Origin of the sequence: Delftia sp. SD018 (assembly GCF_017355445.1) — a bacterium.
Taxonomy (GTDB): Bacteria; Pseudomonadota; Gammaproteobacteria; order Burkholderiales; family Burkholderiaceae_C; genus Comamonas; species Comamonas acidovorans.
The window spans coordinates 1-56,492 of sequence record NZ_JADDRN010000013.1 but is presented as its reverse complement, the minus strand read 5'-3'; the positions used below and the strand labels follow the sequence as shown (position 1 = coordinate 56,492).

The window sequence follows — 56,492 nt, the reverse complement described above, 5'->3', positions numbered from 1 at the left end:
CGCTAGCGGCACGGCCACGCTGGAAGCCGCGTTGTACAAGCGTCCCATGGTGATCGGCTACAACATGCACCCCTGGAGCTGGCGCCTGATGCGTGGCAAGCAGTTGCAGCCCTGGGTGGGCCTGCCCAACATCCTGTGCGGCGATTTCGTCGTGCCCGAGCTGATCCAGGATGCGGCAACGCCCCAGGCGCTGAGCGCGGCTGTGCTGCAATGGCTGCAGGCGTGCGAACATTCCCCTTCAACCGTCGAGGCGCTGGTACAGCGCTTCACAGCGCTGCACCATGAATTGCGGCGCGATACTGCCGAACTGGCCGCCCATGCGATCGAGAAAATCATTGCCCCCACTGCCGCCTGAACAGGCGTGCCTGCCCTGGCATCCGCCGGGGTTGGTTGCGGGCGTGGACGAAGCGGGCCGCGGCCCGTTGGCCGGCCCTGTCGTGGCCGCTGCTGTCATTCTTGACGATCTCAATCCCATCGAGGGCCTGAACGATTCCAAGAAGCTCACGGCTGCGCGCCGCGAGGCACTCTATGACGAGATCCGTGCCAAGGCGCTGTGCTGCAGCATTGCCGAGGCCTCGGTCGAAGAGATTGATCGCCTGAACATCCTGCAGGCCACGCTGCTGGCCATGCGCCGCGCGGTGCTGGGCCTGCGCCTGAAGCCGGTGCTCGTGCTGGTGGATGGCAACCAGCTGCCCGTGCTGGACGTGCAGGCCGAGGCCATCGTCAAGGGGGACTCCCTGGTGCAGGCCATCTCGGCCGCCTCCATTCTGGCCAAGGTCACGCGCGACCGCTGGTGCGAACGGCTGCATGAACAATATCCGGAATACGGTTTCGACGGCCACAAGGGCTACGGCACGGCGGCCCACCTTGCGGCGCTGCGCCTGCACGGTGCCTGCGAGGAGCACCGGCGAACCTTCGCGCCGGTGGCCCATGTCGTGAGCATTGCCCGCATGGCCGAGCCTCTGGCCGCTGCCCGCGTGGCAGCTGCGGCGCAGGGCGCGCAAGCCTTGCTGCTGTCGGCCTGAGCGCCTTTGCCGTTTCTTTCTGCGCCCGTGGCGCGCTGTTCCCTTTGCCCGAAAGCCCCACCATGAGCCGACAACCCGCCGCCACATTGATCCAGTCCCGTGACAACGTCCTGGTCAAGGATTTGCGCAGGCTTGTCCAGGATAGTGGGGCCTACCGCAAGCAAGGGCGCGTCTGGCTGGAGGGGGACCATCTGTGCCGTGCCGCGCTGGCGCGTGGCATGCAGCCCTCCGTGGCCGTGGTGGCCGAATCCTTCTGGCCGCTGGTGCCGCTGGAATGGGTGCAGGGCGCAGGCAAGTGCGTGGTGCTGGCAGATGCCCTGTTTGCCGAAGTCAGCGGCCTGGAGTCCCCGGCGCGCATCGGTTTTCTGATGGACTGGCAGGCATCGGCGGTCATCCGTGCAGGCGTGGCCACGGTGGTGTTGGACCGCGTGCAGGACGCAGGCAACGTGGGCTCCATCCTGCGCAGTGCCGCTGCCTTCGGTTTCAGCCAGGTCGTGGCCCTGAAGGGCACGGCTGCGCTGTGGAGCCAGAAGGTGCTGCGCGCCGGCATGGGGGCGCATTTCGGTCTGCAACTGGTCGAGTCGGCCTCGTCCGAAGACCTGGATGCGCTTGGCTTGCCCCTGATCGTGACCAGTTCCCACCAGGGCGAACTGATCCACAATGCCGCGCTGCCCTGGCCTTGTGCCTGGGCCATGGGCCATGAAGGGCAGGGCGTTGGAGAGGCGCTGATGCAGCGGGCAGCGCAGCATGTGCGCATCGGCCAGCCGGGCGGTGAGGAGTCGCTGAACGTGGCTGCTGCAGCGGCGATATGCCTGCACGCAAGCAGCGTGAGTGCCGGCTCACGTCAAGGGTAATCCCGCCTCCTGTCAGGAGGCTGAAGCACGACCAGCCTATAATGGGCGGCTTTCAAGCATTCCACACTACGCCTAGCGACGCTTCCTCGCCACCCCCTGCAGACAAGCTATAACCCGCCCGGATCCGTCCGTGCGGCACGCTGGGCGTAACCGTAATTAGAACCGGAGAACCCAGTGCTTTTGTCTCTCAAGGGAGCATTCCCATCCGCCATCCTGGCGCTCGCAGACGGCACGGTCTTTGTTGGCAACTCGATCGGTGCGCAAGGCACCACGGTTGGTGAAGTCGTTTTCAACACGGCAATCACCGGCTACCAGGAAATCCTCACCGACCCCAGCTACTGCCAGCAGATCGTGACGCTCACGTATCCGCACATCGGCAACTACGGCGTCAACGCAGAGGATGTCGAGGCTGGCAAGGTCCATGCGGCGGGCCTGATCATCAAGAACCTTCCGCTGCTGGCCAGCAACTTCCGCAAGTCCGAGACCCTGCCCGACTACCTCACGCGCAGCGGCACGGTGGCGATTGCCAACATCGACACGCGCAAGCTCACACGGCTGCTGCGCGACAAGGGCGCACAAAACGGCGCCATCGTCGGTTTGGCCGCTGGCGAAGAAGTGACCCAGGCGCGCATCGACGAGGCACTGGCTGCGGCCAAGGCTGCCCCCAGCATGAAGGGCCTGGATCTGGCCCAGGTGGTGAGCGCCGCCCAGCAGTACGAATGGACGGAAACCGAGTGGAAGCTGGGCGAAGGCTACGGCCAGCAGCAGGCCCCGCGTTTCCATGTGGTGGCCTATGACTTCGGCGTGAAGTTCAACATCCTGCGCATGCTGGCCGAGCGCGGCTGCAAGCTGACCGTGGTGCCGGCCAAGACGCCCGCCAAGGATGTGCTGGCACTCAACCCCGACGGCGTTTTCCTGTCCAACGGCCCTGGCGACCCGGAGCCCTGCGACTACGCCATTGCCGCCACCAAGGAGCTGGTGGAGTCCGGCAAGCCCGTCTTCGGCATCTGCCTGGGTCACCAGATCATGGCCCTGGCCGCCGGCGCCAAGACCTTCAAGATGGCCAACAGCCACCACGGCGCCAACCACCCCGTCAAGGACCTGGACAACGGCCGGGTCAGCATCACCAGCCAGAACCACGGTTTTGCCGTGGAGATGGAGTCCCTGCCCGACACGCTGCGCGCCACGCACATCAGCCTGTTCGACGGCACGCTGCAAGGCCTTGAGCACAAGGACAAGCCTGCGTTCTGCTTCCAGGGCCACCCCGAGGCTTCGCCCGGCCCGCACGATATCGCCTACCTGTTTGACCGCTTCACGGCGCTGATGGAGAAACACAAAAATGCCTAAGCGCACCGACCTCAAAAGCATTCTGATCATTGGCGCCGGTCCCATCGTCATCGGCCAGGCCTGCGAGTTTGACTACTCCGGCGTGCAGGCCTGCAAGGCGTTGCGCGAAGAGGGCTACAAGGTCATCCTGATCAACAGCAACCCTGCCACGATCATGACCGACCCGGCCACGGCCGACGTCACCTACATCGAGCCCATCACCTGGCAGACGGTCGAGAAGATCATCGCCAAGGAGCGTCCCGACGCCATCCTGCCGACCATGGGCGGCCAGACCGCGCTGAACTGCGCGCTGGACCTGTGGCGCAACGGCGTGCTGCACAAGTACAAGGTCGAGCTGATCGGCGCCACGCCCGAGGCCATCGACAAGGCTGAGGACCGCCTCAAGTTCAAGGATGCGATGACGCGCATCGGCCTGGGTTCGGCACGCTCGGGCATCGCCCATTCGATGGACGAAGCCTGGGCCGTGCAAAAGGAAATGGGCTTTCCCACCGTCATCCGCCCCAGCTTCACGCTGGGCGGCACGGGCGGCGGCATTGCCTACAACCCCGAAGAGTTCGAGACCATCTGCAAGCGCGGGCTGGAAGCGTCCCCGACCAATGAGCTGCTGATCGAGGAATCGCTGCTTGGCTGGAAGGAGTACGAGATGGAAGTCGTCCGCGACAAGGCGGACAACTGCATCATCATCTGCTCCATCGAGAACCTGGATCCCATGGGCGTGCACACCGGCGACTCGATCACCGTGGCACCCGCGCAGACGCTGACCGACAAGGAATACCAGATCATGCGCAACGCCTCGCTGGCGGTGCTGCGCGAGATCGGTGTGGACACGGGCGGCTCCAACGTGCAGTTCTCGGTGAATCCGAAGGACGGCCGCATGATCGTCATCGAGATGAACCCGCGCGTGTCGCGTTCCTCGGCGCTGGCCTCCAAGGCCACGGGCTTCCCCATCGCCAAGGTCGCTGCCAAGCTGGCCGTGGGCTACACGCTGGATGAACTCAAGAACGACATCACGGGCGGCAAGACGCCCGCTTCGTTCGAGCCCTCGATCGACTACGTGGTCACCAAGATCCCGCGTTTCGCGTTCGAGAAGTTCCCCGCTGCCGACAACCGCCTGACCACGCAGATGAAGTCCGTGGGCGAGGTCATGGCCATTGGCCGTACCTTCCAGGAGTCCTTCCAGAAGGCGCTGCGCGGCCTGGAAGTCGGCGTGGACGGCATGAACGAAAAGACCCAGGACCGCGAAATTCTCGAAAAGGAACTCGGCGAGCCAGGTCCGGACCGCATCTGGTATGTGGGCGATGCCTTCGCTGCCGGCTGGACGCTGGACGAGGTGCACAACATCACCAAGATCGACAAGTGGTTCCTCGTGCAGATCGAAGAGATCGTGAAGATCGAACTCGAGCTGGACCAGGTCTACGAGGAAAAGGGCGATGCCGCGCTGGCCGCACTGGACGCCACCACGCTGCGCACGCTCAAGCAAAAGGGCTTCTCCGACCGTCGCCTGGCCAAGCTGCTGCACAGCAATGAGAAGGCCGTGCGCGAGGCACGCAAGGCACTGGGCGTGCGCCCCGTGTTCAAGCGCGTGGACACCTGCGCTGCCGAGTTCGCCACCGACACGGCCTACATGTACTCCACCTATGACGAGGAGTGCGAAGCCGAGCCGACGGACAAGAAAAAGATCATGGTGCTGGGCGGTGGCCCGAACCGCATCGGCCAGGGCATCGAGTTCGACTACTGCTGCGTGCATGCTGCGCTCGCCATGCGCGAGGACGGCTATGAAACCATCATGGTCAACTGCAACCCCGAGACCGTGTCCACCGACTACGACACGTCGGACCGCCTGTACTTCGAGCCGCTGACGCTGGAAGACGTGCTCGAAGTCGTGGCTGTCGAGAAGCCTGTTGGCGTCATCGTGCAGTACGGCGGCCAGACGCCCCTGAAGCTGGCGCTGGGTCTTGAAAAGGAAGGCGTGCCCATCATCGGCACCACGCCCGACATGATCGACGCGGCCGAAGACCGCGAGCGCTTCCAGAAGCTGCTGCATGAGCTGGGCCTGCGCCAGCCGCCCAATGCCACGGCCCGTACCGAGCCCGAAGCGCTGGAAAAGGCGGCCGGCCTGGGCTACCCCCTGGTCGTGCGTCCCAGCTATGTGCTGGGTGGCCGTGCCATGGAAATCGTGCACGAGCAGCGCGACCTGGAGCGCTACATGCGCGAAGCCGTCAAGGTCAGCAACGACTCGCCCGTGCTGCTGGACCACTTCCTGTCCAACGCCATCGAGTGCGATGTGGACTGCGTGCGCGACCGCGAAGGCGCCGTCTTCATCGGCGGCGTGATGGAGCACATCGAGCAGGCTGGCGTGCATTCGGGCGATTCCGCCTGCTCGCTGCCGCCTTACTACCTCAAGCCCGAGACCGTGGCCGAGATCAAGCGCCAGACTGCCGCCATGGCCAACGCGCTGAGCGTGGTCGGCCTGATGAACGTGCAGTTCGCCATCAAGGAAACGGCCGACGGCGACGTGATCTACGTGCTGGAAGTCAACCCGCGCGCCTCGCGCACCGTGCCCTTCGTCTCCAAGGCCACCGGCATCCAGCTGGCCAAGGTGGCTGCACGCTGCATGGCCGGCGACACGCTGGCCCAGCAGGGCATCACCAAGGAAGTCACGCCGCCGTACTTCAGCGTCAAGGAAGCCGTCTTCCCGTTCGTGAAGTTCCCTGGCGTGGACACCATCCTCGGCCCCGAGATGAAGTCCACTGGCGAAGTCATGGGCGTGGGCAAGACCTTTGGCGAAGCCTTCGTCAAGAGCCAACTGGGCGCCGGCGTCACGCTGCCGACCCAGGGCAAGGTCTTCCTGACCGTGAAGAACGCCGACAAGCCGCGTGCCGTGGCCGTGGCCAAGGAACTGGCTGCGATGGGCTTCGTGCTGTGCGCCACGCGCGGTACGGCAGCGGCCATTTCCGAGGCCGGCATCGAGGTGCAGCTCGTCAACAAGGTGACCGAAGGCCGCCCCCACATCGTGGACATGATCAAGAACGGCGAGATCGCCATGGTCATCAACACGGTGGAGGAGCGCCGCAATGCCATCGCCGACTCGCGTGCCATCCGTACCAGCGCCCTGCTGGCGCGTGTGACCACCTTCACGACCATCTTCGGTGCAGAAGCTGCCGTCGAAGGCATGAAGTCCATGGGCAACATGGACGTGCACTCGGTCCAGGAATTGCACGCCCAACTGCAGGCTGCCTGAGATCCTTCCATTGCCGCTGCGCCTGTTTTTTGATGGCGCGCAGCGAGCGGCACTGTCCGACAGTGCCGCCGGGTTATCCCACCATTTCGGGTGGGTAAACACGGCATAATGGAACGAATCATTCGATGAAACCGCCGCGCGGCAACGTGCGGCGGTTTGCTTTTGGGGTGCAGGTCTAGCCGCAAAGTCGCCGGCCCGCCTGTACCAAAGAAACCGCGCAGCGCGCGGCGTTCGCTGAACATGGAGACTTTTCAATGGCCACCATTCCCATCACCAAGCGCGGAGCCGAGAAGCTCAAGGACGAACTGCACCGCCTGAAAACCGTGGAGCGTCCCTCCATCATCCAGGCCATCGCCGAGGCACGTGCCCAGGGTGACCTGAGCGAAAACGCCGAATACGAGGCCGCCAAGGACCGCCAGGGCTTCATCGAAGGCCGCATTGCCGAGGTCGAGAGCAAGCTGTCGGCTGCCCAGATCATCGATCCCTCTTCCGTGGATGCCGGTGGCCGCGTGGTCTTCGGTGCAACGGTGGAGCTCGAGGATGAAGACAGCGGCGACACGGTCAAGTACCAGATCGTCGGCGAGGACGAGGCCGACCTCAAGCTGGGCCTGATCAACGTCTCCAGCCCCATCGCGCGCGCGCTGATCGGCAAGGAAGAGGGCGATACCGCCGTCGTGCAGGCACCGGGCGGCGAGCGCCGCTATGAAGTGGTGTCGGTGCGCTACCTCTGATGCGTCGGCGCCTGTGCCTCGATCATTGAGGAAGGCCTAAGCCCATGAGCAACCTGTACGAACGCGTTCCCCTGCTGGCTGCTGCCCTGTGGTGGGGCAGCCTGTCGGCCATCGGCTTCATGGCCGTGCCCATGCTGTTCGCCCAATTGCCCACGCCGGCTGTCGCGGGCTTCATGGCAGCCAAGCTGTTTGCCGCGCAGACCTGGGTGTCCATCGCCTGCGCGGCCCTGCTGCTGGTCCTGTCCCGGCGCAACAAGGAGCAGGTCCTGCAGCCCTGGGCCAAGGCCTGTCTGGGCTTTGTGATCGCAGGCATGCTGCTGGCATTTCTGGTCCAGTACGGCGTGTCGCCGCGCATCGTTGCACGCGACAACCTCAAGCTGTGGCACAGCGTGGGCACGGTGATGTATGCGCTGCAGTGGCTGTGTGCGCTCGTCGTGCTGTGGCGCATAGGCAGTCCTCCGTCTCAAGCGAAAGCCGAGGCCACGGCCTGATCCCGGTCCTGCCGGTTCGGTGCCATGCCAAACGAAAACGCCCGCAAGCGCGGGCGTTTTTTTGTGGGTCGAGCTGCTTACTCGTGCCAGTGCTCGGCCACCCAGGTGGCAGGCCGGATATAGCGAAAGCGCCGATTGCGCCGGCCGGCCAACGCGTCGGGCGGGTTGCATTCTCCGTGGAAGATCACCACGCGTGCACCATCCGGCACGAAGGGCGGCTTCCAGTAGTTCGTCGGCCATGCTGGAATGCAGTGGTACTTGAAGCTGGGGCACCAGGCCTGCGGCCAGTACTTGAGCTTGCCCTGCTTGTGCAGCATGTCGGACAGGTAGGCCTGTTCGTTGCGGAAGCTGCTGCGGATCTCTTCGAAATGCGTGCGGAAGTAGTCCAGTACCTCGGGGTGGGCACCCAGCTCGAAGCGGTACACCGAGGAATTGCCCGTGATGCGCCAGGGACGCTTGTAGTCGTGGATGATCAGGAATTCGCCGGGCTCGGTGAAAAAATCGTCCAGCGGCCCGGTGATGACCACGTCCACGTCAAGAAACAGCGCCGTACCGCGCAGGCCATGCAGGTCGGCGCTGAAGGTGGCCAGCTTGTTCCAGCCACGCTCGGGAATGCCGGCGGGCAGGTTCAGCGGCGGAATAGGCAGGCATTCGACTTCGTCACGAATCCCCACGCCGTCATCGGTCAGGCAGACAAGGCGAAAATCGCCCTTCAGATGCCGACGCACCATGGCGTAGAGCCTGTTGACATACTCCGGACCGTACTTCTTGCCCCACTTCATGCAGATCACGAAGCGCTGCTGCGCAGAGGGGGAGGCGGAGGGCGGTTGCGCGGCCTGGGCCACGCTGGGGGCATGGGATGCTACGGTCATGGATGCGGCGGACTCAGTCTGCCTGGCGCTTCTTGACCGACTTTTGCTTGGGCTTGGCGCGCTTGACCTGGCCACCTGCCGTCAGGCGCTGGTTGCCCAGCACGCGGATCTGCTTGACCTCGGGCTTTTGGCCGGAGCGCTTGCTGAACTTGAGCAGCTTGACATCGCGAGGACCGGGCATGCGGTTCTCGTCGACGGCTTTTTCCTTTTCTGGCATGGGGCGCCAGAGCACCAGCAGCTTGCCGATGTGTTGAATGGGTGCAGCGCCAAGTTCGTCGCACAGCTGCAGATACATCTGCTCGCGTGCGGCGCGGTCGTCGTTGAAGACACGGACCTTGATCAGGCCATGTGCGTTAAGGCCGGCGTTGACCTCCTTTTGCACGGCAGCCGTCAGGCCGTCACCTCCGATGAGGACCACGGGGTCCAGGTGGTGTGCGTTGGCGCGGTGTTCCCGGCGCTCGGCGGGAGTCAATTGAATTTGGGGCATGGCCGTATTATCGAGGCTGAAAGAATCCAGCATGAAAGTCCAAACAAAAAGCAAGAAGGTCAACAAGGCTTGGCTCAACAGCCACGTCAACGATCCTTACGTCAAAGCCGCCCAGAAGGACGGCTACCGCGCTCGCGCGGCCTACAAACTCAAGGAGATAGACGAGCAGCTCAAGCTCATCCGGCCGGGTGCCACGGTGGTGGACCTGGGCTCTACGCCCGGGGCGTGGAGCCAGTATGTGCGCCGCTGCCTGTCGCCAGAAGGTGCGGCGGTGGGAGCGCTCAATGGCCGGATCATCTCGCTGGATCTGCTGCCCATGGAGCCCATCGAGGGCGTGCAGTTCATTCTGGGCGATTTCCGCGAGGAGCCGGTGCTGGCGCAGCTGCAGGAAGCGCTGGGCGGCGGCAAGGCCGATGTGGTGGTCTCCGACATGGCTCCCAACCTGTCGGGCAACGGTACGACGGATGCGGCGCGCATTGCGCTGCTGGTGGAGCTGGCGGTTGATTTCTCCATCCACCATATGAAACCTGAAGGGGCCTTGGTCGTGAAGCTCTTTCACGGCGGGGCCTACGACGACCTTGTAGCGCTGTTCCGGCAGACCTTCAGGGTGGTCAAGCCGATCAAGCCCAAGTCCTCGCGCGACAAGTCTTCGGAGACGTTTCTGGTGGGCATGGGGCTCAAGTAGCCCTGCACAGCCGCCCGGCGCGGCCCTGACGCGGGTCAAGACCGCATTCAAGCTATGGCTGCTATAGAGGGATATAGGCGACCAGCCAGCTTGAAACACCTAAAATGGACCGCAAATACGCTTCGAGCACGCTGGAAGTCGTTTTATCTGTATCCCCATTGGAGCCCCGCTTGAACAATCAGTGGTTTTCAAAAATTGCCGTCTGGCTGGTCATCGCCATGGTGCTGTTTACGGTGTTCAAACAATTTGACACTCGCGGCGGCGCTGGCGCGTCCCATGTCGGTTACTCCGAGTTCCTGGAAGAGGTGCGAAGCAACCGCATCAAGAGCGCCACCATCCAGGAAAGCCCCGGCGGCACCGAGATCGTGGCCACGACCAACGATGATCGCAAGGTGCGCACCACGGCCACCTACCTGGATCGTGGGCTCGTGGGCGATCTGATCAACAACAACGTCAAGTTCGACGTCAAGCCCCGCGAAGAAGGCTCGGTCCTCATGACCCTGCTCGTCAGCTGGGGTCCCATGCTGCTGTTGATCGGCGTGTGGGTGTACTTCATGCGCCAGATGCAGGGCGGCGGCAAGGGCGGTGCTTTCAGCTTCGGCAAGAGCAAGGCCCGCATGCTGGACGAGAACAACAACACCGTGACCTTTGCCGACGTTGCAGGCTGCGACGAAGCCAAGGAAGAGGTCAAGGAAGTCGTGGACTTCCTGAAGGACCCCAACAAGTTCCAGAAGCTCGGCGGCCGCATTCCGCGTGGCCTGCTGCTGGTCGGGCCTCCGGGTACCGGCAAGACGCTGCTGGCCAAGTCCATCGCTGGTGAAGCCAAGGTTCCGTTCTTCAGCATCTCGGGTTCCGACTTCGTGGAAATGTTCGTGGGCGTGGGCGCTGCCCGTGTGCGCGACATGTTCGAGAATGCCAAGAAGAACGCACCCTGCATCATCTTCATTGATGAAATCGACGCCGTGGGCCGCCAGCGCGGCGCAGGCCTGGGCGGTGGCAACGATGAGCGTGAACAGACCCTGAACCAGATGCTGGTCGAGATGGACGGCTTCGAGACCAACCTCGGCGTGATCGTCGTGGCTGCGACCAACCGTCCCGACATCCTGGATGCCGCCCTGCTGCGTCCCGGCCGTTTCGACCGCCAGGTGTATGTGACGCTGCCCGATATCCGTGGCCGCGAGCAGATCCTCAATGTGCACATGCGCAAGATTCCTGTCGGCCAGGACGTGAATCCGGGCGTGATCGCCCGCGGCACGCCCGGCATGTCGGGTGCCGATCTGGCCAACCTCTGCAACGAAGCAGCCCTGATGGCCGCGCGCCGCAATGCGCGTACCGTCGAGATGCAGGATTTCGAGAAGGCCAAGGACAAGATCATCATGGGCCCCGAGCGCAAGAGCATGGTCATGCCCGAGGAAGAGCGCCGCAACACGGCCTACCACGAGGCGGGCCACGCGCTGATCGGCAAGCTGCTGCCCAAGTGCGATCCCGTGCACAAGGTCACCATCATCCCCCGCGGCCGTGCGCTGGGCGTAACGATGAGCCTGCCCGAGAAGGACCGCTACTCCTACGACAAGGAGTTCATGCTCAACCAGATCGCCATGCTGTTCGGTGGACGCATTGCCGAAGAAGTGTTCATGAACCAGATGACCACCGGCGCGAGCAACGACTTCGAGCGGGCCACGCAGATCGCACGCGACATGGTCACGCGCTACGGCATGACCGACGCGCTGGGTCCCATGGTCTATGCGGAGCAGGAAGGCGAGCCTTTCCTGGGCCGCTCGATGAGCAAGACCAACAGCATGAGCGAGCAGACGATGCAGAAGGTGGACCAGGAGGTTCGCCGCATCATCGACGAGCAGTACGGGCTGGCGCGCAAGCTGATCGAGGACAACTCCGACAAGATGCATGCCATGGCCAAGGCCATGCTCGACTGGGAAACCATCGACGCCGAGCAACTCGATGACATCATGGCCGGCCGCGAGCCGCGTCCTCCCAAGGACTGGGTGCCGCGCAACCCGCCGTCGTCCGACGGTGGCAACTCGTCCGGCGGCACGCCGGCAGTGGATGCCGACCCTGCGCCCACCACGGCCTGATCTGCTTGCCGCAGAATCTGCCAATCCCATGCAAAGGGCCCCGAGGGGCCCTTTTGCTTTGCTTGCAGGATGTGTTCAATCGCCCACAGCGGTGGCCGAGCGAGGGGCCCGGTCCGGCAAGCGCCTACCTTCAGGAAATCCCATGCCGCATCAATGGCAGACTTCGCGCTTTGTTCTAGACCTTCAGCGTCCACTGGTCATGGGCATCGTCAATGTGACGCCCGACTCGTTTTCCGACGGGGGGCGGCACAACACGGTGGAGCAGGCCTTGCGGCATGCAGAGCAGCTGGTCGGTGAAGGCGCGCACATCCTCGACATCGGCGGTGAGTCCACCAGGCCCGGATCACCGGCCGTGCCGCTGGACGAGGAATTGCGGCGCGTGCTGCCCGTGGTGCAGGGCGCGGTGCAACTGGGCGTGCCTGTCTCCGTCGATACCTACAAGCCCGAGGTCATGCAGGCCGTGCTGGATCTGGGGGCCGACATCGTCAACGACATCTGGGCGCTGCGCCAGCCGGGCGCGCAGCAGGTGGTGGCCGCGCACCCGCGCTGCGGCATCTGTCTCATGCACATGCATGGCACGCCGCAGGACATGCAGACCGTGCCCATGCAAGGCGATGCCGTGCCCGCCGTGCGCGATTTCCTGCAGTTGCACACCGATGCCCTGCTGGCCCGGGGCGTGGCGCGCGAGCGCATTGTCTGGGACTACGGCATCGGCTTCGGCAAAAGCGTGGCACAGAATTTTTCGCTGCTTGCGCGCCAGCAGGAATTGCTGGGCCTAGACTTCCCGCTGCTGGCGGGCTGGTCGCGCAAGGGCTCGCTCGGGCAGGTCAGTGGCCTTGCGCAGGGCCAGCGCATGGTGCCCAGTGTGGCGGCGGCGCTGCTGGCAGTGGAGCGGGGTGCGCGCGTGGTGCGCGTGCACGACGTGGCCGATACGGTGGCGGCATTGACGGTCTGGCAGACCATGCACGACAACAACTGAACAACAAAGGAGCACTATGGCACGCACATATTTTGGTACCGATGGAATTCGCGGCCTGGTGGGCCGCTCGCCCATCACCCCCGACTTCGCGTTGCGCCTGGCGCACGCCGTGGGCCGTGTGCTGCGGCGTAAGGAAGCCCGCCCGATGGTGCTGATCGGCAAGGACACCCGGATCTCGGGCTACATGCTGGAGAGTGCCCTGGAGTCAGGTTTCAACTCGGCCGGCGTGGACGTGATGCTGCTCGGTCCCCTGCCCACCCCGGGCGTGGCCTACCTGACGCGCGCCCAGCGAGCCAGCCTGGGCGTGGTCATCAGCGCCAGCCACAACCCTTACTACGACAACGGCATCAAGTTCTTCAGCGCACAGGGCACCAAGCTGCCCGATGCCTGGGAGGAAGAGGTCGAGCAGGCCTTGACCGAAGATCCCGTATGGGCCGACTCTGCCGCTCTGGGAAAGGCCCGGCGCCTTGAAGACGCGGCAGGGCGCTATATCGAGTTCTGCAAGAGCACCTTTGACCATGCACTCACGCTCAAGGGCGTGAAGATCGTTGTCGATGCGGCCCATGGCGCGGCCTATCAGATCGCACCCAAGGTCTTCCATGAACTGGGGGCCGATGTGGTGGCCATAGGCTGTGCGCCCGATGGACTGAACATCAACGAAGACGTGGGTGCCACGCACCCCGAGGCCCTGGTGCTGGCCGTGCGCGCCAACAAGGCCGACTTCGGCGTGGCGCTGGATGGCGATGCCGACCGGCTGCTGCTGGTCGATGCCGCTGGGCGGCTCTACAACGGCGACGAACTGCTGTATCTGCTGGCAGCCGACAGGCTGGCGCGCGGCGAGGCCGTGCCGGGCGCCGTGGGCACGCTGATGACCAATATGGCCGTGGAGGTGGCGCTGAAGTCCCAGGGCGTGGGCTTTGTGCGTGCCAAGGTGGGCGACCGCTATGTGCTGGAAGAGCTGCACCGCCAGGGCTGGACCCTGGGCGGTGAGGGCTCGGGCCATTTGCTGGCGCTGGACAAGCACACCACGGGCGACGGCCTGGTCAGCGCGCTGCAGGTGCTGCAGGCCTGCGTGCGCTCGGGCAAGAGCCTGTCGCAGTGGCTGTCGTCCGTGCAGCTGTTTCCCCAGGTGCTGCTCAACGTGCGGCTGCAGCCGGGCCAGGACTGGAAGCGCAACACCCAATTGGAAGAGGCCACCGAGGCCGTCAAGGCCGAGCTGGGAGATACGGGGCGCGTGCTCATCCGCGCCAGCGGCACCGAGCCTTTGCTGCGCGTGATGGTGGAGGCGCGCGATGGCGATCAGGCCAGCCGCTGTGCCGAGCGCCTGGCCAGCGTGGCCAAGAATTCGCCGGTTGCCTGAGCGGTTGCGCGCTCCTGTGCATGGAAGGCCGGGGCTTCATGCCTCGGCTTTTTTTGTCTGGATTCCGGTGCGCGAGGTGATGCGATGCGCGCGGTGATGTGGCCCGGTCAGCCCTGGCTGCGCAAGAAGGACTCCAGCGCCTCTGGTGCCAGCGGGCGGCTGAAATGGTAGCCCTGGGCTTCATCGCAGCCTTGCTCGCGCAGGAACTCCAGCTGTGCCTCGGTCTCCACGCCCTCGGCCGTGGTCTGCATGCCCAGGGCCTGGGCCATGCGGATGATGGCGCTGACAATGGCGCGGTCGTTGCTGTCGTGGTCCAGATCCTGGATGAAGGACTGGTCGATCTTGAGCTTGTAGATCTGAAAGCGCTTGAGCTGGCTCAGGGATGAATAGCCGGTGCCGAAGTCATCCATGGCCAGGCGCACGCCGTGCTCGCGCAGCCGGTCCATGGTGGCTGTCGCCTGGCGCGGATCATGGATGGCCACGCCCTCGGTCAGCTCCAGCTCCAGAGAATCGGCCGGCAGGTCGCTGTCGAGCAGGATGCGGTTGATGATCTCGGGCAGTTGCTGCTGATGGAACTGGATGGCCGAAAGATTCACGGCCACCTTCAGGTCGCAAAGGCCCGCATTGCGCCAGACCTGCAACTGTTGCATGGCGCTGCGCAGCACCCATTCGCCGATCTGCAGGATCTGGCCGCTGTCCTCGGCCACGGGAATGAACTCGGCCGGTGAGACCGAGCCCAGTTCCGGGTGCTCCCAGCGCAGCAGCGCCTCCACGCTGCGCACGCGGCCCGTGCTCAGCGTGATCTGCGGCTGATAGTGCAGATACAGCTGATTGCGCTCCAGCGCCCGGCGCAGCGCGTTCTCCAACTGCAGGGCGCGCAGGGACTGTGCCTGCATCTGCGGCGTGAAGAAGCGGTAGGTGTTGCGACCGGCCTGCTTGGCGTGGTACATGGCCGCGTCGGCGGCCTGTGTCAGCGAGTCGATGTCGTGGCCGTCGCGCGGGTACAGCGCAATGCCCATGGACGGCGCAATGGTCAGCTCATGGCGGTCGATCTGGTAGGCCTGGCGCGACGCCTCCTGCAGCTTGCCGGCCACGCGGGCCGCGCCCTGGGCATTGGCGCCGGGCAGCAGCAGCACGAATTCGTCGCCGCCGATGCGGGCCACCGTATCGCGGTCGCGCACGACGGCACGCAGGCGGCGGGCAATCTCCACCAGCAGGGCATCGCCCACGCGATGGCCCAGCGAATCATTGACATGCTTGAAGTGGTCCAGGTCCAGGAACATCACGGCCAGCGGCGTGTCGTTGGCCTTGGCCAGCTCGATGGCGCGGGCACTGCGCTCGGCCAGCAGCGTGCGGTTGGGCAGGCCGGTGAGCGCGTCGTAGTGCGCCATCCAGTAGATGCGTTCCTGGTCCAGCTTGCGGTCGGCAATCTCCCGGTGCAGGTTCTCCACCGTGGCGCTGAGTTCGCGTGTGCGGTCGCGCACCTGCTGCTCCAGCAGTTCGTGGGCCTGGCTCAGGGCCTGCTGGGCACGCAGGCGGTCGTCGATATCGCTCACGATCCAGATCGATCCCTCGCGCGCATCGCCCGGATTGATGAGCCGCCCCGTGAGCTCTCCCCAGAACAGGCTGCCGTCCTTGCGGCGCAGGCGGCGCTGCGTGCGAAAGGACAGGCCGGCGCTCAGCGTGCGGTAGGCCTCGCGTCCCAGGCTGCGCAGCTCATCGCGGCTGGGATGCAGGTGTTCGCTGTTGATGCCCACCAGTGCATGCTCGCCCGCGTAGCCGAAGATGTCTGCGTAGCACTGGTTGCAGCGGACGATGACGCGTTGGCGAATGAAGACGATGCCGACGCCGGCATTGTCGAGCAGGGCCTGCTGCTCGCGCAGGCTGCGTTGCAGGGACGCCGCCATCATCGAAGACGGACGTTCGAGTACAGGGTCGTACGCAATCGTCGGCGCGGACATGGCGAAGCGGTGGGGCGGTAATGGAGGGAGGGTGGGAAGCTTACAAAGTGTAGCACTTGTGCGGAAAACACTCTATCGGCCTTCCCTGACGCAAGCAGGGCCTGGGCCGTCATGGGCCGTCATGGGCCATCACGGGCCGGGTGCATCTTGCCTGCGCCTGTGTTTTCCGGAGGCTTCGGTATCCAGCCGATCGGCCAGCTCATACAGCACGCCATGCCGCAGGGCGCCATGCGTCACGCGCATGCGCTCGATGCCCAGGCTGGAGAAGATCGCCCGCATCACGCTCATGCCGCCGCCGATCATGGGGCGCAGTTCTTCCTTGAGCCCGTCCATGTTCACGCGGCTGACATGCCCTGCACGCAGCAACTGCGCCTGCAGCCAGTCCAGTCCCTGCCGCGTGATCCAGCCGGCCGTGCCATCGGGTGCATGGGCCAGCACCTTGACGATGGCACCGGCCGTGCCGGAGGACCCATAGGCATGGCTCCACTGCCCGGCGGCAAACCGCGCGGCTTCGGGCGCAATGATGTCGGCCACCGCCGCTTCGGCCTGGGACAGTGCCTGGGCCGACAGCTCTCCATCGGGAAAGTGGCGCAATGCCCAGGTCACGCTGCCGAAGGCGAAGGAGCGTGCCTGCAGCACCTGCCGCTGCTGGCCAAGGCACAGTTCGGTCGATCGGCCACCGATGTCCACCACCAGCCGCCGCTGGGGACCGGGCGGCAGCAACTGGGCAACGCCACGATAGATCAGGCGCGCTTCTTCCTCGCCGTCGATGACTTCGATGGCGCAGCCCAGGATGCGCTGGCCCTCGTCCAGGAAGACCTGGCGGTTCGATGCCTCTCTCAGCGTCTGCGTGGCCACGGCACGAACGCGGTGGCGGGGCAGGTCGCCCAGCACCTGCGCATAGCGCTCCAGGCAGGCCCAGCCACGCTGCATGGCCTCCAGGCTCAGGGCGCCCTGTGCGTCCAGGGCGCTGCCCAGGCGTATGGCTTCCTTGCGGTGGCTGAACAGCTGTACCTTTGCGCCGTCGCTGCGGGCCATGGCCAGCAGGCAGCTGTTGGAGCCAATGTCGATGGCGGCCAGGCGGCTTTCGGGGGGATTGGAAGAGGGCATGCGCGGCAGGCGGACGACGACACGGCTGCGGCAGGTTTGCAGCAGCCAACGCCATCCAGGGGGATGGCAGTGAGCTTAGCACCCTGGCGATACAGCGCGGCCCTCGTGGCTGCGTGACCTCGTCATGACCTTTGCATGACAGCGCCAGCACAGCCCTTCATTGCCGGAAGTCGCTTGTATGACGGGTGTCATGCGTGGATGGGATCTATGTCATGAACATGTCACAAACCCGGGGCAGACTGCCCGAATCCCCGGCCCACGGGGTGACTACCGGGTCCTGCACAGGCCGGGCCCCTGCATCCATGCCCCAGACATTCACGCCGATTCCCGCCAGCGCCTCTGCCGCGCCTGCCGAACCAGAACATGAACAGGGGCTGCGCACCATGCCCGCAGGGCCGGCCTCGCTGGGCATGGCCCGCGAGACAGCGTCCATACCCGTCTCTGCACCCTTGAATGTCCCGATGATGCCCCTGGCCAAAAGCCTTTCCACCGCCCTGCTGGAATTGCAGGGCCAGGCGATGCCAGCGTCTGCCCCGGTCTCTGCTGCGGGGCTGGCCGCCGCGGCATACACTGGCCTGTACGCCACAGCCGAAAGCGGTGAAGTGCAACAGCAACAGCAACAGCAGCAGCAACAACAGTTTCTGGACCGCGACCATTGCATCCTGGCGTTCAACGAACGCGTGCTGGACTGGGCTGTGCGCGAGGATGTGCCGCTGCTGGAGCGGCTGCGCTACCTGTGCATCGTCTCTTCCAATCTCGACGAATGGTTCGAGGTGCGCTGCGCCCCCCATGTGACGGCGGCCAAGGCCGGCGACGCCAAGGGCCTGTATACGCTGCAGAGCTTTCGCTCGCTGATGGACAAGGCGCATGAGCTGGTATTGCGCCAGTACACGCTGTACAACCAATCGCTGATTCCTGCCTTTGCGGGGCAGGGCATACGCGTGGTCTCCCATGGCGAGCGCAGCAGCGCCCAGCGCAAATGGGTGCGCGAATACTTTCTGCGCGAAGTCCAGCCCCTGCTCATGCCGGTGGGCCTGGACCCATCCCATCCATTTCCCCAGGTGGCCAACAAGGCGCTGAACTTCATCGTGCGCCTCAAGGGTGTCGATGCCTTTGGCCGCGCCAACGAGGTGGCCATCGTCAAGGTCCCGCGCGCCTTGCCTCGCCTGGTGCGCCTGCCGGAGAAGATCGCGGGCAAGCAGCGCCTGTTCGTGAGCATCTCCAGCATCGTGCGCGCCCATCTGGTCGAGCTGTTCCCGGGGCGTGAGGTGGCGGAGTTCGCGCAATTCCGTGTCACGCGCCATTCGGACCTGGCGGTGGATGAGGACGATGTCAGCGACCTGCGCATGGCGCTGCGCCAGGGTCTGCACCACCGCCACTACGGCCAGGCCGTGCGGCTGGAGGTGTCCTTTGCCTGCTCGCCCATGTTGTCCGACCTGTTGCTGGGCCAGTTCGGCCTGCCGACCGAGGCACTGTTCCGCGTCAAGGGGCCCGTGAACCTGGTGCGCCAGTCGCAGCTGGTCGATCTGGTCGATGACCCCGCGCTGCTGTTCCCGCCGTGGCGGCCGGCATGGCCGCGCCAGCTGCAGCCGGGCCGCTCGGTGATGGCCCAGATCCGCAAGCGTGATGTGCTGATCCACCAGCCTTTCGAGAGCTTCGACGGCGTGCTGGAGCTGCTGCGCGAGGCCGTCAACGACCCCGAGGTGCTGGCCATCAAGCAGACCATCTACCGCACCGGGTCCGACTCCGAAATCATGCAGTTGCTGGCCGAGGCCGTGCGCCGCGGCAAGGAGGTGCTGGCCGTGCTGGAGCTCAAGGCCCGCTTTGACGAAGAGGCCAACATCAACTCCGCCGAGAAGCTGGAGGCCCTGGGCGCCCAGGTGGTCTACGGCGTGCTGGGCCTGAAGACGCACGCCAAGATGCTGCTGATCACGCGCCGCGAAAAGCGCAGCGGGCAGCTCAAGCGCTATGGACACCTGTCCACCGGCAATTACAACGTGCGCACGGCGCGCCTGTACACGGACATCAGCCAGCTGACCTGCGATGCGCAGATCACGGCCGACATGGATGCCGTATTCAGCCACCTGTCCAGCCACAATCGCCTGCCCAAGCTGCACCAGCTGGTGATTGCGCCGTTCCAGCTGCACGACCGCATGCTGGCGCTGATCAACCAGGTGGGCGAGGCGGCGCAGCGCGGCGAAGAGGCGCGCATCGTGCTCAAGATGAATGCGCTGACCGACGAGCTGCTCATGCAGGCCCTGGTGCGTGCCGGCCAGCAGGGCGCGTGCATCGATCTCATCGTGCGCAGTGCCTGCATGCTGCCGCCGCAGCGCAAGGGCTGGACCGACAACATCCGCGTGCGCTCCATCATCGGCCGTTTCCTGGAGCACTCGCGCGTCTTCTACTTTGCCTGGGGCAAGCAGCAGGAGCTGCTGCTGTCCAGCGCCGACTGGATGAACCGCAACATGATGCGCCGGGTGGAACTGGCCTGGCCCGTGCGCGACCCCGTGCTGCGCCAGCAGGTGATAGACGAATGCCTGGTCGCTGGCCTGTATGACAACCGCGATGCCTGGACCCTGGAGGCCAATGGTGCCTACCAGCGTGCACCCTATCCGACCACGGGCCTGGGTGCGCAGCGCGCCTTGATGGAGCGCTACGGCCCCCAGGTCTGAGCTGCGTCACGGCCGGCCCCCCCCCGCGCCATCCCGGCGCAAGCCGAAGCGGGTGGCCGTGCTCAGTGCAGATGCAGCTGCAAGGTCCAGGGCGTCTTCTGCCAGGCCACGGCCTCGGTGCGCAGCAGCTGGGCGGACTGGGGATAGCTTTTGGCCCAGCCTTCCGGCACGGTCAGGTGAAAGACGCTGTCCGAGCGATGCAGGCGAATGCCCTGCAGATCGGGGTCTCGCCGGGCATGGCACAGCTGGACGGCCAGCCGCAGTGCCAGCAGGGGCCAGGCCACGGCCTGGTCCTCGATGGCGGCTTCCAGCTTGCGCAGCTTGCCCTGGTGGCCGAGCACGAGCTGGGTGATGCGCGCGCGCAGCTCCACAGGCCATGTCGCGGCACCGCAGTGCTCGGTGATGTAGGCGCCGTGCCGGTGGTAGGCGCTCAGGGAGATGCGCATGCCGATCTCGTGCAGGCTGGCGGCCGTATCCAGTGCATGCGTGGACAGGGCATCGGGCGGTTGTTGCGCGTGCAGCGATTGCCAGGCCCAGCGTGCCACCTTGCGCACGCGCAGCGCATGCGGGGCGTCAATGCCGAAGTCCTGCTGCAGCGCGGCAATTTCGGCTGCCTCGCGGTCGGCGGGGGGCTCGTGCTCCAGCAGGTCGTGCAAAACGCCCTGGCGCAGCGCGCCCTGGGCGACTTCCAGTTCATTGATGCCCAGCAGGCCCAGGGCCGCAATCAGGATGCTCAGGCCTCCGGCGATGACGGCGCGGCGGTCTTCCTTGAGTCCGGCCAGCCGGATGCGGTCCACATGGCCGGCCTCCATCAGCTGCTCATGCAGCCAGCGCAGGCTGTCGGGAGTGATCAGCCCGCCGGAATATCCGTTGGCAGCCAGGATGTCGCCCACGGCGTTGGCCGTGCCCGACGAGGCATAGGCGCAGTCCCATGCAGTGGCCGGGTAGGCCGAGACGGTCTGGGTGAGGGCCGCCTGCGCGGCCTTGATGGCGGCCGAGAAATGTGCGCGCGACAGCGTGCCTTCGCCAAAGAACTGCGTGCTCCAGGCGACGCTGCCTATGGGGTAGGAGGCCACCTGGCGCGCTTCGCCATGCTGGCCGATGATGACTTCGGTCGAGCGGCCGCCAATGTCCACCACCAGGCGCCGCTGCTGCGAGGGCGGCAACAGGCTGGAGACGCCGCGATAGATCAGCCGGGCCTCTTCCTCGCCCGAGATGACCTCGATGGGAAAGCCCAGCAGGGCGCTGCCGCGTGCGATGAAGACATCGCGGTTGCGGGCCTCCCGCAGGGTTTGCGTGGCCACGGCGCGGACCTGGTCGGCAGGAAAGCCGGCCAGTCGCTCGCCAAAGCGTGCCAGGCAGTCCCAGCCGCGTTGCATGGCCTCGTCGGTCAGCTCATGGTGCTCGTTGAGCCCATTGCCCTGGCGCACGGTCTCCTTGAGATATTCCACGCGCTCTATGCGCTGGTGGCTGCCGACGCGGCCTATTTCCAGGCGAAAGCTGTTGGATCCGAGGTCAACGGCGGCGAGCAGGGATTCTGGTGCCATGAAAGAAACGCCAATCAAGATTCGTCGAGCAGGAGTGCGCAGCGGTGCCGGGTGGCGGGGCTGCGCTTGTCTGGTGCCGGCTCGTGCGAGGCACAAGACTAAGACGGAATTGTGACACCGCGATGACCTGGGTCTTACAGACTATGGCCCAGCATTTGTGACGCCTTTTCTTCGTGTCATATCAATGTCACAAAGCCTTCTTACAGTCCAGCCATCGCATCTTTCAACCCCTAAGAGGTCTGTACATGAAGTTGTCTGTGATTCACATTCTGGTGGCTGGTGCTCTGTCTGCGGGCGGTATGGGCCAGGCCCTGGCCCAGCAGGAAGCCACCGGCGCCGGCGCCAGCTTCCCTGCGCCGCTGTACTCGAAGTGGGCCGCCGATTACCACAAGGCCACCGGCGTGAAGATCAACTACCAGTCCGTGGGCTCCAGCGCCGGCATCAAGCAGATCGAAGCCAAGACCGTGGACTTCGGTGCTTCGGACGAGCCGCTCAAGGACGACGAACTGGCCAAGAAGGGCCTGGTGCAATTCCCCACCGTGATCGGCGGCATCGTGCCCGTGGTCAACATCAAGGGCATCCAGCCCGGCCAGCTCAAGCTGACCGGCCAGGTGCTGGGCGACATCTACCTGGGCAAGATCACCAAGTGGAACGACGAGGCCATCAAGGCACTGAACCCCGGCGTGAACCTGCCTGACGCCACGATCGCTCCCGTGCGCCGTGCTGACGGCTCGGGCACCACCTTCGGCTTCACGAACTACCTGTCCAAGGTCAATGCCGAGTGGAAGGAAAAGGTTGGCGAAGGCAAGGCCGTGAACTGGCCCACGGGTGCCGGCGGCAAGGGCAATGAAGGCGTGGCCGCCTTCGTGGGCCGCCTGCCCAACTCCATCGGCTACGTCGAGTACGCCTATGTCAAGCAAAACAAGCTGACCTACACGCAGCTGCAGACCGCTGGCGGCGCCTTCGTGTCGCCCGACGACGCCACCTTCAAGGCCGCTGCCGCCGGTGCCGACTGGGCCAAGAGCTTCTACCAGATCCTGACGAACCAGCCCGGCAAGGACGCATGGCCCATCACCTCGGCCACGTTCATCATCATGCACAAGGCCCAGGACAAGCCCGCACAGGCCGCTGCCTCGCTGAAGTTCTTCGAGTGGGCCTACAAGTCCGGCGACAAGACCGCCACCGACCTGGACTACGTGCCCATGCCTGACGCCGTCAAGAACGTGATCTTCCAATCCTGGGGTCAAGTCAAGGACGCCTCGGGCACCGCGATTTCCCTGAAGTAAACCCTGAAAAGGGGCCGTGGCGCACCGCCGGCAGGTGCATCATGGCCCCCCTGATCTCCCCACAAACCGCGAATAAAGGCGCCTCACGTGTCCACAACGTCGCCCTCGAACTCGCTGGCCGCCTCTGCACAGGCTTCCCAGCGACGCACACCTTCTCCGCTACGCCCCCCGATGCTGTCGGGGCGCGTGGCGGATCGCTTGTTTGGCGCTCTCGCGCGTCTGGCCGCGCTGCTGACGCTGGGCCTGCTGCTGGCCATCCTGGCTTCGCTGCTGGTCGGCGCCTGGCCCGCCATCTATGAATACGGCCTGAGCTTTCTGGGCCGCAGCGTCTGGGACCCCGTTCGCAACGAATATGGCGGCCTGGTCATGATTTACGGCACGCTGGCCACTTCGGCCATCGCGTTGCTGATTGCGGTGCCCGTGAGCTTTGGCATCGCCCTGTTCCTCACCGAGCTGTCGCCCGCCTGGCTCAAGCGCCCGCTGGGCACCGCCGTCGAGCTGCTGGCTGCCGTGCCTTCCATCGTCTACGGCATGTGGGGCCTGATGGTCTTCGGTCCCGTGCTCTCCACCTATGTGCAGCAGCCGCTGCAAAAGCTGTTTCAGGGCGTTCCTTATCTGGAAGCCTTCGTGTCCGGCCCGCCCGTGGGCATCGGCATCCTGTCGGCCGGCATCATCCTGGCCATCATGATCATCCCCTTCATCGCCTCGGTGATGCGCGATGTGTTCGAAGTCACGCCGGCCCTGCTCAAGGAGTCGGCCTACGGCCTGGGCTCCACGACCTGGGAAGTGGTCTGGAAGGTCGTGCTGCCCTACACCAAGACCGGCGTGCTCGGTGGCGTGATGCTGGGTCTGGGCCGTGCGCTGGGCGAGACCATGGCCGTCACCTTCGTGATCGGCAACATGAACCAGCTCAACTCTCTGTCGGTCTTCGAGGCTGCCAACAGCATCACCTCGGCGCTGGCCAACGAGTTTGCCGAAGCGGGCGAAGGCCTGCACCAGGCTTCGCTGATCTATCTGGGCCTGGTGCTGTTCTTCATCACCTTCGTGGTGCTGGCCTGCTCCAAGGTGCTGCTCAACCGTCTGCAGAAGAATGAAGGAGCCCGCTCGTGAGCAGCACCTCCACCAAGATGATCAATGCCGCCGAACTGACGCGCGTGCGTCAGGCCAAGTACGCCAAGCGCAAGCGCGTGAACCAGGTGGCGCTGACCCTGTCGCTGGCTGCCATGGCCTTCGGCGTGTTCTGGCTGGTCTGGATCCTGTGGGAAACCATCACGCTGGGTATCGGCGGCCTGAGCCTGGCGCTGTTCAGCGAAATGACGCCTCCGCCCAATGAGGCGGGCGGCATTGCCAACGCCATCTTCGGCTCGCTGATCATGGTGGCCCTGGCCACCTTCGTCGGCACGCCCATCGGCGTGATGGCCGGTGTCTACCTGGCCGAATACGATGCGCGCGGCTGGCTGGCCAATACCACGCGCTTCGTCAACGACATCCTGCTGTCGGCACCTTCTATCGTGATCGGCCTGTTCGTCTACACCGTGGTCGTGGCGCGCTTCAAGAGCTTTTCCGGCTATGCGGGTGTGGTGGCGCTGGCGCTGATCGTGATTCCCGTGGTCATCCGCACCACCGAGAACATGCTGGTGCTGGTGCCTGCCAGTCTGCGCGAAGCGGCCTATGCACTGGGCACGCCCAAGTGGAAGGTCATCATCATGGTGACGCTGCGTGCAGCGCGTGCCGGCGTGATCACCGGCGTGCTGCTGGCCGTGGCCCGCATTGCCGGGGAAACCGCTCCGCTGCTGTTCACGGCGCTGAACAACCAGTTCTGGAATGCCGACCTGTCCAAGCCCATGGCCAGCCTGCCGGTGACGATCTTCAAGTTCGCGATGAGCCCTTACGAGAATTGGCAGCAACTGGCCTGGGCCGGCGTGTTCCTGATCACCGTGGCGGTGCTCGGTCTCAATATCCTGGCGCGGTTCCTGACCCGCCAGAAGTAATGCAGCAATAAGCAATCAACAAGGACAAGGATCACGCAATGACTGCGACCTCTTCCACCGCGCTGAACTCCTCCAAGCTGACGGTTCGCGACCTGAACTTCTACTACGGCAAGTTCCACGCCCTCAAGGGCATCAACCTGGACATCCCCGAAAAGAAGGTCACGGCCTTCATCGGCCCGTCGGGCTGTGGCAAGTCCACGCTGCTGCGCACCTTCAACCGCATGTTCGAGCTGTACCCCGAGCAGCGCGCCGAAGGCCAGATCATGCTGGACGGCGAGAACCTGCTGACCAGCAAGCAGGACGTGGCGCTGATCCGCGCCAAGGTGGGCATGGTCTTCCAGAAGCCCACGCCGTTTCCCATGTCCATCTACGACAACATCGCCTTCGGCGTGAAGCTGTTTGAAAACCTCAGCTCCTCCGACATGGACGACCGTGTGGAATGGGCACTGCGCAAGGCGGCCCTGTGGGGCGAGGTCAAGGACAAGCTGCAGCAAAGCGGCTCGGGCCTGTCCGGCGGCCAGCAGCAGCGCCTGTGCATCGCGCGCGGCATTGCCATCAAGCCCGAAGTGCTGCTGCTCGACGAGCCCTGCTCGGCCCTGGACCCGATCTCCACGGCCAAGATCGAGGAGCTGATTGCCGAGCTGAAGAACGACTACACCGTCGTCATCGTGACGCACAACATGCAGCAGGCAGCGCGCTGCAGCGACTACACGGCCTACATGTACCTGGGCGATCTGGTGGAATTCGGAGACACCGAGCAGATGTTCTTCAAGCCCCAGCGCAAGGAAACGGAAGACTACATCACAGGCCGCTTCGGCTGAGCAGGAGCAATCGATGAACGAAAAACACCTTTCCAGCCAGTTCGACAGCGAACTCAACCGCGTCTCTGCGCGCGTCATGGAGCTCGGCGGCCTGGTCGAGTCCCAGATCCGCCAGGCGGTCTATGCGCTGTCGCGCTTCAGCATCGAGGCCGTGGAGCAGGTCGATGCCGCGGAAAAGCGCGTCAACGCCATGGAAGTGGAGATCGACCACGAGCTCTCGTCCATCATCGCCCGGCGCCAGCCCACGGCGCGCGACCTGCGCCTGCTGATCGCCTTCTCCAAGGCCACGGCCAATCTGGAGCGCATGGGTGATGAAGCGCACAAGATGGCGCGCATGGTCAAGTCCATCATCGAAAGCGGTGCTGCGCGCTCCCTGCCCACGGGCGACCTGCGCACGGCGGCCGAGATGGCCTCGGGCCTGCTGCGCAAGACGCTGGACGCCTTTGCACGCCTGGACACCAAGGCTGCCGTGGCCATCCTCAAGGAAGATGATCTGATCGACCAGGAGTTCGACGGCTTCGTGCGCAAGCTCATCACCTACATGATGGAAGACCCGCGCACCATCTCGGCCAGCCTGGACCTGCTGTTCCTGGCCAAGGCCATCGAGCGCATCGGCGACCATTCCAAGAATGTGGCCGAGCTGATCATCTATCTGGTGGAGGGCAAGGATGTCCGTCACCAGACCATGGATGCCATTGAGTCGGCAGTGCTGTAAGTGCCGGAGGCGAACAACGGATGAAGAAGATGCCCATGGTCCTCATCGTCGAGGACGAGCCCGCCATCGCGGAGCTGATCGCTGTCAACCTGCGGCACAACGGCTTCCAGCCGGTCTGGGCCGAGGATGGCGTGACGGCTCAGCGCGAGCTGGATGCCGTGCTGCCCGACGTGATCCTGCTTGACTGGATGCTGCCCGGCGCCAGCGGCCTGTCCCTGGCGCGCAAATGGCGCGCGGACAGCCGCACCAAGGCCGTGCCCATTCTGATGCTCACGGCGCGCGGCGATGAACCCGACAAGGTGGCGGGGCTCGATGCGGGCGCCGATGACTACATCACCAAGCCCTTCTCGACCCAGGAGCTGCTCGCGCGCATCCGTGCCGTGCTGCGGCGCCGTGCGCCCGAGCAGATTCAGGACAAGGTCAATATCGGCGAGCTGGTGCTCGATGCCGCCGCGCACCGCGTGAGCTGGCAGGGCGACATGATCAAGGTGGGCCCCACCGAGTTCAAGCTGCTGCACTACCTGATGAAGCACCCCGAGCGCGTGCACAGCCGTGCCCAGTTGCTGGACAAGGTCTGGGGCGATCACGTCTTCATCGAGGAGCGCACGGTGGACGTGCACGTCAAGCGGCTGCGCGAGGCGCTGGGCATGGCCGGGGCATTGATCGAGACGGTACGCGGCGCCGGCTACCGGCTCAGCGCGCAGGCGCTGGCCTGAGGCCGTTTTTTCCGCATGAATCCACGCATGGCCTTCACGGGCCATGCCAGGGCGCCGCTGCCCCAGGCAGCGAATACAACGCAAAGAAGGCGCAAGTATGGGTTGGCGAGGTTTTCGCTTGTTGGCGTCCCAGATCGCGGGCGCATTGCTGGGCTGGTGGCTCTGGGGCGTCATGTCCGCCTCCAGCCCCGGCATGGCCGCCCAGGCCGTGGCGGCCCTGACGGGGGCGCTGTGCGCGGGCTGGATCTGGTGGCTGGTGGACAGCTGGAACGCCATGCGCCTGCTGTCCTGGCTGCGCCAGTCGGAGCTGCGGGAGGCGCCCGAGCTCAGCGGCATCTGGGGGGAAGCCAGCGTGCGCATGCGCCGGTGGCTGCGCCAGAGCGTGCAGCAGGTGCAGCAGGGCGATCAGCGCCTCAACGACATTCTTTCCGCCTTGCAGGCCAGCCCCAATGGCGTGGTCCTGCTGGACGCCGATGGTCGCATCGAATGGTGCAACCAGATCGCGGCGCGGCAGTTCGGCTTCGATGCCGAACGCGACCTGCTGCAAAGCATTGGCAACCTGGTGCGCGACCCCGAGTTCAGCGCCTATTTCGCCACCCAGGATTTCTCACGCGACCTGGTCATGCAGGGCCGCGAAAGCACGGCCTCGCGGCCCGTCAAGCTGTCGGTGCAGCTGTATGGCTATGGCGAAGGGCGCAAGCTGCTGCTGGCGCGCGATGTCACCGCGGTGGAGCAGGCCGAGGCCATGCGCCGCGACTTCGTGGCCAATGTCTCGCATGAAATCCGCACGCCGCTGACCGTGCTCGTGGGCTTTGTGGAGACGCTGCAGAACCTGCCGCTGGAGCCCGAGGAGCGCAACCGCTACCTGGGACTGATGGCCCAGCAGGCCGAGCGCATGCAGCATCTGGTGGAAGACCTGCTGGCGCTGTCGCGCCTGGAGGGCAGCCCCTTGCCCAGCAGCAACGAATGGGTGCCCGTGGCCCAGCTGATGCAGCGCTGCGAGAACGAGGCGCGCGGCCTGTCTTCCATGCTCACGCGCAAGCAATCCCTGCCGCATGCGCTGAGCTTTCCGTCGGCCGAGATGCTGGCGCAGGCCGGTGAGGTGGCCGGCGCCAGCGCCGAGCTGCAAAGCGCTTTCTCCAACCTGCTGGCCAACGCCATGCGCTACACGCCGGCAGGCGGGCGCATCGAGGTGACCTGGGAGAGCCTGCCTGATGGATCGGCACGCTTTGCCGTGCAGGACTCCGGGCCAGGCATCGAACCCAAGCACCTGGCTCGTCTGACAGAACGCTTTTACCGTGTGGACCGCAGCCGTTCGCGCGATACCGGCGGCACGGGCCTGGGCCTGGCCATCGTCAAGCATGTGCTGCAGCGCCATGGCGCCAAACTGGGCATCACCAGCGCGCCGGGCCAGGGGTCGGAGTTTTCCGTGACCTTTCCGGCCAGCCGCGTCCGCATCGCGGCCCCAGGCACACGCGAAGTCGGCGAGGCCCGCGAAAGCCGCGCCGCATAGGCGTGTCCCCGTGTGAACGGCCGTTGCCGTTCAGCGGCTTGTGGCTTTGCGCACGATGGCGCTGAACACCAGGGCCGTCACCAGCAGCGCACAGGCACTGCTGGCCCAGAACGGGGCGGGCGTGCCATGGTGCAGCCAGGCGGGCAGGGCGCTGTCCGTGCCGTAGGCCAGCCAGTATCCGCCGGCCAGTCCGCCGCCCCACAGCAGCAGGCAGTAGATGACCAGCGGCGCCACGGTGATGCGGTAGCAGCGCAGCACGAAGAGGCAGAAGGTCTGCACGGCGTCGGCCACATGGTAGGCAGCCACCCAGGCCAGCAGGCTGGCGGTAGTGGCCACCACCTCGGGGTTGCTGCTGTAGATGCGGGCCAGGCCCTCGCGGGACAGGAACAGTGCCGAGGCCAGCACCAGTCCACCCGTTGCCGCAAGCCGCCAGCCCATGGTGACAAGGCGGCGCGCCATGGCCTCGTCCCCCGCGCCGCGCCAGTAGCTGATCCGCGCGCTGGTGGCAATCGCCAGCGACAGGGGCACCATGTAGCACAGCGCCGCAAGATTGGCAGCAATCTGGTGGCTGGCCGAGGACAGCGTGCCCTGGCGCGCCACGAACAAGGCCATCAGCGTGAACGAGGTCACCTCCACCAAAATTGCCAGCCCTGCAGGAACGCCCAGTCGAGCGAACTGCGCCAGTTGCGGCCAGTTCGGGGGCTCCATGCGCTGCCACAGCGCCAGGGGCGCATACAGACTCTGGCTGCGCATCAGCACGAATGCGAGGGCGACCATGGCGTAGTTCACCACCAGCGTGGCCCAGGCACAGCCCTCGGCGCCCAGCGCAGGCAGGCCGGCGCCGCCAAAGGCCAGCCAGATCGACAGGGGGATTTTCAGCAGCAGCGACAGCAGCTGCAGCCAGGTCACCAGCAGGGGGTGGCCCAGCGCCTGGTTCAGTGTGCTGTAGATGCGAAACAGCAGCGCGGCCGGAAGGCTCCAGGCCAGCACCGAAAGATAGGCCCGCACCTCCACCTGCAGCGGTGGCGGCACATCGGCCCAGCGCAGCAGCGCATCGGGAAACAGCAGCACGCCCATGCCCAGGGCGCAGGCGGCCAGCAGCATGTACATGGCCTGGCGCAGCGTGCGGCCTATGGCCTCGGGCTGTCCGGCACCGCGATGCTCGGCCCACAGCGGCAGCAGGGCCTGGAAGATGCCCATCAGCGAGACATAGACACTCACGAAGATGGCCGAGCCCACGGACAGCGCTGCCAGCGCTTCTTCGGCGTAGCGGCCCGCCACGATGGTGTCGGTCACGCCGAAGGCCATCACCGCCAGCTGCCCGGCCAGCACGGTCAGCGCGTGCTGGGCGATGGTGCGCCGTTCGGTGCCCAGTGGCGCGCGCGCGGGCTGGCTCATGGCCTGGCCTGGGCGCGGCTCGCCTCGGGCCTGCGCTTCAAGACCAGCAGGAAGTCCTTGCGATCGGTGGGGCGCACCACGCGGGCCACGGTTTCCCAGGTGCCCTGCAGGCGCGCGCTGTGCGGGTCCAGCCAGGTTTCTTCCTCGGCCACCATCCAGTCGCAGCGGGCGGCGCCGGCCATGCTCAGGCGTTGGGTGTCGATGTCGCCGTAGTAGCGCAGCGCCGCAATGTGGGCGCGGGGCAGGCCATAGGTTTGCACGCAGCTGCCGTCCTTGGGCAGTTCGGCCAGCACCTGTCGCATCTGCGGCTCGAAGCTGCGCGCGTGGTCCAGCAGCGGCAGCCACAGCGTCATCAGCAGCAGCCAGCCCAGCGTGGCGCCGCTGGCCGGCAGCACCAGGCTCTTCCAGATGGCGGCGCGGTTGCGCGATGTGCGCCAGGCGACGAGCACGCACCAGGCCAAGGTGGCGGCAACCGCCACGGCGAAGGAGAACACCGAGAATTCCGGCGTGAACTGCGGAGCCAGCCTGGCCACATTGGCGGCCGGCTTGGCGGGAATGCCGGTCTGCAGCGAGAGCCAGATCACCCAGATGGCAATGGCGGCGGCACTGAAGAACAGCAGGGTGAACCAGTCGATCAAGGCGCTGATGCTGCGGCGCAGCGTCGGCAGGGCAAAGGCTGCCAGCGTGGCGATGGCGGGCAGGCCCAGCAGCAGGGCGCGGTCCGCAGGCAGCGTGCTCAGCGAAGCGATCACCGGAATGACGGCAAACCACAGCGGCAGCGCCAGATGGGGATAGCGGCGAGGCGCGGCGATCTGGCGGCGCCAGACCCACAGGGTCCACATGGCCAGCGGCCAGGCCGGCCAGCTGAACCACAGCAGCAGCCTGACCAGGCTTTGCCATTCCTTGGCGGTGCCGCTGTCCACAAGGCGCCAGGCCCATTGGTCCAGCCACAAGGACAGTGCAGCCGCCAGCAGCGTGACGCCCAGCCACAGCGCTGTCCAGATGCGTGCCTCGCGCGGCGCGGGCGAGGGCTCGTCACCCCAGGTGCGCGAGAAAAACGCCATGGTCGCACCACCCAGGCCGAACAGCGTGGCCACGGTCGGCGCGCCGCTCAGCGCCAGGCCCGGCAGGCCCAGCAGCAGCGCCAGCATGGCGGTGCGGCCGTGGTAGGGCATGGCTGCGGCGGCAAAGAACAGCAGGGCCGCGCAGCCGAGCTGGGTCATGTAGCTGGTGGTTTCATGGGAAAGCTGGGCCAGGCCCAGGCAGGCCACGAGGGCCAGCAGGCCGCCATCGGCCATGGCGCGCGCATAGTCGGTGGGCTGTGCCTCGCCACCGAAGGCAAAGGCCACGGGGCGCGCGCCCGGCGTGCGCGCCAGGTAGTACACGCCCCACCAGGTGGCCGTCAGCGTGAGCACCAGCATGGCGATGAAGGGCAGGCGTGCCGCCATCTCCAGATGCAGCCAGGAAGGCGCTCCCTGCATGGCCAGCGCGCCAAGCCAGTACGACAGCAGGCCCTCGGATTCGGGCAGCAGGCCCGCCATGCGCGGTGCCAGCCACGAGGTATGGCCCAGGGCCAGCTCCCGCATGTAGCCGAAGGCCTCCATGTCGGCCATGCGCCAGGGGCTGCGCCCCACATATCCGGGCACGACATAGGCCAGGCACAGCAGCAGCAGCGACCAGCGGGGCAGGCGGCGCACGGCGCTTTGGGCAACGATGGCAGGGGTGGGCTGGTTCACTCACAGGACTTTCTGCAACGGAGGGCGCAAGAATACGCGAAGCAAGGGCCTCGAAAAGAATGGGGCATGCCTGGCCGCCATGGATTGGCCGGACTGCGAAAAACAAAAGGGCAGCGCGGTTGCCCGTGCTGCCCTTCTGGCCGGAGAAGCAGGATTTACTTCTTGCCGAAACGGTTGCGGAAGCGCTCCACACGGCCGCCCATGTTGTCCACCGACTTTTGCGTGCCGGTGTAGAACGGGTGCGACTCGGACGAGGTGTCCAGCTTGAACAGGGGGTAGTCCTTGCCTTCGAAGGTGTCGGTTTCCTTCGTGTTCACGCACGAGCGGGTCACGAACTTGAAGCCGTTGGACAGGTCCACGAACAGAACTTCGCGGTAGTTGGGGTGGATGCCTTCTTTCATGATCTTTCCTTCTGATGCAAGTGCGGTAGCCGTGCCTGACCCGCTGCAACCTTTGTAGCGGTTCAAATCAAGCGTACTTTCCGCAAGAAAAAGCCCTGCATTATCGCATAGTGCTCAGTTGCGTGCCAAGCCGGCGGGCCTGGGGCCCGTGTACGCCGCGCGTGGCCGAATGATCTGCCGTGTGGCGCGCTGCTCCAGCGCCTGTGCCAGCCAGCCTGCGCAGCGGCCCAGCGCGAACAGCCCGAAGGCGCTGTCCGCCGGCAACTGCAGGTGCCGCCGCAGTGCCACCAATGCGAAATCGACCGAAGGGGCCAGGCCAGTGAGTGCCATCACTTCGGCCGCCAGGGCCGCCGCCGGTCCCTGCCTGGGCAGCATTTCCAGCAGGAGGGCGGCGCGCACATCGCCTTCGGGGTAGAGGTGGTGGCCGAAGCCGGGCAGGGTCTCGCCGCGCGCCAGGCGCTGGCGCAGGCGTGCCGGGGCCTGCGCCTCGCCCAGCTCGTCCCAGAGCGCCTCGACGCGCGCGGTCGTGCCGCCGTGGCGCCCGCCCGTCAGGGCGGCAAGGCCTCCTACCACGGCCGCCCGCAGGCTGGCGCCCGTGGATGCCACGCAGCGCGCCGTGAAGCCGGAGGCGTTGAGTTCATGGTCGGCGCACAGCACCAGGGCCATGCGCACCAGGTCGGCGCCTTGTGCGTCCAGCGCCCAGGCCTGGGCGCATTGCAGGTGGATGGGGGTCTTGTCCGGCGCCGTGCCCAGCAGGCAGGCCGCCAGCAGGCGCAGGAGCGCTCCGCAGCCTGCTGCCAGCCGCTCTGGCGATTGCTGCCATGCGGCAGTGGCCGCGTCATCGCTGGCGACGGTGAACAGGGCCAGCAATGTGTTTTCGCAAGGCTGGCCGGCCATGCGCTGCTGCAGGTCGGGCAACACAGGGGCGGACTCCACGGCGTGTGCGGCGAAGGCGGCATCGGCCGGGTATTGCCAGAGCAGGGCGGCGGTCTCTTCCAGCGTGTGCGAGCGTGCCCAGTCCACGGCGTCCTCGCCACGGTAGTAGAGGCGGCCCTGTTCTATCAGCGTGATCGATGACTCCAGCACCGGCAGGCCCCAGTTGAGCGCGGCCTGGGCGACTTCGCGGGGTTTGCGGCCCTGGCCGCGCTGGCGCGCGAGCTGCTCGACCTCTTCGCGCAGGTAGCGGCTTTCGCGCGGCGTGTCTGCCGCATGGGCGTGCAGCAGTCCTCGGCTGACATAGGCATACAGCGTGGCGCGGCTCACGCCCAGCAGTGCGGTGGCTTCGGTCGAGTTCAGGTAGTCGGGCATGGGTGTGATGATATGTTGATTTATCTAATCAATATTGACAATATTTTCTGGAAATCTATGGTGCGGGTTCCAACCCTTGTTTCCGTTGCCAGGAGTGCTCCATGTCCAGTCTTCCGACCTCTTCCGCTTTTGATCACTGCGCCGCCCAGATCTGGGCGGCACTGGAAGGTGCCCAGGGCGCGCTGCACCGTCTGGAGATGCGCGGGCAAGGCGCCTTGACCTCGGTGTTTCCGGTCTCCGATCTGGCGGCGGCCAGCCTGGGTGTGGCAGGCCTTGCCATCTCCGAGCTGGTGGCCCAATGCGGCGCTGCCGCGCCGCAGGTGGTGGTGGACCGCAGGCTCGCGTCCCTGTGGTTTGGCAGCAGCCTGCATCCACTGGGCTGGGAGATGCCCGCGCTGTGGGACGCCGTGGCCGGTGACTACCGCACGGCCGATGGCTGGATCCGCCTGCATACCAATGCGCCCCACCACCGCGCAGCGGCGCTGGCCGTGCTCGGCGCACCGGCCGACCGGGAGGCTGTGGCGACGGCGGTCAGGCGCTGGACGGCGCATGAGTTGGAGTCGGCCGTTGTCGCGCAGGGTGGCTGTGCCGCCGCCATGCGCGGGCTGGCTGCCTGGGCTGCGCATCCGCAGGGGCAGGCTGTGCAGCAGGAGCCTTTGCTGGCGTGGCAGGCGCATCCGCAGCCGGGTCAGCCTTTCAGTGCTGGTGCGTGGCAGCCATCGGCGCAGCGGCCGCTGCAGGGGCTGCGCGTGCTGGATCTGACGCGCATCCTGGCCGGTCCCGCCGCCACGCGCTGGCTTGCGGGTCATGGTGCCGAGGTGCTGCGCATCGATCCGCCCGGTTGGGAGGAGCCGGGTACGGTGCCGGAAGTCACGCTGGGCAAGCGCTGCGCCCGGCTGGACCTGCGGGCGCCCCAGGATCGTGCCGTGTTCGAGCAACTTCTGGCCGGCGCCGACGTGCTGGTCCACGGTTACCGGGACGGTGCGCTGGAGGGGCTGGGATTCGGGGCCGCGTGGCGCCGTCGGCTGAATCCCTCACTCATCGATGTGTCGCTCAACGCCTATGGATGGAGCGGGCCCTGGCAGCAGCGGCGCGGCTTCGACAGCCTGGTGCAGATGAGCGCCGGCATTGCCGATGCAGGCATGCACCGGCTGGGCCGTGACCGACCCACGCCGCTGCCGCTGCAGGCGCTGGACCACGCCACCGGCTATCTGATGGCTGCCGCCGTGGTGATGGCGCTGGTGCGGCGCATGCAGGGGCAGGGCGGCAGCACGGTGCGCGCCTCGTTGGCGCGCACGGCCCATCTTCTGGCGGGACATGGCGTAGGCGACCCGGATGCCTGCCCGCTGGCGCCGGTGAACGGTGCCGAGGATTTCAGCGCGGCGATCGAGGCGACCTCCTGGGGCGCGGCGCGGCGCCTGCGGGCGCCGGTGGAGGTGGCGGGTGCGCCCATGCATTGGGAGCGCGCGGCCTGTGCGCTGGGCACGTCTGCCGCAGCGTGGTGAGACGGGCGGCTGGAACGCAAAACGCCCCGCGTGAGCGAGGCGTCTGTAGGGGCCGTGGGCTGGATCTCTGCGATCAACCGCCGCGGCGCATCATGTCGAAGAAGTCCACGTTGGTCTTCGTGGCCCGCATGTTCTTGATCATCAGCTCCATGGCCTCGATCTCGTCCATGTTGTACATGAACTGGCGCAGGATGCGGGTCTTTTGCAGGATCTCGGGAGCCAGCAGCAGTTCTTCGCGGCGTGTGCCGCTCTTGTTGAGTTCGATGGCGGGGAACACGCGCTTCTCGTAGAGGCGGCGGTTCAGGGCCAGTTCGCTGTTGCCCGTGCCCTTGAACTCTTCGAAGATCACTTCGTCCATGCGGCTGCCGGTATCGACCAGGGCCGTGGCGATGATGGTCAGCGAGCCGCCTTCTTCCACATTGCGTGCCGCGCCGAAGAAGCGCTTGGGACGCTGCAGGGCGTTGGAGTCCACGCCGCCCGACAGCACCTTGCCCGACGAGGGCACGACGTTGTTGTAGGCGCGGGCCAGGCGGGTGATGGAGTCCAGCAGGATGACCACGTCCTTCTTGAGCTCGACCAGGCGCTTGGCGCGCTCGATCACCATCTCGGCCACGTGCACGTGGCGCGTGGCGGGCTCGTCGAAGGTGGAGGCGATGATTTCGCCCTTGACCGAGCGCTGCATCTCGGTCACTTCTTCGGGGCGCTCATCGACCAGCAGCACCATCAGGTGCACGTCGGGATGGTTGGCCGTGATGGAATGGGCGATGCTCTGCATCATCATGGTCTTGCCGCTCTTGGGCGGTGCGACGATCAGCGCGCGCTGGCCGCGGCCGATGGGGGCGATGATGTCGATGATGCGGCCGGTGATGTTCTCCTCACCCTTGATCTCGCGCTCCAGGCGCAGCTGCTGGGTGGGGAACAGGGGGGTCAGATTCTCGAACAGCACCTTGTGCTTGTTCTGCTCGGGCGAGCCGCCGTTGACGGAGTCGAGCTTGGTCAGTGCGAAGTAGCGCTCGCCATCCTTGGGCGTGCGCACTTCACCTTCGATCATGTCGCCGGTGTGCAGGTTGAAGCGGCGGACCTGGCTGGGCGAGATGTAGATGTCGTCGGTGCTGGCCGTATAGCTGGTGTCGGGGCTGCGCAGAAAGCCGAAACCGTCCGGCAGGATTTCCAGCACGCCGTCGGCGAACACTTGTTCGCCTGCCTTGGCTCGCTTTTTGATGATGGCGAACATCAACTCTTGCTTGCGCATGCGACCGACGTTTTCGATCTCAAGCGCTTCGGCCTGCTTCAGGACTTCAGACACGTGCAGTGCCTTGAGTTCATTAAGGTGCATGGAGTGACTCCAGAACGGAGTGGAAAGAAACCAGGGGAAGGCGTTGAGCCAAGCGAAACACTGTGGAAGTGGGCTGGCTTGCCTGAGGGTCTCAGCGCGGCCTTCAATGCATAAGGCCGGTGATGAAGGGCATTATGACAGGAAAAAATCCGAAGGTCACAGGGAAATTTGCGCTGGCGCCTCGTTTATGCGCCAGGGCGATGCGGTGCTGCGGCCAACGCCGGCCCGATCTGTGACGGCCCCGTGTGCGGGGCCGTCGGGGGAATCAGGCCAGGTGCTGTTCCAGGAAAGCGGACAGCTGTGCCTTGTTGAGGGCGCCCACCTTGGTGGCGGCCAGCTGGCCATCCTTGAACAGCATCAGCGTGGGGATGCCGCGGATGCCGAACTTGGCGGGGATCTCGCGGTTCTCGTCCACATTCATCTTGGCGATGGACAGCTTTTCCTTGTAGGTCTGCGCTGCTTCGTCGAGGATGGGGGCGATCATCTTGCAGGGGCCGCACCATTCGGCCCAGTAATCGACCAGCACCGTAGTGCCAGGCTGCAAGACGTCGGCTTCAAAGCTTGCGTCGGAGATGTGTTTGATCAGTTCGCTGGCCATGGGTGGAGTCCTTGATTTTTCGCAATGAGGAAGGCGCAGGAAAATCCGCACCGCAAAAAGATTGTGACAGAAACCTATCACCTGCTGCACCGTATGGGCGGTAGCTCAATGCTATGACTGTCATAGCTGTTTATGGGGTGGCGACAGGGTTGCCGGGACTCCGGGAATTAGTGGCGCCTGCGCGCAGACCGGCCTGCGGCAGGGTATTCTGCGCGCCCGCGCTGCAGGCATATGTGCCGGCCGGCAGCGCCAAGTTGAATGCGAGCATGGAATGGAAACTGATGTGATGGATGCTTTTGAACCCGGTGCGGCAGCGCGCACGATGGACTGCGATGTGGCGGTGATCGGTGCGGGGCCTGCGGGCCTGATGGCGGCCGAAGGGCTGGCCGGCAAGGGGCTGGATGTCCATGTGTTCGAGGCCAAGTCCTCCGCTGGGCGCAAGTTCCTCATGGCCGGCAAGGGCGGGCTCAACCTGACCCATTCCGAAAACCTGCCCGCCTTTGTCTCCCGCTACGGCGAGCGCAGTGCCGAGGTGTCGCGCTGGCTGGAGCTGCTGTCGCCGGATCAACTGCGTGCCTGGGCCGGTGAACTGGGCGTGGAAACCTTTGTGGGCAGCTCGGGCCGCGTATTCCCCAAGGACATGAAGGCTGCGCCCTTGCTGCGTGCCTGGCTGGTGCGTCTGCAGACCCAGGGCGTGGTGCTGCACACGCGCCACCGCTGGGTGGGCTGGCAAGACGGCGATGCGCTGGGCTTTGATACACCCGAAGGGCGGCTGCAGGTGCGGGCAAGGGCCGTGGTGCTGGCATTGGGCGGTGGCAGCTGGGCGCGCCTGGGCTCGGATGGCGCCTGGCTGCCCTTGCTGGAGCAGCGCGGTGTTGAAGTCGCTGCGTTGAAGCCTTCCAACTGCGGGTTCGATGTGGGTCTGGATGGCGCGGCTTCGGGCGGACAGATCGATCGCCGGGAGTTCATGGCCGAGCTGCTGGGCGCCAGCCCCCAGCCTGCGCGCGGCTGGAGTCCTTATTTCACAGAGCGCTTTGCGGGCCAGCCGTTCAAGTCTGTGGCGCTGTCCTTTGATGATGGCAAAGGCCATGTTTTCTCGCGCAAGGGCGAATTCATTGCCACGACCACGGGCGTGGAAGGCAGCCTGATCTATGCCGTCTCTGCGGCGCTGCGCGAAGCCATTGCGCGCGACGGGCAGGCCACCGTCCATCTCGACCTGCTGCCCCAGTTGACGCCCGAGCGCGTGCTGGTGGAAGTGCGCCATCCGCGCGGCTCGCGCAGCCTGGCCAGCCATCTGAAGGGGCGCCTGGGCCTGGACGGCATCAAGGCCGCCGTGCTGCATGAGGTGCTGGGCAAGGAAGGTGTGGCCGACCCTGTGCGGCTGGCCCATGCCATCAAGGCCCTGCCCATCACCGTGGTGGCGGCCCGACCCATTGACGAGGCGATCAGCACGGCAGGCGGCGTGCGGCTGGAAGCTCTGGACGCCAACGGCATGTGCGCAGCCGCTCCTGGCGTTTTCTGCGCCGGCGAGATGCTGGACTGGGAGGCTCCCACGGGCGGCTACCTGCTGACGGCGTGCATGGCCAGCGGCCTGCAGGCGGCGCAAGGCGTTGCGCGCTATCTCAAGGTGGATGGCGCAGAGCGTTAAGGGAGAGAGGGTGCCGCAGCGGGCCTGGACGGGGCAGGCGCCCGCAGGGCCTGCTGTTCAATGAAGGTGACGAGCCTTGCCCTCGGCACTGGTTTCACGGTTAGGGCTGCTTGGTTCCCCACCTGACCCGGTTGGCCGCTTCCCCATGCGAGGAGGCCCGTCACTCTCGATTATAGGGGCAAACACCGGGCCGCCCGGACGACATGGCCGGCCAAACCCGGGTCGCCTCGGGCAAGGGCGCCCAGCCCCGTAGAATCGCGGGATGTCTTATCTTGTGCTGGCCCGCAAATACCGCCCCCGCAATTTCTCTGAAATGGTGGGGCAGGAGCATGTCGTTCAGGCGCTCACCAATGCCCTGACGCAGCAGCGCCTGCACCATGCCTATCTGTTCACCGGCACGCGCGGCGTGGGCAAGACCACGGTCTCGCGCATTCTGGCCAAGTCGCTCAACTGCCAGGGCGCCGATGGCCAGGGCGGCATCACGGCAACGCCCTGCGGCGTCTGTGCGGCCTGTACCGAAATCGACAGCGGGCGCTTTCCCGACTACACGGAGCTGGACGCTGCCTCCAACCGTGGCGTGGACGAGGTGCAGAGCCTGCTGGAGCAGGCTGTCTACAAGCCGGTGCAGGGACGCTTCAAGGTCTTCATGATCGACGAAGTGCACATGCTCACGAACACGGCCTTCAACGCCATGCTCAAGACGCTGGAGGAGCCGCCTGAATACCTGAAGTTCGTGCTGGCCACCACCGATCCGCAGAAGGTGCCCGTGACCGTGCTCAGCCGCTGCCTGCAGTTCAACCTGCGGCCCATGGCGCCCGAGACCGTGCTGGAGCATCTGGGCCAGGTGCTGGGGCAGGAAGGCGTGGCCTCCGAGCCCCAGGCCCTGCGCCTGCTGTCGCGCGCCGCGCGTGGCTCCATGCGCGATGCGCTGTCGCTGACTGACCAGGCCATTGCCTTTGGCAGCGGACAGCTGCAGGAGGCCACGGTGCGCCAGATGCTGGGCAGCGTGGACCGCAGCCATGTGTTCCGCCTGATCGAGGCACTTGCCCAGGCCGATGGCCAGGTGGTTGTGGAAACCTCCGAGGCGCTGCGCCGCAATGGCCTGTCTGCCGCCTCCACGCTGGAGGAAATGTGCGCCGTGCTGCAGCGCATGGCCGTGGCACAGGCCGTGCCGCAGATGGCCGCCGACGCCAGCGATCCAGAAGCCGCAGAGATCGCCCGCCTTGCGGTGCTGATGCCGCGCGACGAAACCCAGCTGCTCTACAGCATCTGCCTGCATGGCCGGGCCGAACTGGGCCTGGCTCCCGACGAGTACGCGGCGCTGACCATGGCGCTGCTGCGGCTGCTGGCGTTCAAGCCGCAATCTGCAGAGCCCGCCCCGGGCGCGGCTGAAAAAAAAACTCCAGCGCTGACCCCCTCCACGGCGAAGCCTGAATCTCCCGCGCCCGTTGCGCAGACGCGGCCCGCACAGCCCGCTGTGCCCGAGGCTCCCGCTGCCCCAGCCAAGGCGGCCATGCCCGTCCCGCTCGCGCCTCCTGCTCCTGTCGCGCCTGTCGCATCTCCCGTGACCGCTGCGCCCGCCGTGGTCGCTCCCGTGGTGCAAGCCGTTGCGGCTCCAGCGCCTGTTCAGGCGCCCGTGGCCGTGGCCGCAGTTGCCAGGCCGGAACCTGTGCTTGCGCCTGTCCAGGAGGCCAGGCCTTCCGCTGCTCCAGAGGTGAAGCCGGCCGCCGGTGTCGCCCAGGAGCCCCTGGACGAGCCTGTGGATGAGCCCGTGGACGATGTGCAGGAAGACGAAGACTCTTCTGCCGATGAGGCGCCGCAGGCGCAGGATGCCGATGCACCGGACGAGGGTGCCTGGGCCGGGATGCCCGATGAAGGCTGGGCCGACGAAGGCCGCTGGAGCGATGACGGAGATCTGGCCCTGGAGCCGCCTGCCGCTGCCGTGGCACGGCAGTCCGAACCGCAGATCGACACTCAGATCGATGCGCATGACTTCGCTCCCGAACGTGGCCGCCAGTCCCCCGGTGCGCCTCCCGCGCCGACCGTGGAGCGCACGCCCGACGGCGATGTCTGGCACGCTGCCGTCCAGCAACTGGTGCAGGCCGAGGCCGTCACGGCGCTGGCACGGCAACTGGCGCTGCAGTCGCAACTGGTGGCGCGCGATGGCGATGCATGGACGCTGCGCGTGGAAAGCAGCTCGCTGGCGCAGCCCGCCACGCGCGAGCGCCTGCGTGCGGCGCTGGAGGCCGCTGGCCTGGCGCGGCAACTGCATGTCGAGCAAGGCGCCGTGGCAGACAGCCCCGCGCGGCGCAATGCGGTGGCCAGCCATGAGCGCCAGCGCATTGCAGAAGACATCGTGATGAATCATTCTCTGGTGCAGACCCTGATCCGCAGCCATGGCGCGAAAATCGTGCCCGGCAGTATCAAGCCCGTATCCATTCAGCCCTGACACGCTCTAGAGCGTTTCGTTTTTACCCTACAGAAGAAGGAACTCACATGTTCAACAAAGGACAACTGGCCGGCCTGATGAAGCAAGCCCAGGCCATGCAGGACAACCTCAAGAAGGCCCAGGATGAACTGGGCAACATCGAGGTGGAAGGCGAGTCTGGCGCGGGCCTCGTGAAGGTGGTCATGACCTGCAAGCACGACGTCAAGCGCATCACCATCGACCCCAGCCTGCTGGCCGAAGACAAGGACATGCTGGAAGACCTGGTGGCTGCCGCCTTCAACGCCGCCGTGCGCAAGGCCGAAGAGACTTCCAACGAGAAGATGGGCAAGCTCACGGCCGGCATGCCCGGCCTGCCGGGCGGCATGAAGTTCCCGTTCTGAGGCAGGCCCCAGCGGTTGTGCCGAACAGCCTGGAGAGGCCATGCCGGCTTCTCCAGCTGCCCACTCGTGTGGAGTGGCCATCGAGCGATCTGCCCCTGCAGATCGCTTTTTTTCTGAGAACCTTCTCCATTGAAAGGAAGCTGCCATGTCGGACGTGCAATCGCTCGATGGCCTGATCGAGGCCTTGCGCAGGCTCCCGGGTGTGGGCATCAAGTCGGCGCAGCGCATGGCCTTCCACCTGCTGCAGCGCGACCAGGACGGCGCGCGGCAACTGGCCCGTGCCCTGACCACGGCCGTGGAGTCGGTCACCCACTGCGAGCGCTGCCATACCTTCACCGAAGGCCGCATCTGCTCCATCTGCCAGGATGAAGGGCGTGACGCGGCCCGGCTGTGCGTGGTGGAGGCGCCTGCCGATATGGCGGCCATGGAGCGCACGGGTGCCTACCAGGGCTATTACTACGTGCTGATGGGGCGGCTGTCGCCACTCGACGGCATAGGTCCGCGCGATCTGAACCTGTCATCCCTGCTGGAGCGTGCCGGCGACGGCAAGGTGCAGGAGGTGATCCTGGCCACCAGCTTCACGGCGGAAGGCGAGGCCACGGCCCATGCGATCAGCGAGGCCCTGAAGGCGCGCGGCATCCATGTGACGCGCCTGGCGCGCGGCGTGCCCATAGGCAGCGAACTCGAGTACGTGGACCTGGGTACGATCGCCCATGCGCTGGTGGACCGCCGGTAGTGGCCGAGGCGGCTGGCGTTTCTTGTCTTTTCATCAGGAGCCTGTATGCCGACCTCTGTCATCCTGCCGCCCGGCGGCTTCTCCATAGCGCATTGGTGCCTGCTGGTGGCGGCCCTGCTGCCGCTGGCCTGCGCCTACATCGCCAAGGCGCCCGGCATGAAGCACCGGCCGGGGCAGCGCGGTTTCGACAACCACGAACCCCGGGCCTGGCTGGCGCAGCAGACGGGCTACCAGGCACGGGCCAACGCGGCGCAGGCCAATAGCTTCGAGTGCCTGCCTTTCTTCATTGGCGCCTTGCTGGTTGCCTGGCAATTGGGTGCACCGTCCGCGCGTGTCGATGGCCTGGCCGTGGCCTTTGTTGTGTTGCGCATTGCCTACATAGCCTTCTATGTGACGGACCGCGCCACGCTGCGCAGTCTGGCCTGGGCGCTGGCGCTGGTGGTGAATCTGCTGCTGTTTTTCGCGGGCTACCGCTGAGGCCTGGGTGAGACCTGGGCGAGGGCCGGGCGCGTGTTCACCGCGCGCCGTGCTGGCCCTGAAACCTACGGTGTTTCACATACGGGCAAGCACCGATGCTGTGCATGCGGGCTCTGGGCATGATCGTGTTGCACTGCAGCAAAATAACCATCATGTCTTCCCACGTGCTTGATCGCCGAACCTTGTTGAGCCTCATGGGGCTGGGTTCCCTTTGGTCGTTTCCTTCCCTCGGTTCGGCCGAGCTGGTGACGATTTCCGTGGGCGGTCAGGGCCTGCTGTATTACCTGCCGCTGGTGATTGCCCAGCAACTGGGGTACTTCGAGGCCGAGGGCCTGACCGTGCGCATCGATGACTATCCGGGCGGGTCGCAGTCGCTGCAGGCGCTGGAATCGGGCGCCGCCGATGTGTGCGCGGGTGCCTATGAACACACGCTTGTCGCGCAGCAGCGCGGCAGTGTGCTGCGTGCCTTCGTCGTGCAGGGGCGTGCGCCGCAGATTGCGCTGGGCGTGTCCTCGCGCTGGATGCCGCGCTACCAGACGCTGGCCGACCTGCGCGGGCGGCGCGTGGGCGTGTCCTCGCTGGGCGCATCCACGGCCCGGGCCGTGCAACTGATGCTGCTGGGCGATGGTCTGGAGGCCGATCTGGTGCAACTGGTGGGTGTGGGCTCGGGGCCTGACGCCATGGAGGCGCTGCGCACCGGGCGCGTGCATGCGCTTTGCCATGCGGACCCGCTGATGAGCGTGCTGGAGGACAAGGGAGCCGTGCGCATCGTCAGAGACCTGCGTGATCTGCGCAGCAGCGCGCAGCTGTACGGCGGCTCCATGCCCTCGGGCACGCTGTACGCGACCCAGGCCTTTTTGCGCAAGAACCCTGCCAAGGCCCAGGCGCTGAGCAATGCCATGGTCCGATCGCTCAAGTGGCTGCAGACCGCCGCGCCCATGGATGTGCTCAGGGCCGTGCCTGCACCCTATCTGCTGGGCTCGCGGCGCGCCTATCTGTCGGCCTTCGAGCACATGCGCACCACGATCTCGCCCGATGGCCTGATGCCCGATGACGGGCCTGCCACGGCCCTGCGCGCCTTGGTCCGGCTCAACCCTGCGCTGGCGCGCAGCGGTATCGACCTGGAGCGCTCGTTCACCAACGAATTCGTGCGGCAGTCCCGCCAGCGTTTCCACACCTGAGCCCCGGGCCGCACGCAAAAGAGCCCGCGAAAGCGGGCTCTTTGGAGTGGGGCAGTGATGGCGCCTTCAGCGCTTTTTCACCTTGGATGGCTTGCCGCCACGCGGCGCCGTGGTGACCGACACCTTGGCGTTGCGGTTTTGCGGCTGCACGGCCACCTTGCGTGCGGTTCCGGTGGACTTGGCCGCCCGGGCATTGCCGCCGCTGCTGGCGCGCACCGGCAGGTAGGCCACCAGCGATTGGCCGGCATGCAGGGTGGCGGAGGACTTCAGGTCATTCCAGTCCGCCAGATTGGATGCGCTGACGCCGTAGCGGTTGGCCACGCTGATCAGCGTGTCGCGCTTGCGGGCCTTGATGGTGGTGCGGCGCGTGACGATCTCGGGGGCAAAGCTGATCTGGCCGTTGTCGGCCACGTGGCCGGCCACGTCGGCACGCACGTTGGCGCCGCGCGGCACCATGAGCGCGGAGCCGGCCTTGATCAGCATGCGGGGCGGGATGTTGTTGAGGGCGCGCAGGTCGGACTCGCCCAGGCCCACGCGCTGGGCCGCCTCGGCCACGCTGATGGTGGAGGGCACGGTCCACACGGTCCAGCTCGCGTACTGGCCTTCGTCGAAGGCCTGCATGTTGCGGCGGAACACCTTGGCGTTGTCCCAGGGCAGCAGGATCTCCGGCGTGCCGGCCGCAAAGATCACCGGCTTGCGGAAGCTGGGATTCAGCGCCTTGAAGTCATCGGTCGATACATCGGCCAGCTTGGCCACCAGTTCCACGTCGATGTCACGGGTGATGGTGACGGTCTGGAAGTAGGGGTGGTTCTCGATCAGCGGCAGCTCGGTGTTGAATGCATCGGGGTTGGCCACGATGTTCTTGACGGCCTGCAGCTTGGGCACGTACATGCGGGTCTCGGCCGGCATCTGCAGGTCGGTGTAGCCCGTGGGCAGGCCCAGCTTCTCGTTGCGCTTGATGGCGCGGCCCACGCTGCCTTCGCCCCAGTTGTAGGCGGCCAGGGCCAGGTGCCAGTCGCCGAACATGTCGTAGAGCTTTTGCAGGTAGTCCAGCGCGGCGCGCGTGGAGGCCAGCACGTCGCGGCGGTCGTCGCGGAAGGCGTTTTGCTTGAGGTCGAAATAGGTGCCGGTGGCCGGCATGAACTGCCACATGCCGGCCGCCTTGGCGGTGGAGACGGCCTGCGGGTTGAAGGCGCTCTCGATGTAGGGCAGCAGCGCCAGCTCGGTGGGCATGTTGCGCCGCTCCAGTTCCTCGACGATGTGGAACAGGTACTTGCTGGAGCGCTCGGTCATGCGCTGTATGTAGTCGGGCCGGCTGGCATACCACTGCTCGCGGTCCTTGACCAGATCCTGGTCCAGGTCGGGCATGGCGAAGCCCTGGCGAATGCGTACCCACAGATCGCCCGTGGTCTCCAGCGAGGCCACGCCGCCGTTGCCGGCGCTGCCTGTGCCCAGCGGGCTCAGCGGTCCGTTGGGGTACATCGGGGAGTGCGGTGCGGTGCTGGGGGCGGGGGCCGTGCTGGCCAGGTCCGGGCTGCTGGTGGTGGCGCAGCCCGCAAGAGCCAGCAGGCTGCCCAGCAGCAGGGTGTGTAGCAGTTTCATCAGAAGACGTTTTTCCATTGGCGCAGGCCGGCCAGCACGCTGGCGGGGTCCTGCTGTCTCACCTGTGCGTCGAAGCCTGCGGCGGCGGCGGCCACTGCGGATTCGCGCGTTCTAAGAAAGGGATTGATGGAGCGCTCGGTCTCCATCAGGGAAGGCAGCGTGGGCCGGCCGGCCTCGCGCAACGCCTGACAATGCCTCTGGTAGTGAGCCAGGGCCTGGTTGTTTGGTTCCACGGCCTGCGCAAAGCGCAGGTTGGACATTGTGTACTCATGTGCGCAGCAGACCAGGGTGTTGTCCGGCAGCGCGGCCAGATCGTCCAGCGATTGCTGCATCTGCTGCGGCGTGCCTTCGAACAGGCGCCCGCATCCCCCTGAAAACAGCGTATCGCCGCAGAACAGCACGGGCTGCGCCTGCGCCGCCGTGCTGTAGAAGGCGATGTGGCCGCTGGTGTGGCCGGGCACGTCAATGACCTGCCAGGGGCCGCCCAGGGCCTGCACGGTATCGCCACCCTGCACGCGCTGCACGGGCTCGGGCAACTGCTCGTAGGCGGGGCCCCAGACCTGGGCGCCCGTGGCCTGGCGCAGCTGAGCCACGCCGCCGACATGATCGGCATGGTGGTGGGTGACTAAAATGCCCTGCAACTGCAAGTCCAGCTGGCGCAGGCTGGCCAGCACGGGCGCTGCATCGCCGGGATCGACGACCAGGGCCTGCCCTGCGTCGTACAGCAGCCAGATGTAGTTGTCGGAAAAAGCGGGGATGGGCAACAGGTTCATGAGCAGCAAAATTATAGGGACGCATCACTGGACGCAATCTGCCCTCGGCCACTACCTGCTGGAATGGGAGCAGCAGCGCTGCGACGAGGCGGTGGCCGATATTTTCGGCTATCACAGCCTACAGTTGGGCATGCCCATGCTTCAGGGGCTGCGCGCCAATCGCATGCCGCACCGCTGGCTGGCCCTGGATTCCATGCAGGATGCGGTGCCAGCCGAGGCAGTGCCACCGCTGGAGGTGCCCGTGGCGCTGCTGGCCGATCCGGCCGCGCTGCCGTTTTCCGAGGCCAGCCTCGACCTCGTCGTCATGCCGCACACGCTGGAGACCTCGCCGGACCCGCATGCCGTGTTGCGCGAGGCGGCCAGGGTGCTGATGCCCGAGGGCCGTATCGTCGTGTGCGGGCTCAACCCCGCCAGTCTGCTGGGCGTGCAGCGCCGTGCCGAGCGCGGCGTGTACCTGCCCGATGTGGGCTGGGGCGTGGGCTACTGGCGGCTGCGCGACTGGCTGCGATTGCTGGCCTTCGAGATCGAGGCCGTGCAGTTCGGCTGCTATCGTCCTGCCGTGCAGACGGATCGCTGGCTGCGGCGCTGGCAGTTCATGGACCGCGTGGGGCGGCTGGGCTGGCCCATGCTGGGCGGCGTGTACTGCGTGGTGGCCGTCAAGCGCGTGCCGGGCGCACGCATGCTGGAGCCTGCCTGGCGTGGCCGCGCAGCCGTGTCGGGCGCCTCCGTGCCTGTGGCCCACCGCATGCCGGCGCAGGCGGTGCAGGGCAGCGATCCGCATTCCAACCGGCCTGAAGGCCGGGCCATTCAACCCAAGGAAATTTTTTGAATCAAGTTGTTATCTACACGGACGGCGCCTGCAAGGGCAATCCGGGTCCCGGCGGCTGGGGCGTGGTGCTGGAGGCCGGCAGCGCCAGAAAAGAGCTGTTCGGCGGCGAGCTGAACACGACCAACAACCGCATGGAGATGATGGCCGTGATCGAGGCGCTGTCCGCGCTCAGGCGACCCTGCGATGTGGTGCTCTACATCGACAGCCAGTACGTGCTCAAGGGCATCACCGAATGGATCCATGGCTGGAAGGCCAAGGGCTGGAAGACGGCCTCCAAGGAGCCGGTCAAGAACGTCGAGCTGTGGCAGCGGCTGGACGCCCTGGTCCAGGGCGGCGGCCACCGCATCGACTGGCGCTGGGTCAAGGGCCACGCCGGCGACCCTGGCAACGAGCGGGCAGACGCCCTGGCCAACAAGGGCGTGGACCAGGCACTGGGGCGCTGAGCGCCTGGTGCGGGGGCGGGTGCAATGCCCGTCCCTTGCTTCCACCTCCCGAGACCTACCTACAACGCGGTAGATGAAAACCCCAGAACCAGAATTCGGCCCGCGCAGCTAATATTTCCATAAGTGGAAATTAGTTCGCGCCCTGCCAGGCATCTTCCGTGGCGTGGTGTTCAAAATTGCCACTTGTGGAATTTTTTTACCCATCTCACGATGAAAGAGCCTTGCGATGAAATACAAAGCAATTGCCGCATTGGCGATGCTGGGCGGCGCGGGAGCGGCGCTGGCCCAGAGTTCGGTGACGCTGTACGGCAGCATGGACCTGACCATGCCCTGGATCAGCGATGTGCGCGGGAGCCGGCTGACGCGCATGGATTCGGCCATTTCCCAGCCTGACCTCTGGGGCCTGCGCGGCTCGGAGGATCTGGGGGGCGGCATGAAGGCCTCGTTCCAGCTGGAGAACGGATTCCTCACGGACATCGGCTCGCCGATCTCGCCGACCAGCTACTTCAACCGGGCTTCCTGGGTGGGTCTGGACAGCGCGTCGATGGGCTCGGTGCGGCTGGGTCGCCAGGTCGATTTCACGGCCGGCACGCTGAGCCAGTGGGGCAACGGCTACCAGCTCTACAACTTCTATCTCTACCACCCCGGCAATCTGGACGGCCTGTCCAGCCAGTTTCCGGTGGACAACTCCGTGGTCTACCTGACGCCCAGCATGGGCGGGATGCAGTTCGGCGCGCAGTACGGCTTTGGCGAGGTGCCGGGCCGCTCGCAGGCCAACCGCACCTACAGCGTCATGGGCAGCTATTCCAGTGCCAAGCTCAATCTGGCCGTGGCCTACACCGATGCGCGCGGCCGTGCCTTCGATATCGCCGGGCGCACGGGCCTGGCGAACGCGCTGGGCCAGGACCTGGTGGCGGGCCGGCCGCTGGTGCTCGACACCTTCCAGGTGCTGGGCATCGGCGGCGGTTACCAGCTCGATGCGCTTCCGGTCCGGCTCAACGCGCTGCTGACGCGCTCCACGCTCAAGTACGGCGGGGCCTCCAGCAACATGAGCGCGCTCGACCTGGGCCTGGCCTGGCAGACCAGCCAGGCCGTGACCATCAACACGGGCTACTCCTTCAGCCGTTTCGAGCAGACGAAGTGGAACCAGGTCCACCTGGGCGCGCGCTATGCCTTCTCCAAGCGCACGCAGCTGCATGCCTCGGTCACGCACCAGCGCGCCTCGGATGGCGTGGCGGCGATGAATTCCGTGGGCGTTGCCAGCGGGCGCACGCAGACCGTGATTGCGGCAGGCATACACCACTCGTTCTGAGAGGCATGAGACATGCAGCCCCGGCGACGCGGGCGCATTGGAGACCCCACGATGAAATTCACCCTCAATTCCCGAAGCGTGGCCTTTGACGGCGACGGGCAGACCCCGTTGCTGTGGGTGTTGCGCGATCACTTCAAGCTGCCTGGCACCAAGTTCGGCTGCGGCATCAGCATGTGCGGGGCCTGCACGGTCCATGTCGATGGCGAGCCGGTGCGCTCCTGCGTGCTGCCCGTCTCGACGGTGGGCGGTAAGGCGGTCACGACCATCGAAGGGCTGTCCAGCAACCGTTCCCACCCCATCCAGAAGGCCTGGATGGACAAGGACGTGCCGCAGTGCGGCTACTGCCAGTCCGGCATGGTCATGGCCGCTGCCGCGCTGCTCAAGACCCATCCACAGCCCACCGATGCGCAGATCGACGAGGCCATGACCAATCTGTGCCGCTGCGCCACCTACCACCGCATCCGGGAGGCCATCCATGCCGCAGCGTCCAAGCAATGAACGGGGCCGCACGGCCGGCTCTGCCATCTCGCTGCGGCGCAGGCATCTGCTCCAGAGCGCTGCTGCGCTGCTGGTGGCGCCTGCTGCCGGCAGCCTGCTGATTCCGCTGGCGCAGGCCGCGCCAGCGGAGGCCGGTGCAGCGGCAGCAACGGCCTCCTCCATCGGCGACTGGGTCTGGATCGAGCCTTCGGGGCAGGTGGTGATCGGCGTGTCGCAGTGCGAGGTGGGCCAGGGCATCTACACGGGCCTGCCCCAGGTGCTGGCCGACGAGCTCGATGCCGACTGGGCCAGCGTGACCGTGCGCTTCGTCACGGGGCGCGACGCCTATCGCAACGATGCGGGCGAGATGCCGTTCCAGCAGTTCGTGGGCGCGTCGATGTCGATGAACTATTTCTACGAGCGCATGCGCCTGGCTGGTGCCCAGGCCCGTGATGTGCTGCTGCGTGCCGGCGCGGCCCGGCTGGGCGTGCGGGCATCTCAGTGCAGCACGCGCGCCGGCCGCGTGCTGCACTCCGCGACGGGCCGCAGCGTGGGCTACGGCGAGATCGTGGCCGATGCCTCCAGGCTGTCCATCGCCTCGCGCCCGCGCATGAAGTCGGCTTCCGAGCAGGGCCTGATCGGCCGCAACCTGCGCCGGGTGGACACCCCGGCCAAGGTCGATGGCAGCGCGGTCTTCGGCATCGATGTCGAGGTGCCCGGCATGCTGATCGGCGCCGTGCGCATGGCGCCCAGCGTGACGGGGCGCATCGTGCGCATCCGCAACGAGGCAGAGGTGCGCGCGCGCCCCGGCGTACATGCCGTCGTGCGCACCACGCAGTGGCCCGACCCTGAGCCCAGCACCGTGGTGGTGGTGGCTGATTCGTACTGGATCGCCAAGCAGGCCGCCGACGCGCTGGACATCGAATTCGACGCCGGCGCGGCGGCCGGCGTGGACAGCGAGCGCATCCATGCGCAGTTCGTCGCAGGCCTGTCGAACGACAAGGCCGTCGTTGCCCGCAGCCTGGGCAAGCCGCGCGAAATGCTGGCGGCGGGCAAGCCGATCACGGCCGACTACCACTCGCCCTACATCACGCACGCCACCATGGAGCCGCTGGCCGCCACTGTCCATGTGCGCGACGGCGAGGTCGAGACCTGGGGGCCCTACCAGGGCCAGGACTTCCTGCGCGGCGAACTGGGCAAGGCCTGCGGCGTGCCTGTGGACAAGGTCATCGTGCATACCACCTTCCTCGGAGGCAGCTTCGGGCGCAAGTACATGCCCGACTTCGCCTTGCATGCGGCAGCGGCATCCAAGGCCGTGGGCCGGCCCGTCAAGGTCATCCGCTCGCGCGAGGACGACATACGGCATTCCTACTACCGGCCCGGCGCCTCGGGGCGGCTGAGTGCAGTGCTGGGCGCCGACGGCATGCCGGCCGCGCTGCATGCACGCATCTCGGGCCAGTCGCTGTACGGAGCCATCAACCCCAAGAAGATGGCCGATGCAGGCGGCTGGGACGAGACCATGGTCGAGTCCATCTACGACCTGATCTACGGCGTGCCCAACCTGCTGGTGGATGCCGTGGACGTGCAGCAGCCCATACCGCTGAGCTATCTGCGCAGCGTGGGCACCACGTCCAGCGTGTTCTTCCTGGAGAGCTTCATCAGCGAACTCGCCCATGCGGCAGGCGTGGACGACTACCAGTACCGGCGCCGCCTGCTGGCCGGCCAGCCGCTGGCGCTGGGCGTGCTGGATGCGGCGGCCAAGGCCGCGCGCTGGGAGCAGCCCGCACCGGCAGGCCTGCACCGCGCCATGACCTTCAACGTCTACACGGGGCGGGGCGAGAGCTTCCAGACCTTTGTCGCGCTGGTCATGGAATTGCGTGTTGTGGAAGGCCGCGTGCGGCTGGAGCGCGCCATCTGCGCCATCGACGCGGGCCGCGTGGTCAACCCGGGACTGGTCAAGGCCAATGTGGAAGGCGGCATCGGCTTTGCGCTGACCAACACCTTCAAGAGCCGGCTGGGCTTTGACAAGGGCGTGGTGCAGCAAAGCAATTTCCACGACTACCCGCTGCTGCAACTGTCCGAAATGCCCCGCGTGGAGGTGGTCCTGGTCGAAAGCGACCGGCCGCCCCAGGGCTGCGGCGAAGTGGCCCTGGGCCCCACGGCGCCTGCCGTGGCCACGGCCCTGTTCCATGCCACCGGCCGCCGGTTCCGCTCCATGCCGCTGCCGCAGGACATCGCGTCCACCTGATCACCACCCCAACCCGTTTTTTTCGAGAAAAGGAATTTCATGCAAGTCGAACACATCACCCCGTGCATAGGATCGGAGATATACGGCATCGATCTCTCGGACCCGGCGCAGGTGCATGACCATGCGGACGCGCTGCGCCGGCTGCTGGCCGAGCGCCAGGTCATCTTCTTCCGCGACCAGACGCTGGACCCTGCGCAGCAGGTGCGCGTGGCCCAGGTGTTCGGCAAGGTAGAGCCCGTGTCCTCCACCTTTCCCTCGCACCCGGACGATCCCCATGTCGAGCTGCTGATCAGCCAGGGCACGCGCACCGGCACCGACATCTGGCATGCCGACCTGACCTGGCAGACCAAGCCGCCCGCCGGTGCCTGCCTCTACGCCGTGGACGTGCCGCCCACGGGCGGCGACACCATGTGGGCCAGCATGACCACGGCCTTCGCCTCGCTGGCGCCCGAGCTGCAGGCCTATCTGCGCAAGCTGCGCGCCACCCACAACTGGGAGGCGCCAGCGCTCAGGCAAAGCCTGATGCGCCGAGATCCGTCTGGCGAGGCCTATCGCGCCACCCGCCTCAAGCATCCGCCGCTGGAGCAGCCCGTGGTCCTGGAGCACCCTGTCACCGGGCTGCCCGTGGCCTTTGTGAACTCGCTCTACACCACGCACATAGAAGGCGTGACCAGCGACGAGAGCGCGGCCCTGATCGCCATGCTCAGCGGCTTGGCCAAGGTGCCTGAATGGCAGGTTCGCTTTCGCTGGCGCAAGGGCTCGGTGGCCATCTGGGACAACCTGGCCACGCAGCACTACGCGGTCAATGACTACCACCCCGCAGCGCGGCGGATGCACCGTGTGGCGATACGCCAGGCTTGAGCCCGGCAACGACCTTTGCTGACAATGAAAAAACCACGATGAAAGCCCTCTCCATGAAAGCGAAACGCAGAACGCTCGCCCTGGGCGCGGCCATGGCCCTGGCGCTGCTCGCCGGTCCGGCGCAGGCCCAGACCTACCCCCACAAGCCGGTCACCATCGTCGTGGCCTACCCCGCAGGCGGCGATACCGACGCGCTGGCGCGGCTGCTGGGCGAGAAGCTGTCGGCCCGCATCGGCCAGTCCGTGCTCGTGGACAACCGCGCGGGCGCCAGCGGCACCATAGGCAGCAGTTTCGTGGCCAAGGCACCGGCCGATGGCTACACGCTGCTGCTGGCGCCCAATACCTTTGCCATGGCCCAACTGGTGCTCAAGCTGGGCGCGGGCCACGGCTACGACGTGCTCAATGGCTTCACGCCCGTGATCGAGGTCGGCTCCACTTCGCTGTTCCTCGTCGCCGGGCCCGGTGCGGGCGTGCGCAGCTTCAAGGAGGCCATCTCCTCCAGCCAAGGCCGCTCGCTGGGCTATGCCACGCCGGGCAACGGCTCGCCCATGCACTTCCTCGGCGAGATGGTCCGGCGCGCCACGGGCGCCCGCTTCGAGGCCATACCCTACAAGGGCGTGGCCCCGGCCGTCACCGATGTGGTGGGCGGCCATGTGCCCTTCACCTACAGCACGCTGGGCTCCATCGCTCCCTATCTGCCCGGCGGCAAGCTGGTGGCGCTGGCCGTGGCCGATGCCCAGCGCTCACCGCTGGCGCCCGACGTGCCCACGCTGGCCGAGCTGGGCTACAAGGACGTGGAGCTGACCGCCTGGTACGGCCTGTTCGGCCCCAGGAACATGCCCGCCGAGGTGGTCAAGCTGCTGAATACGCACCTCAACGAGATCCTCAGGATGCCCGACGTGGTGGCGCGCATGGCCACGCTGGGAACCGTCCCTGTGGGCGGTCCGCCCCAGCGCCTGGGCAAGACCAATGCCGGCGATTTCGAGCGCTTCGGGCGGCTGGTCAAGGAGCTGGGCATACAGCCGGACTAGATTGAACAGGCGCTGAACGAAAGGAGGGAGGAAGCAGCGGGCGCCGGCGCAAGTCATCCCGGGTGGTGGCCCGGGGACGGAGGGTGGTCTTGCGCCGGCGCATCCTGCCTGATGCGCTCGGCCAGCAGATGGGACATGAAGCGCAGGTAGCGCTCGATCTGCTGGTCTGCCTCGGGTCCCTCACCGAACAGCTCGGCCAGCAGCGGCCGTGCCGTGGGCAGGAAGGCCGAAATGCTGAGAATGGCCAGGTGGATGAAGCGCGGGTCCACCTGTGCCGGGTGGCTGGCCTGCGCTCCGTCCATCAGCATGGTCGAGGTCAGCTCCAGCCCGCGCCGAGTGATGCGCTGCAGCGGCGTGCCCGAGGGCGGCGGCTCTTCTTCGCTTTCGTAGTGGTAGATCTCGGAGAGCGCCAGCCGCTCGAACTGCGGGTGCTCGCGCATGAAATCCAGCCGCAGCAGCAGGCGCTGGTAGACGCGCTCTTCCACCGTGCCCTGCGTCCTGAGCGCCACTTCCATGCGGTTTTGCAACTCGCGCATCAGGGACTCCGTCACCTCCTGCAGCAAGCCCTTGAGGCTGCTGAAGTAGTAGCGCACCAGGGCACGCGTGACACCGGCTGCCGCCGCGATTTCCAGAATGCTCAGCTGCTCCGGCGTGCGGGTCTTGAGCAGGTTGACCGTGGTCTGCAGGATGATGTCCCGTCCCACGGCATCGTCGGCCAGCGGGCGGCCGCTGTTGCGGCGGGGCTTCTTGGGCGCGGATTCGGTTGGCTTCTTTTGAGGCGGCATGCGGGCCATTGTCGGCGATACACAGGCAGCGGCCGCGCCGCAAGCGTCAGGGCTGGGCGGTGATGCGGGCCAGCGCGTCCGCGATCTCGCGGGCCTGCTGGGGCCGCACCAGCCTTTGCACCTCCTGCCCGTCATGCAGAAAGATCAGGGTGGGCCAGAGCTTGACGCGGTAGCTGCGACCCAGGGCCCGGCCGGGGCCGTCTTCCACCTTGATGTGGGCCACCTGCGGGGCGGCCTCCAGCGCCTGGGCAATCAGCGGTTGCGCGCCCTGGCAGTGGCCGCACCAGGCGGTGCCGAACTCCAGCAAGGTAGCGCCGGGCAGCGTGTCGACGGTGCTGCGATCGGGGGCGTCGGTCAGGTGCTTGGACTGGAAGGGCATGGGAATCTCCTGTCAGGGAAAGGCCTGCAGCGGCAGGATGGACACGGTTTCGCCGGCTTGCACGGCACCGCGCTCATGTTCGAGCACGATGAGGCAGTCCGCCTCGGCCATGGAGCGCAGCACGCCCGAACCCTGCGGCCCGGTGGTGCGCACCAGGCAGCGGCCATCGGCGCCTGTGGACAGAAGGCCGCGCTGGTACTCGGTGCGGCCCGGCCGCTTGGACAGCGCATGGGCAGCCACGGCCTGGGGCAGGGCGGCCGGCTCGGCAGCCGCCTGCGCAGCGCCCATGAGCTGCAGCAGCGCCGGACGGACAAAGACCAGAAAGCTGACCATGGCGGCCACGGGATTGCCAGGAAGGCCGATCAGCACCGTGGTGCGTGCAGGCGTGCGGCTTGCGGCAAACGGCGTGCCCGCATCGGGCTGCAGCAGGCCCACGGCCAGCGGCCGGCCGGGCCGCATGGCCAGTCGCCAGAAGTGCACGCAGCCCATGCGCTGCAGCATGGCGCGCGTGTGGTCGGCCTCGCCTGCGCTGATGCCGCCGCTGGTCAGCACCACGTCGGCCAGGGAGGCGGCTTCGCGCAGGCGCTCCTGCAGGGCCTCGGGCTCGTCGGCCACCACGCCCAGGTCCAGCACCTGCACGCCCATGCGCTGCAGCAGGCCGATGAGGCTGAAGCGGTTGCTGTCGTAGACCGCACCCTCGCGCGATGCCGTGCCGGGGTGGAGGATTTCATCGCCCGTGGAGAAATAGGCCACGCGCAGCCGCCTGCGCACGCGCACCTGGGGCTGGCCCAGGCTGGCGATCAGGCCCAGGGCCGCGGGATGCAGGCGCTGGCCCGCCGACAGGGCCACGCGGCCCAGGCTCAGGTCCTCGCCGCGCAGGCGCCGGTTGTCCCCGGCACGCACGCTGCCTGCCGGAATGCCGATGTGGTCAGTGCCTGCGGACACGGTGCGTTCATGCGCGATCACCGTGTCCAGCCCGCTCGGCAACACGGCGCCGGTCATGATCTTGATGCACTCGCCGGCCTGCACGGTGCCGTGCCAGGGTTTGCCGGCCAGGGCCTGGCCGACCACGCGCAGCACCAGCGGTGCAGCGGGCGAACCGGCGTGAGCTGCCTGCAACTGGCCGCCATCGAAGGCATAGCCATCCATGGCGGCGTTGTCATGCGCTGGCACATCGACGGGGGAGACGATGTCTTCGGCCAGCACGCGGTCCAGCGCATCGGCCAGCGCCAGCGTCTCCAACTCTGCCACCGGGCCCAGGGGCTGCAGCAGGCTGGCCAGCTGTGTCAGGGCCTGATCGACCCTCAGGTCCTGGGTGGATGCGGTGGTGGGGGATGCGGGCTGGAAGGATGCTGTCATCAGAACGGAATCCGGTTGGGCAAGGCGGCGTGCGGGCCGGCGGCGCGGGGCACTACGACGGGGTGGCTGCGGCGCGCGCCAGCGCCTGCAGCTCCTGCTGCGTGTTGGCGTTGGCAAAGGCCAGCGGGCTGTCGCCCGCGCGGTCGAAGAGGGCCGTGGCGCAGCGGTGCTGGCCCGTCCATGCATCGATCTTGCGGCCGCCCGAACGTATGAACGATTGCAGACTATCACGCAGCGATGACCGCATCAGGCAGAACACGGGCTGGGCCCGCAGCAGGGATTGATCTGCGTCAAGCGAGCGCTCCCTGCCATGGGCGACGACGATGTCGGCCGCAGGCTGCTGCGACAGCGCCGCCTGCACAAGCCGCTCCACAAGGTCCAGCGGGAACAGCGGCGTATCGCAGGGCACGCAGACCAGCCAGGGCGTCCGGCAGTGCATCAGGCCACTCAGGAAGCCGGCCAGCGGGCCGGGATAGTCGGGTTCGGCATCGGGCCAGACCGGCGCACCGTGGGCCGCGCCCAATTGCGCATAGGCCTCGGCATGGCGATTGGCGTTGATCAGCAGATGCCCGACCTGGGGCGCCAGGCGGTCCAGCGCATGGGCTGCCAGCGGCTGGCCCAGAAAGGGCTGCAGCCCCTTGTCGATGCCGCCCATGCGCATGCCGCGCCCGCCTGCCAGCACGCAGCCCGTGATTTCTGGCACTTATACACATCTGACGCTGCCGACGATCTTGCGCGTCGAT

Annotated in this window: 50 protein-coding genes and 1 other RNA gene (1 of these 51 running past the window's edge); 33 read left to right on the top strand and 18 right to left on the bottom strand. The window is 66.4% G+C overall.

Going from position 1 to position 56,492, the window contains the following annotated elements:
* From lpxB to INR38_RS14545, 7 genes are all read left to right on the top strand, one after another.
* Positions 1–355 carry the end of a lipid-A-disaccharide synthase gene (gene lpxB / locus INR38_RS14575; protein WP_034396164.1) on the top strand. The gene continues 836 nt to the left of window position 1, outside the view, so the window shows 355 of its 1,191 coding nt (coding positions 837–1,191); its start codon lies beyond the left edge, outside the window; its stop codon occupies positions 353–355.
* Positions 318–1,025, top strand: a complete 708-nt coding sequence (gene rnhB / locus INR38_RS14570; protein WP_012206733.1) for a ribonuclease HII — start codon at positions 318–320, stop codon at positions 1,023–1,025. The genes lpxB and rnhB overlap by 38 nt, the downstream gene beginning before the upstream one ends.
* A gap of 62 nt (positions 1,026–1,087) precedes the next feature.
* Entirely contained in the window at positions 1,088–1,879 is a 792-nt protein-coding gene (locus tag INR38_RS14565; RefSeq protein WP_012206732.1) for an RNA methyltransferase, read from the top strand.
* Positions 1,880–2,053: 174 nt separating this feature from the next.
* Positions 2,054–3,226 carry a glutamine-hydrolyzing carbamoyl-phosphate synthase small subunit gene (gene carA / locus INR38_RS14560; RefSeq protein ID WP_016447475.1) on the top strand — a complete coding sequence of 391 codons (1,173 nt, stop codon included), beginning with the start codon at positions 2,054–2,056 and terminating at the stop codon, positions 3,224–3,226.
* On the top strand, positions 3,219–6,467 hold the full coding sequence (gene carB, locus INR38_RS14555; RefSeq protein WP_013801459.1) for a carbamoyl-phosphate synthase large subunit: 3,249 nt from the start codon (positions 3,219–3,221) through the stop codon (positions 6,465–6,467). Before carA ends, carB begins: the two co-directional genes overlap by 8 nt.
* A gap of 254 nt (positions 6,468–6,721) precedes the next feature.
* The gene (gene greA / locus INR38_RS14550) at positions 6,722–7,198 is read left to right on the top strand and encodes a transcription elongation factor GreA (protein WP_012206729.1); all 477 of its coding nucleotides are present in this window, start codon (positions 6,722–6,724) and stop codon (positions 7,196–7,198) included.
* 44 nt (positions 7,199–7,242) lie between these two features.
* Positions 7,243–7,689: a DUF4149 domain-containing protein gene (locus INR38_RS14545; RefSeq protein WP_043819012.1), complete on the top strand. Its 447-nt coding sequence runs from the start codon at positions 7,243–7,245 to the stop codon at positions 7,687–7,689.
* A 77-nt stretch (positions 7,690–7,766) separates the two neighbouring features.
* On the opposite strand, the gene INR38_RS14540 is transcribed toward INR38_RS14545, so the two are convergent.
* Both INR38_RS14540 and INR38_RS14535 read right to left on the bottom strand, forming a co-directional pair.
* Positions 7,767–8,561: a glycosyltransferase gene (locus INR38_RS14540; RefSeq protein ID WP_071956497.1), complete on the bottom strand. Its 795-nt coding sequence runs from the start codon at positions 8,559–8,561 to the stop codon at positions 7,767–7,769.
* A gap of 13 nt (positions 8,562–8,574) precedes the next feature.
* Positions 8,575–9,048, bottom strand: a complete 474-nt coding sequence (locus INR38_RS14535; RefSeq protein ID WP_013801462.1) for a YhbY family RNA-binding protein — start codon at positions 9,046–9,048, stop codon at positions 8,575–8,577.
* A 31-nt stretch (positions 9,049–9,079) separates the two neighbouring features.
* On the opposite strand from INR38_RS14535, the gene INR38_RS14530 reads away from it, so the two are divergent.
* The 4 genes from INR38_RS14530 (at position 9,080) to glmM (ending at position 14,165) form a co-directional block, all read left to right on the top strand.
* A complete protein-coding gene (locus INR38_RS14530; RefSeq protein ID WP_207442361.1) occupies positions 9,080–9,733 on the top strand; it encodes an RlmE family RNA methyltransferase in 654 nt (217 codons plus the stop codon).
* Between the two features lie 170 nt (positions 9,734–9,903).
* Entirely contained in the window at positions 9,904–11,826 is a 1,923-nt protein-coding gene (ftsH, locus tag INR38_RS14525) for an ATP-dependent zinc metalloprotease FtsH (protein ID WP_016447469.1), read from the top strand.
* Between the two features lie 142 nt (positions 11,827–11,968).
* Entirely contained in the window at positions 11,969–12,805 is an 837-nt protein-coding gene (folP, locus tag INR38_RS14520; protein ID WP_207442363.1) for a dihydropteroate synthase, read from the top strand.
* A gap of 16 nt (positions 12,806–12,821) precedes the next feature.
* Complete coding sequence (gene glmM / locus INR38_RS14515) at positions 12,822–14,165, top strand: phosphoglucosamine mutase (RefSeq protein ID WP_063325287.1); 1,344 nt, start codon at positions 12,822–12,824, stop codon at positions 14,163–14,165.
* A 107-nt stretch (positions 14,166–14,272) separates the two neighbouring features.
* Here glmM and INR38_RS14510 read toward each other — a convergent pair whose 3' ends face one another.
* Together INR38_RS14510 and INR38_RS14505 are read right to left on the bottom strand one after the other, a co-directional pair.
* Positions 14,273–16,126 carry an EAL domain-containing protein gene (locus tag INR38_RS14510; protein ID WP_034396146.1) on the bottom strand — a complete coding sequence of 618 codons (1,854 nt, stop codon included), beginning with the start codon at positions 16,124–16,126 and terminating at the stop codon, positions 14,273–14,275.
* A gap of 129 nt (positions 16,127–16,255) precedes the next feature.
* On the bottom strand, positions 16,256–17,236 hold the full coding sequence (locus INR38_RS14505) for a Ppx/GppA family phosphatase (RefSeq protein WP_207442365.1): 981 nt from the start codon (positions 17,234–17,236) through the stop codon (positions 16,256–16,258).
* Positions 17,237–17,448: 212 nt separating this feature from the next.
* Between INR38_RS14505 and ppk1 the strand changes: the two genes are divergently transcribed.
* Entirely contained in the window at positions 17,449–19,908 is a 2,460-nt protein-coding gene (ppk1, locus tag INR38_RS14500) for a polyphosphate kinase 1 (protein ID WP_207442369.1), read from the top strand.
* A 62-nt stretch (positions 19,909–19,970) separates the two neighbouring features.
* Here the strand turns inward: ppk1 and INR38_RS14495 are convergent, their stop codons facing one another.
* Positions 19,971–21,455, bottom strand: a complete 1,485-nt coding sequence (locus INR38_RS14495; RefSeq protein WP_013801470.1) for a Ppx/GppA phosphatase family protein — start codon at positions 21,453–21,455, stop codon at positions 19,971–19,973.
* 245 nt (positions 21,456–21,700) lie between these two features.
* Here INR38_RS14495 and pstS point away from each other — a divergent pair, with 245 nt between their 5' ends.
* The 7 genes from pstS (at position 21,701) to phoR (ending at position 28,497) form a co-directional block, all read left to right on the top strand.
* Positions 21,701–22,741 (top strand): phosphate ABC transporter substrate-binding protein PstS, encoded by a 1,041-nt coding sequence (gene pstS, locus INR38_RS14490; RefSeq protein WP_207442371.1) that lies wholly within the window; start codon positions 21,701–21,703, stop codon positions 22,739–22,741.
* A gap of 171 nt (positions 22,742–22,912) precedes the next feature.
* Positions 22,913–23,851, top strand: coding sequence for a phosphate ABC transporter permease subunit PstC (gene pstC / locus INR38_RS14485; RefSeq protein ID WP_012206716.1), 939 nt, complete (start codon positions 22,913–22,915; stop codon positions 23,849–23,851).
* A gap of 17 nt (positions 23,852–23,868) precedes the next feature.
* A complete protein-coding gene (gene pstA / locus INR38_RS14480) occupies positions 23,869–24,732 on the top strand; it encodes a phosphate ABC transporter permease PstA (RefSeq protein WP_034398840.1) in 864 nt (287 codons plus the stop codon).
* A 38-nt stretch (positions 24,733–24,770) separates the two neighbouring features.
* Positions 24,771–25,553, top strand: a complete 783-nt coding sequence (pstB, locus tag INR38_RS14475) for a phosphate ABC transporter ATP-binding protein PstB (protein WP_012206714.1) — start codon at positions 24,771–24,773, stop codon at positions 25,551–25,553.
* Positions 25,554–25,566: 13 nt separating this feature from the next.
* Positions 25,567–26,268 carry a phosphate signaling complex protein PhoU gene (phoU, locus tag INR38_RS14470; protein WP_012206713.1) on the top strand — a complete coding sequence of 234 codons (702 nt, stop codon included), beginning with the start codon at positions 25,567–25,569 and terminating at the stop codon, positions 26,266–26,268.
* Positions 26,269–26,288: 20 nt separating this feature from the next.
* Complete coding sequence (gene phoB / locus INR38_RS14465) at positions 26,289–26,984, top strand: phosphate regulon transcriptional regulator PhoB (protein WP_012206712.1); 696 nt, start codon at positions 26,289–26,291, stop codon at positions 26,982–26,984.
* A gap of 118 nt (positions 26,985–27,102) precedes the next feature.
* Entirely contained in the window at positions 27,103–28,497 is a 1,395-nt protein-coding gene (gene phoR / locus INR38_RS14460) for a phosphate regulon sensor histidine kinase PhoR (RefSeq protein ID WP_012206711.1), read from the top strand.
* Positions 28,498–28,527: 30 nt separating this feature from the next.
* Here phoR and INR38_RS14455 read toward each other — a convergent pair whose 3' ends face one another.
* From INR38_RS14455 to INR38_RS14440, 4 genes are all read right to left on the bottom strand, one after another.
* The gene (locus INR38_RS14455; protein ID WP_063325284.1) at positions 28,528–29,895 is read right to left on the bottom strand and encodes an MATE family efflux transporter; all 1,368 of its coding nucleotides are present in this window, start codon (positions 29,893–29,895) and stop codon (positions 28,528–28,530) included.
* Complete coding sequence (locus INR38_RS14450) at positions 29,892–31,631, bottom strand: hypothetical protein (protein ID WP_099750753.1); 1,740 nt, start codon at positions 31,629–31,631, stop codon at positions 29,892–29,894. Before INR38_RS14450 ends, INR38_RS14455 begins: the two co-directional genes overlap by 4 nt.
* 155 nt (positions 31,632–31,786) lie before the next feature.
* The gene (locus INR38_RS14445; RefSeq protein WP_013801474.1) at positions 31,787–32,032 is read right to left on the bottom strand and encodes a type B 50S ribosomal protein L31; all 246 of its coding nucleotides are present in this window, start codon (positions 32,030–32,032) and stop codon (positions 31,787–31,789) included.
* Between the two features lie 114 nt (positions 32,033–32,146).
* Entirely contained in the window at positions 32,147–33,340 is a 1,194-nt protein-coding gene (locus INR38_RS14440) for a citrate synthase family protein (protein WP_207442373.1), read from the bottom strand.
* Between the two features lie 101 nt (positions 33,341–33,441).
* On the opposite strand from INR38_RS14440, the gene INR38_RS14435 reads away from it, so the two are divergent.
* Positions 33,442–34,845, top strand: a complete 1,404-nt coding sequence (locus INR38_RS14435; protein WP_099750754.1) for a CoA transferase — start codon at positions 33,442–33,444, stop codon at positions 34,843–34,845.
* A gap of 73 nt (positions 34,846–34,918) precedes the next feature.
* Here INR38_RS14435 and rho read toward each other — a convergent pair whose 3' ends face one another.
* Both rho and trxA read right to left on the bottom strand, forming a co-directional pair.
* Entirely contained in the window at positions 34,919–36,181 is a 1,263-nt protein-coding gene (gene rho, locus INR38_RS14430; protein ID WP_012206705.1) for a transcription termination factor Rho, read from the bottom strand.
* 265 nt (positions 36,182–36,446) lie between these two features.
* Entirely contained in the window at positions 36,447–36,779 is a 333-nt protein-coding gene (gene trxA, locus INR38_RS14425; RefSeq protein WP_012206704.1) for a thioredoxin TrxA, read from the bottom strand.
* A 271-nt stretch (positions 36,780–37,050) separates the two neighbouring features.
* Between trxA and INR38_RS14420 the strand changes: the two genes are divergently transcribed.
* The gene (locus tag INR38_RS14420; protein WP_043818992.1) at positions 37,051–38,427 is read left to right on the top strand and encodes a TIGR03862 family flavoprotein; all 1,377 of its coding nucleotides are present in this window, start codon (positions 37,051–37,053) and stop codon (positions 38,425–38,427) included.
* A 65-nt stretch (positions 38,428–38,492) separates the two neighbouring features.
* On the opposite strand, the gene ffs is transcribed toward INR38_RS14420, so the two are convergent.
* Positions 38,493–38,589, bottom strand: an RNA gene (gene ffs, locus INR38_RS14415) — signal recognition particle sRNA small type.
* 100 nt (positions 38,590–38,689) lie between these two features.
* Between ffs and dnaX the strand changes: the two genes are divergently transcribed.
* The 5 genes from dnaX to INR38_RS14390 all read left to right on the top strand — a co-directional run bounded on the left by dnaX (position 38,690) and on the right by INR38_RS14390 (position 43,650).
* Entirely contained in the window at positions 38,690–40,876 is a 2,187-nt protein-coding gene (dnaX, locus tag INR38_RS14410) for a DNA polymerase III subunit gamma/tau (RefSeq protein WP_207442379.1), read from the top strand.
* Positions 40,877–40,923: 47 nt separating this feature from the next.
* Positions 40,924–41,256, top strand: coding sequence for a YbaB/EbfC family nucleoid-associated protein (locus INR38_RS14405; protein ID WP_012206701.1), 333 nt, complete (start codon positions 40,924–40,926; stop codon positions 41,254–41,256).
* A gap of 145 nt (positions 41,257–41,401) precedes the next feature.
* Positions 41,402–41,992, top strand: coding sequence for a recombination mediator RecR (gene recR / locus INR38_RS14400; RefSeq protein WP_012206700.1), 591 nt, complete (start codon positions 41,402–41,404; stop codon positions 41,990–41,992).
* Between the two features lie 45 nt (positions 41,993–42,037).
* Positions 42,038–42,469 (top strand): MAPEG family protein, encoded by a 432-nt coding sequence (locus tag INR38_RS14395; protein ID WP_012206699.1) that lies wholly within the window; start codon positions 42,038–42,040, stop codon positions 42,467–42,469.
* Positions 42,470–42,621: 152 nt separating this feature from the next.
* Positions 42,622–43,650: an ABC transporter substrate-binding protein gene (locus INR38_RS14390; protein WP_225970996.1), complete on the top strand. Its 1,029-nt coding sequence runs from the start codon at positions 42,622–42,624 to the stop codon at positions 43,648–43,650.
* 66 nt (positions 43,651–43,716) lie between these two features.
* On the opposite strand, the gene INR38_RS14385 is transcribed toward INR38_RS14390, so the two are convergent.
* Positions 43,717–45,252: a transglycosylase SLT domain-containing protein gene (locus tag INR38_RS14385; RefSeq protein WP_012206697.1), complete on the bottom strand. Its 1,536-nt coding sequence runs from the start codon at positions 45,250–45,252 to the stop codon at positions 43,717–43,719.
* Complete coding sequence (gene gloB, locus INR38_RS14380; RefSeq protein ID WP_012206696.1) at positions 45,252–46,025, bottom strand: hydroxyacylglutathione hydrolase; 774 nt, start codon at positions 46,023–46,025, stop codon at positions 45,252–45,254. The genes INR38_RS14385 and gloB overlap by 1 nt, the downstream gene beginning before the upstream one ends.
* Between gloB and INR38_RS14375 the strand changes: the two genes are divergently transcribed.
* From INR38_RS14375 to INR38_RS14345, 7 genes are all read left to right on the top strand, one after another.
* On the top strand, positions 46,024–46,854 hold the full coding sequence (locus INR38_RS14375) for a class I SAM-dependent methyltransferase (RefSeq protein WP_013801481.1): 831 nt from the start codon (positions 46,024–46,026) through the stop codon (positions 46,852–46,854). The two genes, gloB and INR38_RS14375, sit on opposite strands and share 2 nt — an antisense overlap.
* Positions 46,851–47,297, top strand: a complete 447-nt coding sequence (rnhA, locus tag INR38_RS14370; protein WP_013801482.1) for a ribonuclease HI — start codon at positions 46,851–46,853, stop codon at positions 47,295–47,297. The genes INR38_RS14375 and rnhA overlap by 4 nt, the downstream gene beginning before the upstream one ends.
* A gap of 226 nt (positions 47,298–47,523) precedes the next feature.
* Entirely contained in the window at positions 47,524–48,609 is a 1,086-nt protein-coding gene (locus INR38_RS14365) for a porin (RefSeq protein ID WP_013801483.1), read from the top strand.
* A 51-nt stretch (positions 48,610–48,660) separates the two neighbouring features.
* Positions 48,661–49,107, top strand: a complete 447-nt coding sequence (locus tag INR38_RS14360; protein WP_012206692.1) for a (2Fe-2S)-binding protein — start codon at positions 48,661–48,663, stop codon at positions 49,105–49,107.
* Positions 49,085–51,334 (top strand): molybdopterin cofactor-binding domain-containing protein, encoded by a 2,250-nt coding sequence (locus INR38_RS14355; RefSeq protein ID WP_207442381.1) that lies wholly within the window; start codon positions 49,085–49,087, stop codon positions 51,332–51,334. Before INR38_RS14360 ends, INR38_RS14355 begins: the two co-directional genes overlap by 23 nt.
* A gap of 39 nt (positions 51,335–51,373) precedes the next feature.
* Complete coding sequence (locus INR38_RS14350; RefSeq protein ID WP_012206690.1) at positions 51,374–52,195, top strand: TauD/TfdA family dioxygenase; 822 nt, start codon at positions 51,374–51,376, stop codon at positions 52,193–52,195.
* A 53-nt stretch (positions 52,196–52,248) separates the two neighbouring features.
* Positions 52,249–53,226, top strand: a complete 978-nt coding sequence (locus INR38_RS14345) for a tripartite tricarboxylate transporter substrate binding protein (RefSeq protein ID WP_013801486.1) — start codon at positions 52,249–52,251, stop codon at positions 53,224–53,226.
* 53 nt (positions 53,227–53,279) lie between these two features.
* Here INR38_RS14345 and INR38_RS14340 read toward each other — a convergent pair whose 3' ends face one another.
* From INR38_RS14340 to mobA, 4 genes are read right to left on the bottom strand one after another with little or no spacing between them, the layout of a single operon-like run.
* Complete coding sequence (locus INR38_RS14340) at positions 53,280–54,011, bottom strand: TetR/AcrR family transcriptional regulator (RefSeq protein WP_225970995.1); 732 nt, start codon at positions 54,009–54,011, stop codon at positions 53,280–53,282.
* Between the two features lie 46 nt (positions 54,012–54,057).
* On the bottom strand, positions 54,058–54,390 hold the full coding sequence (locus INR38_RS14335; protein WP_207442384.1) for a thioredoxin family protein: 333 nt from the start codon (positions 54,388–54,390) through the stop codon (positions 54,058–54,060).
* Positions 54,391–54,402: 12 nt separating this feature from the next.
* Positions 54,403–55,749 (bottom strand): gephyrin-like molybdotransferase Glp, encoded by a 1,347-nt coding sequence (gene glp / locus INR38_RS14330; RefSeq protein ID WP_207442385.1) that lies wholly within the window; start codon positions 55,747–55,749, stop codon positions 54,403–54,405.
* Positions 55,750–55,801: 52 nt separating this feature from the next.
* Complete coding sequence (mobA, locus tag INR38_RS14325; protein WP_207442386.1) at positions 55,802–56,410, bottom strand: molybdenum cofactor guanylyltransferase MobA; 609 nt, start codon at positions 56,408–56,410, stop codon at positions 55,802–55,804.
* Positions 56,411–56,492 lie beyond the last annotated feature (82 nt).

Excerpts from the sequence above, each read along its gene's own strand:
- rnhB (WP_012206733.1), top strand. The coding sequence starts at position 318 with ATGCGATCGAGAAAATCATTGCCCCCACTGCCGCCTGAACAGGCGTGC.
- INR38_RS14565 (WP_012206732.1), top strand. The coding sequence starts at position 1,088 with ATGAGCCGACAACCCGCCGCCACATTGATCCAGTCCCGTGACAACGTC.
- carB (WP_013801459.1), top strand. The coding sequence starts at position 3,219 with ATGCCTAAGCGCACCGACCTCAAAAGCATTCTGATCATTGGCGCCGGT.
- greA (WP_012206729.1), top strand. The coding sequence starts at position 6,722 with ATGGCCACCATTCCCATCACCAAGCGCGGAGCCGAGAAGCTCAAGGAC.
- INR38_RS14545 (WP_043819012.1), top strand. The coding sequence starts at position 7,243 with ATGAGCAACCTGTACGAACGCGTTCCCCTGCTGGCTGCTGCCCTGTGG.
- INR38_RS14540 (WP_071956497.1), bottom strand. The coding sequence starts at position 8,561 with ATGACCGTAGCATCCCATGCCCCCAGCGTGGCCCAGGCCGCGCAACCG.
- INR38_RS14535 (WP_013801462.1), bottom strand. The coding sequence starts at position 9,048 with ATGCCCCAAATTCAATTGACTCCCGCCGAGCGCCGGGAACACCGCGCC.
- INR38_RS14530 (WP_207442361.1), top strand. The coding sequence starts at position 9,080 with ATGAAAGTCCAAACAAAAAGCAAGAAGGTCAACAAGGCTTGGCTCAAC.
- folP (WP_207442363.1), top strand. The coding sequence starts at position 11,969 with ATGCCGCATCAATGGCAGACTTCGCGCTTTGTTCTAGACCTTCAGCGT.
- glmM (WP_063325287.1), top strand. The coding sequence starts at position 12,822 with ATGGCACGCACATATTTTGGTACCGATGGAATTCGCGGCCTGGTGGGC.
- INR38_RS14510 (WP_034396146.1), bottom strand. The coding sequence starts at position 16,126 with ATGTCCGCGCCGACGATTGCGTACGACCCTGTACTCGAACGTCCGTCT.
- INR38_RS14505 (WP_207442365.1), bottom strand. The coding sequence starts at position 17,236 with ATGCCCTCTTCCAATCCCCCCGAAAGCCGCCTGGCCGCCATCGACATT.
- ppk1 (WP_207442369.1), top strand. The coding sequence starts at position 17,449 with ATGAACATGTCACAAACCCGGGGCAGACTGCCCGAATCCCCGGCCCAC.
- INR38_RS14495 (WP_013801470.1), bottom strand. The coding sequence starts at position 21,455 with ATGGCACCAGAATCCCTGCTCGCCGCCGTTGACCTCGGATCCAACAGC.
- pstS (WP_207442371.1), top strand. The coding sequence starts at position 21,701 with ATGAAGTTGTCTGTGATTCACATTCTGGTGGCTGGTGCTCTGTCTGCG.
- pstC (WP_012206716.1), top strand. The coding sequence starts at position 22,913 with ATGCTGTCGGGGCGCGTGGCGGATCGCTTGTTTGGCGCTCTCGCGCGT.
- pstA (WP_034398840.1), top strand. The coding sequence starts at position 23,869 with ATGATCAATGCCGCCGAACTGACGCGCGTGCGTCAGGCCAAGTACGCC.
- pstB (WP_012206714.1), top strand. The coding sequence starts at position 24,771 with ATGACTGCGACCTCTTCCACCGCGCTGAACTCCTCCAAGCTGACGGTT.
- phoU (WP_012206713.1), top strand. The coding sequence starts at position 25,567 with ATGAACGAAAAACACCTTTCCAGCCAGTTCGACAGCGAACTCAACCGC.
- phoB (WP_012206712.1), top strand. The coding sequence starts at position 26,289 with ATGAAGAAGATGCCCATGGTCCTCATCGTCGAGGACGAGCCCGCCATC.
- INR38_RS14455 (WP_063325284.1), bottom strand. The coding sequence starts at position 29,895 with ATGAGCCAGCCCGCGCGCGCGCCACTGGGCACCGAACGGCGCACCATC.
- INR38_RS14445 (WP_013801474.1), bottom strand. The coding sequence starts at position 32,032 with ATGAAAGAAGGCATCCACCCCAACTACCGCGAAGTTCTGTTCGTGGAC.
- INR38_RS14440 (WP_207442373.1), bottom strand. The coding sequence starts at position 33,340 with ATGCCCGACTACCTGAACTCGACCGAAGCCACCGCACTGCTGGGCGTG.
- INR38_RS14435 (WP_099750754.1), top strand. The coding sequence starts at position 33,442 with ATGTCCAGTCTTCCGACCTCTTCCGCTTTTGATCACTGCGCCGCCCAG.
- rho (WP_012206705.1), bottom strand. The coding sequence starts at position 36,181 with ATGCACCTTAATGAACTCAAGGCACTGCACGTGTCTGAAGTCCTGAAG.
- trxA (WP_012206704.1), bottom strand. The coding sequence starts at position 36,779 with ATGGCCAGCGAACTGATCAAACACATCTCCGACGCAAGCTTTGAAGCC.
- INR38_RS14420 (WP_043818992.1), top strand. The coding sequence starts at position 37,051 with ATGGAAACTGATGTGATGGATGCTTTTGAACCCGGTGCGGCAGCGCGC.
- dnaX (WP_207442379.1), top strand. The coding sequence starts at position 38,690 with ATGTCTTATCTTGTGCTGGCCCGCAAATACCGCCCCCGCAATTTCTCT.
- INR38_RS14405 (WP_012206701.1), top strand. The coding sequence starts at position 40,924 with ATGTTCAACAAAGGACAACTGGCCGGCCTGATGAAGCAAGCCCAGGCC.
- recR (WP_012206700.1), top strand. The coding sequence starts at position 41,402 with ATGTCGGACGTGCAATCGCTCGATGGCCTGATCGAGGCCTTGCGCAGG.
- INR38_RS14395 (WP_012206699.1), top strand. The coding sequence starts at position 42,038 with ATGCCGACCTCTGTCATCCTGCCGCCCGGCGGCTTCTCCATAGCGCAT.
- INR38_RS14390 (WP_225970996.1), top strand. The coding sequence starts at position 42,622 with ATGTCTTCCCACGTGCTTGATCGCCGAACCTTGTTGAGCCTCATGGGG.
- INR38_RS14385 (WP_012206697.1), bottom strand. The coding sequence starts at position 45,252 with ATGAAACTGCTACACACCCTGCTGCTGGGCAGCCTGCTGGCTCTTGCG.
- INR38_RS14375 (WP_013801481.1), top strand. The coding sequence starts at position 46,024 with ATGAGCAGCAAAATTATAGGGACGCATCACTGGACGCAATCTGCCCTC.
- gloB (WP_012206696.1), bottom strand. The coding sequence starts at position 46,025 with ATGAACCTGTTGCCCATCCCCGCTTTTTCCGACAACTACATCTGGCTG.
- INR38_RS14365 (WP_013801483.1), top strand. The coding sequence starts at position 47,524 with ATGAAATACAAAGCAATTGCCGCATTGGCGATGCTGGGCGGCGCGGGA.
- INR38_RS14360 (WP_012206692.1), top strand. The coding sequence starts at position 48,661 with ATGAAATTCACCCTCAATTCCCGAAGCGTGGCCTTTGACGGCGACGGG.
- INR38_RS14355 (WP_207442381.1), top strand. The coding sequence starts at position 49,085 with ATGCCGCAGCGTCCAAGCAATGAACGGGGCCGCACGGCCGGCTCTGCC.
- INR38_RS14350 (WP_012206690.1), top strand. The coding sequence starts at position 51,374 with ATGCAAGTCGAACACATCACCCCGTGCATAGGATCGGAGATATACGGC.
- INR38_RS14345 (WP_013801486.1), top strand. The coding sequence starts at position 52,249 with ATGAAAGCGAAACGCAGAACGCTCGCCCTGGGCGCGGCCATGGCCCTG.
- INR38_RS14340 (WP_225970995.1), bottom strand. The coding sequence starts at position 54,011 with ATGCCGCCTCAAAAGAAGCCAACCGAATCCGCGCCCAAGAAGCCCCGC.
- INR38_RS14335 (WP_207442384.1), bottom strand. The coding sequence starts at position 54,390 with ATGCCCTTCCAGTCCAAGCACCTGACCGACGCCCCCGATCGCAGCACC.
- glp (WP_207442385.1), bottom strand. The coding sequence starts at position 55,749 with ATGACAGCATCCTTCCAGCCCGCATCCCCCACCACCGCATCCACCCAG.
- mobA (WP_207442386.1), bottom strand. The coding sequence starts at position 56,410 with ATGCGCATGGGCGGCATCGACAAGGGGCTGCAGCCCTTTCTGGGCCAG.